Annotated in this window: 36 protein-coding genes; 26 read left to right on the top strand and 10 right to left on the bottom strand. The window is 64.5% G+C overall.

What is annotated here, in order from left to right:
• Positions 1-54: 54 nt before the first annotated feature.
• Positions 55-654, bottom strand: coding sequence for a PadR family transcriptional regulator (locus N416_RS0114005; protein WP_024442734.1), 600 nt, complete (start codon positions 652-654; stop codon positions 55-57).
• Between the two features lie 125 nt (positions 655-779).
• Positions 780-1,631, bottom strand: coding sequence for a DUF1707 domain-containing protein (locus N416_RS0114000; protein ID WP_024442733.1), 852 nt, complete (start codon positions 1,629-1,631; stop codon positions 780-782).
• A 102-nt stretch (positions 1,632-1,733) separates the two neighbouring features.
• Between N416_RS0114000 and N416_RS0113995 the strand changes: the two genes are divergently transcribed.
• From N416_RS0113995 to N416_RS0113960, 8 genes are all read left to right on the top strand, one after another.
• Complete coding sequence (locus tag N416_RS0113995) at positions 1,734-2,159, top strand: DUF5318 domain-containing protein (protein WP_024442732.1); 426 nt, start codon at positions 1,734-1,736, stop codon at positions 2,157-2,159.
• Positions 2,077-4,629 carry a transglycosylase domain-containing protein gene (locus N416_RS0113990; protein WP_081654574.1) on the top strand — a complete coding sequence of 851 codons (2,553 nt, stop codon included), beginning with the start codon at positions 2,077-2,079 and terminating at the stop codon, positions 4,627-4,629. The genes N416_RS0113995 and N416_RS0113990 overlap by 83 nt, the downstream gene beginning before the upstream one ends.
• Positions 4,630-4,805: 176 nt before the next feature.
• A complete protein-coding gene (locus N416_RS0113985; protein ID WP_024442730.1) occupies positions 4,806-7,214 on the top strand; it encodes a transglycosylase domain-containing protein in 2,409 nt (802 codons plus the stop codon).
• Between the two features lie 23 nt (positions 7,215-7,237).
• Entirely contained in the window at positions 7,238-8,833 is a 1,596-nt protein-coding gene (locus N416_RS0113980) for a glycosyltransferase family 87 protein (RefSeq protein WP_051190277.1), read from the top strand.
• 11 nt (positions 8,834-8,844) lie between these two features.
• On the top strand, positions 8,845-10,137 hold the full coding sequence (locus N416_RS0113975) for an MFS transporter (protein WP_231384264.1): 1,293 nt from the start codon (positions 8,845-8,847) through the stop codon (positions 10,135-10,137).
• Positions 10,138-10,229: 92 nt separating this feature from the next.
• Positions 10,230-16,574: a type I polyketide synthase gene (pks2, locus tag N416_RS0113970; RefSeq protein ID WP_051190274.1), complete on the top strand. Its 6,345-nt coding sequence runs from the start codon at positions 10,230-10,232 to the stop codon at positions 16,572-16,574.
• A 68-nt stretch (positions 16,575-16,642) separates the two neighbouring features.
• The gene (locus N416_RS0113965) at positions 16,643-18,049 is read left to right on the top strand and encodes a condensation domain-containing protein (RefSeq protein WP_024442726.1); all 1,407 of its coding nucleotides are present in this window, start codon (positions 16,643-16,645) and stop codon (positions 18,047-18,049) included.
• 45 nt (positions 18,050-18,094) lie between these two features.
• Complete coding sequence (locus tag N416_RS0113960) at positions 18,095-21,139, top strand: RND family transporter (RefSeq protein WP_255341888.1); 3,045 nt, start codon at positions 18,095-18,097, stop codon at positions 21,137-21,139.
• A 9-nt stretch (positions 21,140-21,148) separates the two neighbouring features.
• On the opposite strand, the gene N416_RS0113955 is transcribed toward N416_RS0113960, so the two are convergent.
• From N416_RS0113955 to N416_RS0113945, 3 genes are read right to left on the bottom strand one after another with little or no spacing between them, the layout of a single operon-like run.
• Complete coding sequence (locus N416_RS0113955; RefSeq protein ID WP_024442724.1) at positions 21,149-22,240, bottom strand: PE-PPE domain-containing protein; 1,092 nt, start codon at positions 22,238-22,240, stop codon at positions 21,149-21,151.
• A gap of 52 nt (positions 22,241-22,292) precedes the next feature.
• Positions 22,293-22,970 carry a GAP family protein gene (locus tag N416_RS0113950; RefSeq protein WP_024442723.1) on the bottom strand — a complete coding sequence of 226 codons (678 nt, stop codon included), beginning with the start codon at positions 22,968-22,970 and terminating at the stop codon, positions 22,293-22,295.
• A gap of 33 nt (positions 22,971-23,003) precedes the next feature.
• Positions 23,004-24,743 carry an AMP-binding protein gene (locus tag N416_RS0113945; RefSeq protein WP_024442722.1) on the bottom strand — a complete coding sequence of 580 codons (1,740 nt, stop codon included), beginning with the start codon at positions 24,741-24,743 and terminating at the stop codon, positions 23,004-23,006.
• A gap of 183 nt (positions 24,744-24,926) precedes the next feature.
• Between N416_RS0113945 and rpsF the strand changes: the two genes are divergently transcribed.
• The 10 genes from rpsF (at position 24,927) to N416_RS0113895 (ending at position 36,033) form a co-directional block, all read left to right on the top strand.
• The gene (gene rpsF, locus N416_RS0113940) at positions 24,927-25,217 is read left to right on the top strand and encodes a 30S ribosomal protein S6 (RefSeq protein ID WP_024442721.1); all 291 of its coding nucleotides are present in this window, start codon (positions 24,927-24,929) and stop codon (positions 25,215-25,217) included.
• A gap of 77 nt (positions 25,218-25,294) precedes the next feature.
• A complete protein-coding gene (locus N416_RS0113935; RefSeq protein WP_024442720.1) occupies positions 25,295-25,813 on the top strand; it encodes a single-stranded DNA-binding protein in 519 nt (172 codons plus the stop codon).
• Between the two features lie 33 nt (positions 25,814-25,846).
• Positions 25,847-26,101, top strand: a complete 255-nt coding sequence (rpsR, locus tag N416_RS0113930; RefSeq protein ID WP_024442719.1) for a 30S ribosomal protein S18 — start codon at positions 25,847-25,849, stop codon at positions 26,099-26,101.
• A gap of 33 nt (positions 26,102-26,134) precedes the next feature.
• Positions 26,135-26,593, top strand: a complete 459-nt coding sequence (rplI, locus tag N416_RS0113925; protein WP_024442718.1) for a 50S ribosomal protein L9 — start codon at positions 26,135-26,137, stop codon at positions 26,591-26,593.
• Between the two features lie 483 nt (positions 26,594-27,076).
• Entirely contained in the window at positions 27,077-28,453 is a 1,377-nt protein-coding gene (gene dnaB, locus N416_RS0113920; protein ID WP_024442717.1) for a replicative DNA helicase, read from the top strand.
• Positions 28,454-28,600: 147 nt separating this feature from the next.
• On the top strand, positions 28,601-28,948 hold the full coding sequence (locus tag N416_RS0113915) for a helix-turn-helix transcriptional regulator (protein ID WP_196805141.1): 348 nt from the start codon (positions 28,601-28,603) through the stop codon (positions 28,946-28,948).
• Positions 28,949-29,781: 833 nt separating this feature from the next.
• Positions 29,782-30,489, top strand: coding sequence for a TnsA-like heteromeric transposase endonuclease subunit (locus tag N416_RS0113910; protein ID WP_024442715.1), 708 nt, complete (start codon positions 29,782-29,784; stop codon positions 30,487-30,489).
• Positions 30,486-32,630, top strand: a complete 2,145-nt coding sequence (locus N416_RS0113905; RefSeq protein WP_024442714.1) for a Mu transposase C-terminal domain-containing protein — start codon at positions 30,486-30,488, stop codon at positions 32,628-32,630. Before N416_RS0113910 ends, N416_RS0113905 begins: the two co-directional genes overlap by 4 nt.
• A complete protein-coding gene (locus tag N416_RS0113900) occupies positions 32,627-33,751 on the top strand; it encodes a TniB family NTP-binding protein (RefSeq protein ID WP_024442713.1) in 1,125 nt (374 codons plus the stop codon). The genes N416_RS0113905 and N416_RS0113900 overlap by 4 nt, the downstream gene beginning before the upstream one ends.
• On the top strand, positions 33,748-36,033 hold the full coding sequence (locus N416_RS0113895; protein ID WP_081654573.1) for a TniQ family protein: 2,286 nt from the start codon (positions 33,748-33,750) through the stop codon (positions 36,031-36,033). Before N416_RS0113900 ends, N416_RS0113895 begins: the two co-directional genes overlap by 4 nt.
• Before the next feature lie 31 nt (positions 36,034-36,064).
• Here N416_RS0113895 and N416_RS0113890 read toward each other — a convergent pair whose 3' ends face one another.
• Both N416_RS0113890 and N416_RS0113885 read right to left on the bottom strand, forming a co-directional pair.
• Complete coding sequence (locus N416_RS0113890; RefSeq protein WP_024442711.1) at positions 36,065-36,394, bottom strand: antitoxin Xre/MbcA/ParS toxin-binding domain-containing protein; 330 nt, start codon at positions 36,392-36,394, stop codon at positions 36,065-36,067.
• A gap of 63 nt (positions 36,395-36,457) precedes the next feature.
• On the bottom strand, positions 36,458-37,525 hold the full coding sequence (locus tag N416_RS0113885; protein WP_024442710.1) for a hypothetical protein: 1,068 nt from the start codon (positions 37,523-37,525) through the stop codon (positions 36,458-36,460).
• A 108-nt stretch (positions 37,526-37,633) separates the two neighbouring features.
• Between N416_RS0113885 and N416_RS0113880 the strand changes: the two genes are divergently transcribed.
• From N416_RS0113880 to N416_RS0113865, 4 genes are all read left to right on the top strand, one after another.
• The gene (locus tag N416_RS0113880; protein WP_024442709.1) at positions 37,634-39,370 is read left to right on the top strand and encodes a class I SAM-dependent DNA methyltransferase; all 1,737 of its coding nucleotides are present in this window, start codon (positions 37,634-37,636) and stop codon (positions 39,368-39,370) included.
• Complete coding sequence (locus N416_RS21685) at positions 39,367-40,641, top strand: restriction endonuclease subunit S (RefSeq protein WP_081654572.1); 1,275 nt, start codon at positions 39,367-39,369, stop codon at positions 40,639-40,641. The genes N416_RS0113880 and N416_RS21685 overlap by 4 nt, the downstream gene beginning before the upstream one ends.
• Before the next feature lie 3 nt (positions 40,642-40,644).
• On the top strand, positions 40,645-43,755 hold the full coding sequence (locus N416_RS0113870; RefSeq protein ID WP_024442708.1) for a type I restriction endonuclease subunit R: 3,111 nt from the start codon (positions 40,645-40,647) through the stop codon (positions 43,753-43,755).
• Between the two features lie 95 nt (positions 43,756-43,850).
• Positions 43,851-45,623, top strand: coding sequence for a DUF262 domain-containing protein (locus tag N416_RS0113865; RefSeq protein ID WP_051190272.1), 1,773 nt, complete (start codon positions 43,851-43,853; stop codon positions 45,621-45,623).
• Between the two features lie 147 nt (positions 45,624-45,770).
• Here N416_RS0113865 and N416_RS23290 read toward each other — a convergent pair whose 3' ends face one another.
• Both N416_RS23290 and N416_RS22685 read right to left on the bottom strand, forming a co-directional pair.
• On the bottom strand, positions 45,771-47,966 hold the full coding sequence (locus N416_RS23290) for a hypothetical protein (RefSeq protein ID WP_155943376.1): 2,196 nt from the start codon (positions 47,964-47,966) through the stop codon (positions 45,771-45,773).
• A 192-nt stretch (positions 47,967-48,158) separates the two neighbouring features.
• A complete protein-coding gene (locus N416_RS22685; RefSeq protein ID WP_196805140.1) occupies positions 48,159-49,043 on the bottom strand; it encodes an ATP-binding protein in 885 nt (294 codons plus the stop codon).
• Between the two features lie 996 nt (positions 49,044-50,039).
• On the opposite strand from N416_RS22685, the gene N416_RS22180 reads away from it, so the two are divergent.
• Positions 50,040-50,462: a hypothetical protein gene (locus N416_RS22180; protein ID WP_051190271.1), complete on the top strand. Its 423-nt coding sequence runs from the start codon at positions 50,040-50,042 to the stop codon at positions 50,460-50,462.
• A gap of 32 nt (positions 50,463-50,494) precedes the next feature.
• Here the strand turns inward: N416_RS22180 and N416_RS0113855 are convergent, their stop codons facing one another.
• A complete protein-coding gene (locus N416_RS0113855) occupies positions 50,495-51,232 on the bottom strand; it encodes a TetR/AcrR family transcriptional regulator (RefSeq protein ID WP_024442706.1) in 738 nt (245 codons plus the stop codon).
• Between the two features lie 216 nt (positions 51,233-51,448).
• On the opposite strand from N416_RS0113855, the gene N416_RS0113850 reads away from it, so the two are divergent.
• The 3 genes from N416_RS0113850 to N416_RS0113840 all read left to right on the top strand — a co-directional run bounded on the left by N416_RS0113850 (position 51,449) and on the right by N416_RS0113840 (position 57,127).
• Positions 51,449-51,883, top strand: a complete 435-nt coding sequence (locus N416_RS0113850; RefSeq protein ID WP_024442705.1) for a DUF6188 family protein — start codon at positions 51,449-51,451, stop codon at positions 51,881-51,883.
• A 114-nt stretch (positions 51,884-51,997) separates the two neighbouring features.
• Entirely contained in the window at positions 51,998-55,075 is a 3,078-nt protein-coding gene (locus N416_RS0113845) for an MMPL family transporter (protein WP_024442704.1), read from the top strand.
• Positions 55,076-55,582: 507 nt separating this feature from the next.
• A complete protein-coding gene (locus N416_RS0113840) occupies positions 55,583-57,127 on the top strand; it encodes a HEPN domain-containing protein (protein WP_155943375.1) in 1,545 nt (514 codons plus the stop codon).
• The last annotated feature ends 544 nt before the right edge of the window (positions 57,128-57,671 follow it).

Genomic DNA, 57,671 nt, shown 5'->3' with positions numbered 1-57,671 from the left:
TCAATGCTGAAGTGCTGTGTTGTGTTGTCCCGATACCCGCGTCCGTACGCGGGATCAGGGTTGTTCGGCGCGGTTCGATGCCGCCGGGTCTCTCCTCGCGCGCTGCGCGCGCTCGTCGCCCCCGGACGAGCCCTGCGATACGCGTTCGGCCGCGATCAACTCGTTGAGCCACTTGACCTCCCGCTCACTGGACTCCAGCCCGAGCTGGTGCAGTTGGCGGGTGTAGCGGTCCAATGAGTTGCTGGCCCGTGCCACCGCGTTGCGCAGACCTTCCCGGCGTTCTTCCACCTGCCGGCGGCGGCCTTCGAGAATCCGCATCCGCGCCTCAGCGGGGGTGCGGTTGAAGAACGCCAGGTGGACTCCGAAGCCGTCGTCGGTGTAGTTCTGCGGACCGGTGTCGGACACCAGCTCGTTGAACCGCTGACGGCCGGCGTCGGTCAGCCGGTACACCCGTCGGGCCCGGCGCACCGGGGTCCCCGTCGGCGCGGCGTCCTCGGCGATCACCCCAGCCAGCTGCATGCGCCGCAGCGCGGGATACAGCGAGCCGTAGGAGAACGCCCGGAACGCACCCAGCAGACCGGTCAACCGCTTCCGCAGCTCGTAGCCGTGCATCGGAGACTCGAGCAGCAAGCCCAAAATCGCAAGCTCAAGCACTCCAGTCACCTCCTGAGATGGTGTAGCTACGTCCGGTCGACGGTTCGCGCCATAGTATCGCGCCGATATAACCAAGCCCAAGTGGCTACTGTTCGCCCGATGTTCAATAGCGTGAAACCCGCCGGTCAGGACGGGTAATTGATGCGCTTGACGGTTCCGTCGCCGGCGAAAGCGATGTAGCCGCCGCCGTAGTCGCTGGAAACGTACACCGACAGCGACAGCGCCCCCGGTGTGGTGGGATCCCGCGCCGGATCGACGATCAGGTAGGTGCTTTTCACGTCGGCGGGTTTGATCCCGAGCGTCTCGGGAGCCCCGCGCAGGATGCCGACCGCGGCTTTCACGTCGAATGCGCTCAGATCGACGAGCACGTCATCGCTGCTCTTGGACGAGGTCGACGGGTCATCCCAGCCGCCGCGGTAGGAGTAGTCCAGTTTGCGGCGCTCTTCGGTCGGGTCGGGACGATTCAGCGATGCGTAGTCGGGGTAGACCACCAGCCGGTAGCCCATGGTGTCGCCGAACTTCTGCCGAGCCTGCTCCAGCAGGCCGGTCAGCCCGCCCAGGGACTGCAGCTGTCGTGGCGGGGTGAGTACCACCGGCGCGACACCGTCCGGCTTGGCGCCAGGATCCGAGGTGAAGCTCAGCGGCGAGCTGGTGTTCCCGTACATCGCCCAACCGAGCAGCATTCCCGCCACCAACGCGGCGCCCAGTGCGCCCAGCGCCTTGACGGCGACACCGCGCACGCCGAACTCGGCGGGACCGCGCAGCGTCGGCAGCTTGACCGGCGCGGTCTCGGTCTGCAGGTCACCGACCAGGGAATGCAGGTCTCCCAGGGTCACGGCGCGGGTGGCCGCGCTGATGCGCTCCTGGTGTTCGGCGCTGGACACCTGCCCCTGGGCCAGAGCGCTGTCCAGGATTCGGCAGACGTCGTCCCGGTCGCTGTCTTTGGCCCGAGTGCCCGCGGTCTGCCGTGTCGCCACGGCGACGATAGTAAAAGAAGGCCGCGCCGCGTTGACGCCGAATCCGCCGGTTGGGGGCGTTGATCGCCACCGCCGGTGTGCACCCGACGTACTCTGGTGACCGTGCGATTGCAGCGACAGGTAGTGGACTACGCGCTCCGGCGGCGTTCCCTGCTGGCCGAGGTCTACTCCGGGCGCACCGGGGTCACTGAGGTGTGTGACGCCAACCCCTATCTGCTGCGCGCCGCGAAGTTCCACGGCAAGGCCAGTGCGGTGGTCTGCCCCATCTGCCGCAAGGAGCCCCTCACCCTGGTGTCCTGGGTGTACGGCGACCAGCTCGGAGCGGTCTCGGGCTCGGCGCGTACCGCCGAGGAACTGGTCCTGTTGGCCACCCGGTTCTCGGAGTTCTCGGTGTATGTCGTCGAGGTGTGCCGGACCTGCAGCTGGAATCACCTGGTGAAGTCGTATGTGTTGGGCCTCGCGAGCCCGCCCAAGGGATCCCGCGGTCGACGGCCGGCACGCAGCGGAGCCCGTACCGCCAGTGAGTAAACATCACGACGACGGGTCCGATGCTGGCTCGGCCCGGCCCTCCGACGCCGGCCGCCGCCCACCGTCGGGACCTGATGACCGGCAGACCACAATCATTCCGGCGGTCGACGACGCCGTGACGGCCGACCTGCGGGACCCGATCGACGCGGTCCGGGCGGCCCTGGACGGGGCTCCTCCGCCCCGCGAGCAGGCGTTGAGCGGACGGATCCCGCGGCGCGAGCCGCCGCCGGAGAAGCCGACCGCGCCGCCGCCGCGGCGGGCTGAGCGCTCCGCCCCCACCGATGCACCGGTCGCGCCGAATCCGCTGGAGTGGCTGCGTGCACATCCGCCGAACTGGCGATGGATCCGGCGCGGCCTCGGTATCGCTGTGGTGGTGATGCTGTTGTTGCCGGTCATCACCTTCGCTATGGCCTACTCCATCACCGACGTACCCTCGCCCGGCGACATCCGGACCAACCAGGTGTCGACGATCCTGGCCAGTGACGGTTCCGAGCTGGCCAAAATCGTTCCGCCGGAAGGCAACCGCGTCGACATCGATATCAACCAGGTGCCGGTCTACGTGCGTAACGCGGTGTTGGCGGCCGAGGACCGCGACTTCTACTCCAACCCGGGATTTTCGGTGTCGGGCTTCGCCCGCGCGATCAAGAACAATCTGTTCGGCGGCGACACCCAGGGCGGCTCGACGATCACCCAGCAGTACGTCAAGAACGCGCTGGTCGGGTCCGAGCGGGCCGGCATGGGTGGATTGGTCCGCAAGGCCAAAGAGCTTGTGATCGCCACCAAGATGTCCAGCGCGTGGCGCAAAGACGATGTGCTGCAGGCTTACCTGAACATCATTTACTTTGGCCGCGGCGCCTACGGGATCGCCGCGGCGTCCAGGGCCTACTTCGACAAGCCGGTGGAGGACCTCGACATCGCCGAGGGTGCGCTGCTGGCCGCACTGATCCAGCGGCCGTCCACCCTGGACCCTGCGGTCGACCCCGAAGGCGCACTGGACCGGTGGAACTGGGTGCTCGACGGCATGGTGGAGACCGGGGCCCTTTCCGCCAGTGAGCGTGCCGCCCAGGAGTTTCCGCCCACCGTGTCACCCGAGCTGGCCCGCTCCCAGAACATCACCACCGGACCCAACGGGTTGATCCAGCGGCAGGTGACCCAGGAGCTGCTCGAGCTGTTCAACATCGACGAGCAGACGCTCAACACCCAGGGCCTGCAGATCACCACCACCATCGACCCGGCGGCGCAGGCCGCCGCCGAAGACGCGGTGGCCACGTACCTCAAAGATCAGATTCCCAACATGCGGACCGCGGTGGTGTCCATCGACCCGCGTGACGGCGGAGTGCGCGCCTACTACGGGGGCTCCGATGCCAACGGTTTCGACTTCGCCCAGGCCGGGTTGCAGACCGGGTCGTCGTTCAAGGTGTTCGCGCTGGTGGCCGCGCTCGAACAGGGCATCGGTCTGGGCTACCAGGTCGACAGTTCGCCGCTGACCCTCGACAACGGCCGTACCAAGATCACCAACGCCGAGGGTGAGGGCTGCGGTGTCTGCAACATCGCCGAGGCGCTCAAGCGCTCACTGAACACCGCCTACTACCGGCTGATGCTCAAGCTCAAGAACGGGGCGCAGGACGTCGCCGACGCCGCGCATCAGGCCGGGGTCGCGAAGAGCTTCCCCGGCGTGCCGCACACGCTGTCGCAGGACGGCGGCCCTCCCGAAGGCGGCGTGGTGCTCGGCCAGTATCAGACCCGGGTCATCGACATGGCCTCGGCGTACGCCACGCTGGCGGCCTCCGGCATCTATCACCCGCCGCACTTCGTGGAGAAGGTGGTCAGCGCCGACGGCCGGGTGCTGTTCGATGTGCGGACCTCCGAAGACACCGGTGAGCAGCGCATCCCCAAAGCGGTCGCCGACAACGTCACCTCCGCTATGCAGCCCATCGCGGGATGGTCGCGTGGGCACAACCTGGCCGGCGGACGGGCGTCGGCGGCCAAGACCGGTACCACGCAGCTGGGCGACACCGGTGCCAACCGGGACGGCTGGATGGTCGGCTACACGCCGTCGCTGTCGACCGCGGTCTGGGTGGGCACCACCGGGGGAGACGAACCCCTGGTGAATCAGTGGGGTGGCCCGGTCTATGGCGCGGGCATTCCGGCGGACATCTGGAAGGCCACCATGGACGGCGCCCTGAAGGGCACCCCCAACGAAACCTTCCCCACGCCTACCGAGATCGGCGGTTACGCCGGCGTCCCGGCCGCACCGCCCCCGCCCCCGCCCACGGACGACGGCCCGCCGTTGCCGCCGGAGGAGACCGTCATCCAGCCGACGATCGAGATCGCGCCGGGCATCACCATCCCGATCGGTCCGCCCACCACCATCACGGCCGCCCCGCCTGCCCCGCCTGCCCCGGCTGTGCCGCAAGCGCCCGAACCGGGCGGCCCGCCGGCGGCCGAGCAGCCGCCCGCTGCGCCGTAGTGCGTTTGTGACCTCGTTTCAACCCGATGGTGAGTCCACGGAAGTAACCTGTTGACCATGCGACTGCAGCGATGCGTGGGGGACGGCTGGCTGCTGAGCACTTCGCCGATCGCCGAAATGGGTTGCGCCCGAGTCGGTATGACGAAGGGCCGGAAGCCCGACTCCTATCCGCGGGGATGCCCTGGCCACCGGTGAAAGCCCAGGGTCCGACAGCGCCGAGCGCCGACAGCGCTGAAGAAGAACACTTCTTGACGACTACCGACGCCACGCCCACTGATGAAGAGAGCGGGCCGGACGCCGGCGCAGCCGCAGCCAAGTCCGCCGACTGCACTGAAGACAAGGCGGACCTGCAGGAGCGCCTGGAAGCGGTCAAGGCTGCCATGGAGCGGCCACGCCCGGATCGCGAAAAGTCCCCTATCCCAGACGAATCGCCGACAGATCTGGCAGCAGAGCCCGATCAGTACGAATCGCGTCGACGCCGGAGGTGGCGCTGGGCCAGACGCGGCCTGTACGCCGCCGCTGCGACGCTCCTGGCGTTGCCGGTCGTTACCTTCGGGATGGCCTACCGCACCGTGGAGATCCCCCAACCCGGTGACATCCACACCACTCAGGTGTCGACCATCCTCGCCGCCGATGGCACCGAGCTGGCGAAAATCGTTCCCCCGGATGGGAATCGGATTGACATCAAACTGGACCGGGTGCCGGCCCACGTACGTGACGCGGTGGTCGCCGCCGAGGACCGCGACTTCTACACCAACGCCGGCTTCTCGGTCTCGGGGTTGTTTCGGGCGGTCAAGAACAACCTCACCGGTGGTGACACCCAGGGCGGTTCGACGATCACCCAGCAGTACGTCAAGAACGCGCTGGTCGGGTCTGAGCGGGCCGGCATGGGCGGGTTGGTCCGCAAGGGCAAAGAGCTCGTCATCGCCACCAAGATGTCCGGGGAGTGGTCCAAGGACGAAGTGCTGGAGGCCTACCTCAACATCATCTACTTCGGCCGCACCACCTATGGGATCGCCGCGGCCGCCCGCGCGTACTTCGACAAGCGGGTCGAGGACCTGACCGTCTCCGAGGGCGCCTTGCTGGCGGCGGTCATTCAGCGGCCATCGGCGCTGGATCCGGCGATCAATCGGGACCGCGCGGTCGCCCGTTGGAATTGGGTACTCGATGGCATGGTGCAGACTGGCGCCCTGACGCTCAGCGAGCGGGCCAAGCAGGTCTTCCCGGCGACCATCCCGCCTGACCAGGCGCGCAATGCCGACCAAGCCTCCGGACCCGCCGGACTGATTCAGCGCCAGGTCACCGAGGAGTTGCTCGACATGTTCGGCATCGACGAGCAGACCCTGAACATGGAGGGACTGCGCATCACCACCACGATCGACATGAAGGCGCAGCGGGCGGTGGAGAAAGCCGTCAAGGCGACCATGGCCGGGCAAAAACCGACAATGCGGACCGCAGTGGTCTCCATCGATCCACGCAGCGGCGCGGTGCGCGCCTACTACGGTGGTGACGAGGTCGGCGGGTTCGACTTCGCCCAGGCCGGCTTGCAGACCGGGTCTTCATTCAAGGTGTTCGCCTTGGTGGCGGCGCTGAAGCAGGGTATCGGTTTGGGGGAGCAGATCGACAGCGGCCCGCTGACGGTCGGCAACACCAAGATCAGCAACGTGGGGGGAGCCAGCTGTGGAGTCTGCAACATCGCTGAGGCACTCAAGCGGTCGCTCAACACGGTCTACTACCGGTTGATGCTCAAACTCAAGCACGGACCGCAGGACGTCGCCGATGCCGCACACCAGCTCGGCGTCGCTGAGAGCTTTCCGGGCGTCGCGCACACCCTGTCCCAGGACGGCTCGGGCGGGCCCCCGGAGAATGGCATCGTGCTCGGCCAGTACCAGACTCGGGTGATCGATATGGCGTCGGCGTACGCGACCCTGGCCGACTCCGGGAGGTACCACCGGCCGCACTTCATTGAGAAGGTCGTGGGTCCCGACGACCGGGTGCTCTTCGACGGCACCACCAAGGACTCCGGGGAGCAGCGAGTTCCGAAAGCAGTCGCCGACAATGTCACTGATGCCATGAAGGCGATTCCGAGCTGGTCGGGCGGGCACGACCTGGCTGGTGGCCGCCCGTCCGCGGCCAAGACCGGCACCACCCAGCTCGGCACCACCGGGGCCAACCGGGACGCTTGGATGGTCGGCTACACGCCGACCCTGTCGACGGCGGTCTGGGTGGGCACCACCGGGGGCGACGAACCGCTGACCAGCAAGTGGGGCGGGCCGGTATACGGCGCGGGACTGCCGGCCGACATTTGGAAAGCCAGCATGGATGGCGCGCTGTCGGGTGACCCGATCGTGGAGTTTCCCAAGCCCACCGAGATCGGCGGCTTCGCCGGCGTGCCGACCAGCGCGCCGATACCGGTGCAGAACGACTGGTATCCGCCGCCGCCTGCACCGGGCCTTGACGAGCCGCCGCCTCCGCCGCCGGGCTTCCCGCTGCCGGAGGCCTTCCCGCCCCCGCCGCCGCCTCCGCCTCTGCCGCCGCCCCCGGAGCAGCCCCTGCCGCCCCCGGCGCCGGAGGCTCTGCCGTGACGGAGGAGACCACCGAACGCACCATGCGATCGCCCCGGCGGCTGGCGGCCGACCTGCGCAGCGCCGACGACCGCGACCTGCCCAGCCGCACCGATGTCGTCGGCCATGCGCTGTCGAACACCATCGGCGGCCCGGTCGGCCGGCACGCGCTGATCGGGCGGACCAGGTTCATGACGCCGCTGCGGGTGATGTTTTTGATCGCCGTGCTGTTCTTGGCGCTGGGCTGGACCACCAAGTCGGCGTGCCTGCAGAGCACCGGCAGCGGCAGTCCCGACCAGCGGGTGGCCAACTGGGACAACGAGCGTGCGTACTTCCAGCTGTGCTACTCCGACGTGGTGCCGCTCTACACCGCGGAGCTGCTGGATCAGGGCAAGTTCCCGTACAAGTCCAGCTGGGTGGAGAAGGACTCGTCGGGCAAGGAACAGATCCGCTACGACGGGCTGCCGGCCGTGCGCTACATGGAATATCCGGTGCTGACCGGTCTGTACCAGTACTCGGCGATGGCTTTGGCGAAGACATACACGGCAATCACCAAGGTGGTGAAGATCCCGGCGTTGAGCGGGGTGGCCGAGGTAGTGGTGTTCTTCGACATCGTCGCGCTGGGGCTGGCCCTGGCTTGGCTGGCGACGGTGTGGTCCACCGCTGTGTTGGCCGGTCGACGCATCTGGGACGCGGCGCTGGTGGCGGCTTCGCCGCTGGTGATCTTCCAGATCTTCACCAACTTCGACGCGTTGGCGACCGCGTTCGCCGGGGCCGGTCTGTTGGCCTGGGCGCGACGCCGCCCGACCGCGGCCGGGGTGCTGCTCGGTCTGGGCACCGCCGCCAAGCTGTATCCGCTGTTGCTGCTGTTCCCGCTGCTGGTGCTGGGGCTGCGTACCGGCCGGCTGCGGGAGGTCAAACGCACCGTGGTGGCCACCGCGGTCAGCTGGCTGGTGGTGAATCTGCCGGTGCTGTTGTACGCGCCGCGGGGCTGGAGCGAGTTCTTCCGGCTCAACTCCCGCCGCGGCGATGACATGGATTCGCTCTACAACGTGCTCCGGTCATTGACCGGCTGGCAGGGCTTCGACGGCGACCTGGGGATGTGGCAGCCCCCGACGGTGCTCAACGGAGTCGTCGCCGCGTTGTTTGCGCTGTGCTGCATCGGAATCGGCTACATCGCGCTGACGGCGCCGCGGCGGCCGCGCGTCGCGCAGTTGGCGTTTCTGGTGGTCGCGGCGTTCCTGTTGACCAACAAAGTGTGGAGTCCGCAGTTCTCGCTGTGGCTGGTGCCGCTGGCGGTGCTCGCGCTGCCGCACCGCCGGCTGCTGTTGGTGTGGATGACCGTCGATGCGCTGGTCTGGGTGCCGCGGATGTACTACCTCTACAGCGTTGCCGATCGCGGTCTCCCTGAGCAGTGGTTCACCACCACCGTGCTGCTACGTGACGTGGCGGTGGTGGTGCTGTGCGCATTGGTGATTCGGCAGATCTACCTCCCGCAGCAAGATCTGGTGCGCGCCCACGGGTGGGCCGACGACCCCGCCGGCGGGGTGTTCGATGCGGCACCGGATGCGCCCCTGCCCTGGCTTCGATCCCAGGCCGAAATGGGAACCGGCGGGCAGGTGAGTGCGCGACAGCTATAGGGTTTGTGCCCGTGCGGAAACCCCCGTGGTTGGCGTGGGCGCTCTGGGACTGCGGAGCCACCGGCCTCAACGCGATCACCATCACGTTCGTTTTCTCGGTGTACTTGACCGCCTCGGTCGGGGCGGGCGCCGGCACCTCGCCGGCCAGCTGGCTGGGCCGGGCAATGGCCATTGCCGGGATCGTGGTGGCCTTGATGGCTCCACTGACCGGCAACTCGATCACCGACCCACGGCGGCGGCGTGTGGCGTTGATCGTGTTGACCGGCACGGTTGCCGTGTTGACCGCGTCGATGAGCCTGATCCGCGATGACCCGCGTTACCTGTTGCCGGGCTTGGCACTGTTGGCCGTGACGGCCGCCTGCAGTGATCTGGCCACCGTCCCCTACAACGCGATGTTGCGGTCGGTCACCGTACCGCAGAACTCCGGCAGGGTTTCCGGTTTCGGTCTGGCCGCCGGTTACCTGGGCAGTGTGGCACTGCTGTTGGTGGTCTACGTGGGCTTCGTCGCGGGGGAGGGGTCCAACGTTGGTCTGCTGCACCTGCCGACCGCTGACGGGGTGAACGTGCGCGCGGCGATGCTGCTGACCGCGATGTGGTTCTTGGTCTTCGCGTTGCCGTTGCTGAGGTCACGGCCAAAGGCGTGTGCCGATGCCGCCGTTGACGATCTGCCGAACGCCGCCACGAAAGGCTTCCGCCAGCTTCGAGCCGATCTGGTCGCCGAATGGCGCCGTGACCACAACATCGTCTACTACCTGCTGGCCAGCGCGGTGTTCCGGGACGGGCTTACCGGGGTGGTCGCGTTCGGGGCGGTGTTGGGGGTGAACGTGTACGGCATCTCCGCTGCTGATGTGCTGCTGTTCGGAGTCACAGCCAGCACGGTGGCCGCGGTCGGGGCGGCGCTCGGCGGGCTGCTCGACGAGCGCATCGGGTCCAAGGCGGTGATCCTCGGCGCGTTGGCGTCGATGATCGTGGTGGGGCTGGTTTTGCTGGCACTGTCGGGGCCCCTGACGTTCTGGGTCTGCGGCTTGCTGCTGTGCCTGTTCATCGGACCGGCCCAGTCCTCGGCGCGCACCTTGTTGCTACAGATGAGCGCCACCGGAAAGGAAGGCCTGACCTTCGGGCTCTACACCACCACCGGGCGTGCGGCCACGTTCCTGGCGCCGACGCTGTTCTTCACCTTCGTGGATCTGTTCGGTGCCGACCGGGCCGGGCTCGGCGGCCTGTTGGTCGTGCTGGCGGCCGGATTGGTCGCGATGCTGCCCATCCGAACCTCCTCGCAAAGTGAACTGCGGGTACGTCCTTGAGGACTTGAATAGTGGTTTAGCGGCCTCTTTTTGGTACCTGAGTTTACGTAGGCGCAAGTTTGTCGTGACCGTGCTGTAACCTCGCGAGGGCGATGACTACCGCTCCTCCCCCTCCTCACGACCCGTCCGCCCTGCCGATCGCCGTTATCGGGCTGGCCTGCCGGCTGCCCGGCGGCATCGATTCTCCGCAACGGTTCTGGGAAGCATTGCTGCGCGGTGCCGACCTCATCGGCGAAGTGCCCGCGGACCGGTGGGATGTCGACGCCTACTACGGCTCCGAGCCGGGGCAGCCGGGCAGGTCGGTATCCCGATGGGGCGGCTTCCTGGACTCCATCGGCGCGTTCGATGCCGACTTCTTCGGCATGACCGAGCCGGAAGCCATCGCGGTCGACCCGCAACACCGCCTGCTGCTGGAGACCTCGTGGGAGGCCGTCGAGCATGCCGGAATCGACCCGGCGGCCTTGACCCGATCACAGACCGGGGTCTTCGTGGGGCTGACGCACAGCGACTATGAGCAGCTGTCCGCCGACTGCGGCGCCGCCGAGGGACCGTACGGATTCACCGCGACCAGCATCGGCTTCGCGTCCGCAAGGGTGTCGCAGGCCCTGGGACTGCACGGGCCGGCAGTCACGGTGGACACGGAGTGTTCCTCGGGCCTGATGGCAGTCCACCAGGCATGCCGCAGCCTGCAGGTCGGCGAGAGCGAGCTCGCCCTGGCCGGCGGCGTATCGGTGATGCTCGACCCCCGCAGGTCGGTGGCCGGCTCGCAGCAGGGCATATTGTCTCCGACCGGCCGTTGCCGGGCCTTCGACGCCGACGCCGACGGATTCGTGGCGGGTGAAGGCTGCGTGGTGTTGCTTCTCAAGCGACTGCCCGAGGCCATCCGCGATCACGACCGCATCCTGGCGGTGCTGCGCGGCAGTGCCGCCAATCAGGACGGCGGCACCGGAACGGCCGGGGCGCCGTCGCAGCCGGCGCAGGTCGCGGTGTATCAGACCGCATTGGCCGCGGCCGGCGTCGACGCCGCCACGGTGGAGCTGGTTGAAGCACACGGTCTGGGAAACCCGGCCGCGGATCTGACCGAGTACGCGGGCCTGGCCGAGGTCTACGGCACCGACCAGCGCTGCTTCGTGGCGTCGGTCAAGGCCAACTTCGGGCACTGCCAGTCGGCGTCCGGACCGCTGGGCCTGATGAAGGCGATACTGGCCCTGCAGCACGGCACGATCCCACGACATCTGAATTTCACCCGGCTGCCGGACCAGCTCGCTGGGATAGAAACCAACCTGGTTGTGCCGCTTGAAAATACGTCATGGCCGACCAAGGCGGGCCATCCGCGTCGGGCCGCGGTCTCTTCGCATGGCCGGTCGGGCACCAACGTGCACGTCATCGTCGAGCAACCACCGGTGTCGGCGGTGCCGGATGCGACCACGGAGACGGGGACAGCAGACGGCCGGCAGGCGCCCTTGCTCTTCCCGATATCGGCGAACTCCGCAGACCAGCTGCGGGTGACGTCCGCCCGGATGGCGGACTGGGTCGACGAACACGGCAGCGCGATGACTACCGTCGGCCTCGCCGATCTCGGCTACACGCTGGCGCGGAGGCGATCCCACCGGTCGGTACGAACGGCGGTGTCGGCGGGCAACTTCGGCGAACTCAGCGACGCGCTGCGCAAAATCGCCGGCAACGACTTGGCGTACCAGCCCGCTATCGAAGCGGATGGCCGCGGTCCGGTGTGGGTGTTCTCCGAGCAAGCTCCCCCGTGGGCGCCAATGGCGGCATTGCTCGCCGAAGAACCGACTTTCGCGGACGCGATCGCCCAGATGGAGCCGGTCGTCGCGGCAGAGGCCGGCTTCTCACTCGCCGAAGCCATCGCCGCCGAGCGGCCGCCGACCGAAGTCGAACGAGGGCAGCCGACGAACTTCGCCATCCAGGTCGCACTGGCCGAGGCGATGAAGGCCCACGGGGTTCGGCCGGGTGCCGTCATCGGGCATTCGCTCGGCGAGGCCGCGGCGGCCGTCGTAGCCGGCGGACTGACCCTGGAGGACGGGCTGCGCGTGGTATGTCGACGGTCACGTTTGATGTCGCGGATCGTCGGCAACGGCGCCATGGCCACCGTGGAACTGCCTGCGCAGCAAGTGCTGTCGGAGTTGTCTATTCGTGACGTGTCGGACGCGGTGCTCGCTGTGGTCGAGTCGCCGGAGTCGACGACCATCGGCGGAGACGCAGCGACTGTTCGGGGCCTGGTGGCCGACTGGCAGCAACAGGGAGTTCCGGCGCGTGAGGTGCCGACCGCAGTCGCCGCGCACTCGCCGCAGGTTGAGCCGGTCCTCAACGAGATGGCGCTGGCCCTCGCCGACCTCAAACCGGCTGAGCCCGAGATCCCCTACTACTCCGCGACTTTGTGGTCGCCCCGTGACCGGCCGGCATTCGACGGCCAGTACTGGGCGGACAACCTGCGTTACATGGCGCGGTTCGCAGCGGCCGTGCAGGCGGCGATCAAGGACGGCTACCGGGTCTTCGGAGAGCTGGCGTCGCACCCACGGCTGGCTGAGGTCCTCGAGCAGAATGCCAAGAACCTCGATATCCCGATCGCTGCACTGGCGGTCACCCCGGGTGAACACCAGCCCTGGAATGGATTGCGCGGGTTCGTCGCTGACCTGCACAGTGTCGGGACCGCGGTGGACTTCGCTGCGATCTACCCGTCGGGGGCATTGGTGGAAGCGCCGCTGCCGAGCTGGAGCCACCGTGAGCTGATACTCAGCCGGGAAGACGCAGACACCACCCCGCGCGGCGCGGCGGTCCGGGCGGTACACCCGTTGTTGGGAGCCCACGTCCACCTGCTGGAGGAACCCGAACGCCACGTCTGGCAGGGCGACGTGGGAATCGTGGCGCACCCGTGGCTCGACGATCACCGCGTTCACAACACGGCCATCCTGCCCGCGGCCGCCTACTGCGAGATGGCCCTGGCCGCCGCCCGTGCCGGCCTGGGCGAATCAGCCGAGATTCGCGATGTTCGGTTCGAACAGCTGCTGACCCTCGACGACCGGACATCGGTGTCCTCGGGGGCGGTGGTGGTGGCGCCCGGGGTCCTGGACTTCACGGTGCATACCCGTCAGGGCCGCGACGGTGTCGATTGCGCAACCGCGGTGTTGCAGGCTCAGTCGGCCGTTCGGCAGCCATCGACCCGCGATATCGCCGCGTTGCTGGCCGCGCACCAGGCCAGGGTGGACGGCGCCGAGCTACGAAAAACCGCTGCCCGTAATGGAATTCAATACAGTGCGGCGTTCTCGGGTTTGGTCGAGCTCCGGTTCGGCGACGGCGGACACACTATCGGTGCCACGGCCCTGGCCGAAGTTGCGCTGCCGGGGCCGGCCCGCCCGGAGCAGGCGCTCTATGAAGTTCATCCGGCCCTACTCGAAGCGTGCATCATGTCGGTCGTCATGCGACCCGACGTCCCGCGCGCCGGTGATGGGGGACTACTGCGCCCGGTCGGTGTGCGCAGGCTGCGCCGCCATCATCTGATCCGCGACGTGCGGTACTGCCTGAGCACTGTGACGGCAGCGCGATCCGACGCCTGCGAGGCTGATCTGGAATTGATGGACGTCTCGGGCAATGTGTTGCTCACCGTCGAGGGTCTGCAATTCGAGGCCGGCCGCTCGGAGAGCGAGTCCGCCGAACGCACCCTTGATGAGCGCCTCCTGACCATCGAGTGGGAGCGTCGTGACCAACCGGTTGCGGTGGCCCCCGATGCGGGAAGCTGGCTGCTGTTGAGCATGGCTGATGCCACAGATGCGCTGGCCGGCCGCCTCGGTGAGGTGCTCAACGGAGAAGGGGCGCAGTCGCACCCGGTTTCCCTGCCGATCGACCGCGGGTCCGTGGCAGACGGACTCAGCGGGATGCTTGATGGCCGGACCGGAGTTGTTGTGGTCACCCCACCGGCGCGCAACGATTCCAACTCCCCGCGGATCGGCCGCGAATTCGTGACCTACCTGCTAGACATCGTGCGGCAGATGGTGGCGCTTCCGGGGGAGTCACCGCGGCTGTATGTGCTGACCCGAGACGCCGCCGCGGTGCGACCTGAGGATCGGCCCAACCTGGAGCAAGCGGGCCTGCGTGGGCTGATTCGGGTGGTCGACTCGGAGTATCCGCACTTGAAGGTCACCCAGATCGATGTGGACGGCAGTGCTGCCGAACACGACGAGGCATTGGCCGCGCAGCTTGCGGCGCAACTTCAGGGCGGGTCGCAGGAGGACGAGACCGCGTGGCGTGACGGCGACTGGTACACCGCGCGGCTGCGCCCCGGACCGCTCGGCCCAGCCGATCGGCGGACCACCGTAGTCCAGCACGGCCAAGACTGTCTGCGCCTGCAACGCCGCGATCCCGCTGACCCCGAGTCGTGGGAACCGGTCGCCGCCCCGCGGATGGCGCCGGGCAGCGGTCAGATCGAGGTTGCGGTGGCGGCCACCGGAATCAACTGTGTGGGAGCCGCTCCCGTCGAGTACTCCACGATCGAGGCAGGCCTGCAGCAGCTGGGCGCCGATTTCGCGGGCGTGGTGACGGCCGTCGGCCCTGATGTCACCGGCCACCGCGTGGGTGACCACGTCGGCGGGGTCTCTCCGGACGGCTGTTGGAGCACCTTCATCACCTGCGATGCCCGGCTGGCGGCCACCCTGCCGGCGGAACTGCCGGTGTCCGAAGCCGCCGCCTGGCCGACCGCATATGCCACCGCCTGGTATGGACTGCACGACCTGGCGCGCGTGACATCAGAGGACAAGGTGCTGATTCATTGCGCTACCGGTGGAGTCGGTCAGGCCGCGATCGCGATTGCGCGCGCGGTCGGGTGTCAGGTGTTCGCCACCGCAGATACCTCGCAGCGGCGACAACAGCTGCGCGACATGGGTATTGAGCACGTCTATGACTCTGGCAGTCTTGAGTTCGCCGATCGGATACGCCACGACACAGCTGGCTACGGTGTCGACGTGGTGCTCAACTCGCTGTCCGGGGTGGCGCAGCGCGTTGGAATCGAACTGTTGAACTTCGGCGGACGGTTCATCGAGCTGGGCAAACAGGACGTCTACGGTGACAGTCGGCTGGGCCTGTACCCATTCCGTCGCAACCTGTCGCTGCACGTGGTCGACTTGGCGTTGCTGGCGCACAGTCATCCAGAAACGGTCCAGCGATTGCTGGGCACCGTCTACCGAAAGGCGGCTGACGGCAGTCTCCCGCAGCCGAAGACCATCCACCGACCTTTGCTGGATGCGCCCTCCGCACTGCGACTGGCGGGCGCCGATGGCTGCGCGGCAACGGTTTTGCTGGATGTGCCCCAGACCGGTAGCACCGTTGCGGTGGTGCCACCGGCGCAGACGCGGCCGTTCCGGGCCGATGGCGCCTACATCGTCACCGGTGGCACCAGCGGAGCCGGGTTGCACCTGGCTGCGGAGATGGCCGCAGCGGGATGTGGCCGCATCGTGCTGAACGGCGATTCGGCACCGGATCGCCAAGCGCAACAGACTATCGAGCGGTTGCGCGCACGGGGCACCGACATTGCGGTGGAATGCGGCGATATCGCGGAGCCGCAGACCGCGGACCGGCTGGTGGCGGCGGCGACGGCCTCTGGCCTGGCGGTGCGCGGCGTCCTGCATGCGGTCGCCCCGGAGGGCGACGCACCGCTGACCGAAACCACCGGTGGCCTGGTTGACCGCTGCTGGGAGCCGAAGGTCTACGGCGCGTGGAACCTGCATCGGTCGTTGCGCGAACAGGCAACCGCACAACCGTTGGACTGGTTCTGCGCGTTCTCCTCGACTGCGGCACTGATCGGATCGCCCGGCCAGGGCGCCGCCGCAGCAGCCGACAGTTGGTTGGACGCATTCGGACGCTGGCGCCAGGCCCAGGGTTTGCCGGCCACCGTGATCGGCTGGGGGCCGTGGGCCGATACCGGAAGTGTCGCTGACTCCGCCGACGGCGTGCCGGCTGCGATCACCTCCGCCGAAGCCGCCCGCGCCTTCCATGCGGTGCTGAGCTATGGCCGCCCCTACGCTGGATACGCGCCGATCACCCGTGCACCGTGGTTGGCGGCGCTGGCACACCGCAGCCCGTTCGCCGAAGCGTTCCGGCCGGTGCGGCGAAGCAGTCCCGACGCGCAGCGGTTCCTCGCCGGCCTGAAGGAGCTCCCGCGCGACGAATGGTTGGACTCGATCCAGCGTGTGGTCTCCGATCAGATCAGTCTGCTGTTGCGCCGTACCGTTGATCCGGACCGGCCGCTGCCCGAATACGGCCTGGATTCGTTGGCCAGCTTGGAGTTTCGTACCCGGATCGAAACCGAGACCGGGGTCCGTGTCGGTCCTGCTCAGCTCACCACGGTGCGTGGCCTGTCGCAGCACGTATGCGAGCAGCTGGCCGCACGCTTAGAACATGCGGAGTCTCGCGGGGGTAGGTAGTTTGAATCGGCCGGTCGCTGTCCCGAGTTGCCAGCCGAAGCGTTGTTAGCACGAGTAGAGGAGCAGACGTGCGTGTAGGGCCATTGGCGTTGGGAACGTTGGCGGACTGGGAGCCCGAGGCCGGGCCCACCGTCGTGTGGCAGCCGTCGGCTGCTGCGCTGGCCGCGGCGCGACAGGCGCCGGTCAACACCGTGCCTGCCAGTTACATGCAGGAACAACACATTCGCGGCTACATCGACCAGACGGCCGTCGGACTCGACTACTCGCGCCTGATGGTGCTCAGTTGCGACATGGCCGGCCGTTGCGACCGGCGGGCCATCGACTACATCATCAATGCGCACGTGCGGCGGCACGAGACCTACCGCAGCTGGTTCGAGCACACCGACGACGGACGCCTCATCCGCCACGTCATAGACGACCCGGCCGATATCCAGTTCGTCCCGGTCGATCACGGGGAACTGGCGTTGCCGCAGGTACGCGCTCTGTTGAACGAGACGCCCGATCCGTTGCAGTGGGACTGCTTCCGGTTCGGGATCATTCAGGGCAAGAGCCACTTCACCTTCTTCGCCAGCATCGATCACGTGCACGTGGACGCGGCGGTCGCCGGCGTGACGTTGATGGAGCTCTACTTCATGTACAACGCGCTGGTCGCCGGTGGAGCACCGCTGGAGTTGCCACCGGCGGGAAATTACAGCGAGTTCTGCGTCCGTCAGCACCGGTTCACCTCTGCGCTCACCGAAGAGTCGCCGGAGATCCAAGCCTGGCGAACCTTCGCCGAACACAACGACAACAGCCTGCCCGGTTTCCCGCTGCCGCTCGGCGACCCCGCGCAACCGTGTGACGCGGCCATGGTCACCGTCACCATGCTCGATGAGACGCAGACCGTCGATTTCGAGTCCGCCTGCACCGACGCGAACACGCGTTTCATCGGTGGTGTCCTGGCGTGCTGCGGCCTGGCTCACCGGGAACTCACCGGTGCGGACACGTTTTACGGACTCACCCCGCGGGATACCCGCAGATCTCCGGACGATGACCTCACCCTGGGCTGGTTCACCGGCCTGATCCCGATCACCGTTCCCGTCGCGGAGTCCTCGTTTGCGGACGCCGCCAACGCCGCGCAGATCTCTTTCGATACGGGCAGGACGCTGGCCGATGTGCCCTACCAACGGGTGCGCGAGTTGGTACCCAGCCTGGGCAAACCGCCGCCCAATTTTCCCGTCATCAATTTCCTCGACGCCGGGGCCGCCCCGTTGTCCGCGTTGATCGCCGCGGGCCTGGACGACCTGAACATCGGGGTGTACAGCGACGGCCGGTACTCGTATCAGATGTCGCTCTATGTGATCCGGGTCGGGGAGGAGACCGCTGCCACCGCGGTGTTCCCCGACAACCCGGAGGCCCACGAATCGGTGGCCCGCTACCTGGCGTTGTTGAAGTCCGTGTTTGAGCGGATTGCCGACCGGGAGAGGGTCGCATGAGCCCAGTCCCATTCACAGTGACGTGCAACTGCCGGAGGTGAACCTATCTTCAGCCGGCTAGGCGACTTCGTCGTACGGCGCCCATGGCCGGTGATCGGCTTCTGGGCGCTGCTGGTCGTGCTGCTGCCGCTGTTCGCGCCGTCGCTGACCGAGATGGCGCAACGTCATCCGGTGGCCGTGCTGCCCGCCGATGCCCCGTCGGTCCAGGCCGCCGCCAAAGTGTCCGCCGCCTTTGACGAGGACGGCTCGGAGAACGTGCTGACCGTTCTGCTCACCGATGAGGCGGGCTTGGATCGAGCCGATGAGAGGGTTTACCGCACGTTGGTGGACCGGCTGCGTCTTGATACCGAAGACGTGGTGATGCTGCAGGACTTTCACACCACCCCGGCGCTGCGGGAGGTGCTCGTCAGCGGTGACGGAAAAGCATGGATACTTCCGGTCGGGCTGGCGGGGGACTTGGGAACTCCGGAGGCCTACGCGGCATACGTCCGCGTTGCCGAGATCGTCAAGGAGACCGTTGCCGGGTCGACACTGACCGCCGACGTCACCGGCCCAGCGGCCACGGTCGCCGACCTGACCGATGCCGGGGCGCGGGACCGGTTCGCGATCGAGCTGGCGATAGGTGTGCTGCTGCTGTTCATTTTGGGCGTCATCTACCGCAACCCGCTCACCATGCTGCTGCCGCTGATCACCATCGGCGTATCGATGGTGGTCGCCCAGGCGGCAGTCGCGACCGCGTCACTGGTGAGCGGAATGGCCGTCTCCAACCAGGCCATCGTGATGCTCAGCGCCTTGATTGCCGGGGTGGGAACCGATTACGTCGTCTTCCTGGTCAGCCGCTATCACGACTACATCCGGATGGGATCCGGTACTGCCGAGGACTGCCGGCGCGCCGTGCAGCGCGCCCTGGCGTCGATAGGCAAGGTGATTGCCGCGTCTGCGGCCACCGTTGCCATCACCCTGCTGGGGATGGGCTTTGCCAAACTGGGGGTCTTCGCCACCGTCGGCCCGGTGCTGGCGATCGGGATCGCGGTGGCGTTCTTGGCGGCGGTGACGTTGCTTCCGGCCATTCTGACGCTGGCCGGACCGCGCGGATGGGTGGCACCACGCCCCGAACGCGCTGCGCGGTTCTGGCGCCGCACCGGGGTGCGAATCGTTCGGCGCCCCAAGACGTATCTGGTCGGTAGCCTGGCGCTGTTGCTGGCGTTGGGCAGTGCCGCCGGGCTGATTCGGTTCAACTACGACGACCGCAAACAACTGCCGGATTCCGTTGACAGCTCAGTGGGGTATGCGGCGCTGGATCGGCACTTCGCGGTGAACCAGACGATCCCTGAGTACCTGCTGGTCCAATCTCCCAACGATCTGCGTACGCCGCGGGCTCTTGCCGATATGGAGCAGATGGCGCAACGGATCAGCCAGATCCCGGGCGTGGCCGCCGTCCGCGGTGTCACCCGGCCGGGTGGGGAGTCGCTCGAAGAGGCCAGGGCCACTTATCAAGCCGGTGAGGTCGGGGGCCAGCTGGGCGACGCCGCGGGCTTGATCGCTGAGCGCGACGGCGACCTCAACCGGCTGACCACGGGATCCCGGAAGTTGGCAAACAGCCTCGAAGATCTGAACACCCAGGTCAGCCAGTCGCTTGGCAGCGTGCGAAGTCTGGTCGATGCGCTGGCGTATCTGCAGATGCAGTTCGGCGGCACCAAGACATTCGGTGAAATCGACCAGGCCACTAGGCTGGTCAACAGTATCCGGGCGCTCGGCGACGCCCTCCAGGTGACCTTCGCCGGGCTCGCGTCCAGCTTCGACTGGGTCGATCCCGTCACCGAGTCCCTCGATGCCAGCCCGACATGCGACGCCAATCCGATCTGCGGGACGGCGCGGGCCGAGTTCCACAAGCTGCAGAACGCCCGCGCCGCAGGCACTCTCGATGAGATCTCCAGCCTGTTTCGCCAGCTGCAGTCGGCGCAGCCCTCGCAGACGCTGTCGTCGGCGGTCAACGGGCTCAGCCGCTCCTTGCAGTCAGCCTCGCAGTCTCTGCATGCGCTGGGATTCGACAGCCCTCGTCGGGTGCAGCGCAAGGTCATCGAGATGCAGAACGGCACCAGCGAGCTCGCCAGCGCCGGCCGTCAGGTGGCCGACGGGGTGCAACTCCTGGTCGACCAGACCAAGGAGTTGGGACTGGGCCTCGACACCGCGTCAGCGTTCCTCATGACCATGGGCCATGAGGCTTCCGAACCGTCCATGGCGGGTTTCAATGTGCCCCGACAGGTGCTGGCCACGGAGGAATTCAAGGAACTGGCCCACACCTTCGTCTCGCCCGACGGGCATTCGGTGCGGTATTTCATCCAAACCGGTGAGGACCCGTTCAGCACCGAAGCCATGGACCAGGTCAACACGATTCTCGCGACCGCCCAAGCGGCGCAACCCAATACCGTGCTGGCGGATGCCTCGATCTCGATCTCCGGGTACCCTGTCACACTGCGCGATATTCGCGACTACTACGACCGGGATATCCGGCTCATCGTTGTCCTGACAACCCTGGTGGTGCTGCTGATTCTGACCGCCCTGCTGCGCTCGGTCATCGCACCGATCTATCTGGTGGGCTCGGTGATCGTCTCCTACCTGTCGGCGATCGGGCTCGGTGCCTTGGTCTTTCAGGTCATATTGGGCCAGCAACTGCATTGGAGCGTGCCAGGTTTGGCGTTTGTGGTGCTGGTGGCGGTGGGCGCCGACTACAACATGCTGCTGGCGTCCCGCTTGCGCGACGAGTCGTCGCTGGGCGTGCGGACCAGCGTCATCCGCACGGTCGGCTCAACCGGCGCGGTGATCACCGCAGCGGGACTCATATTCGCCTCCGCGATGTTCGGGCTGCTGTTCGCCAGTGTGGGGGCCGTGGTGCAGGGCGGCTTCGTGATCGGCGCCGGCATCCTTGTGGACACCTTTGTGGTGCGCAGTATTACCGTGCCCGCCGCGGCCGCGCTGCTGGGACGGGCCAATTGGTGGCCCGCGCGACCGTGGCTACAACCCCGGCCCGACTCTCTGAAACGGGGCAGCGCCAACGGCGATGTGATCGAGACGGTGGCCGACGCCTGAGGCCGTGGGTCAGCCGGTGAATCCGAAGAAGCTGCGAAGCTTGCCGACGGTGTCGTCGACAGCGCTGTTGGTCTCCGGTCCCAGAACCTGCACCACGTCCATCCCGGCCGGGTGGACTGAAATGGGTCGGGTAGCGGGGTCGTCATTGCGGGAGTAGCCGGCGTCGACCTGCGGCTGCAGGAAGGCGTCGAGCTGGTCGACCACGTCGTCGGGTACGCCGGCGAAGCGTAGCGGCAGGGTCAGCGGCAGGTGATTGATCGGGATGAAGTACGACGTCGTCGTCGCGCCCCGGGAATTGACGGTGGACCGGATGTTCTGGGCGGGCACGTCGGCGGGCGTGGTGAAGGCAGCAGGCGTGTGCACGATGGCGGCGCCGATGAGCGCATTGGCTACCGACCACAGGTTCTCGGGCCGATCCGGGAAGTCGGCCATGCCGTCGTAGGCAGCGACCACCCGATTGGAGTCATACTGGCTCTCCACTTCCGGGGGCATGGTGTAGTCCTCGAGTGGTAGACGGCTGCCCGGTGGGAAGAGTCCGGAGAGAAAGCTCTTCCCGAAAGCGTGCTTTCCCATGGGGGAGCCGAACGTCGAGAACTGCAGCATGTGTGGCGGCGGCGCACTGGGGTCGTTGGCGAGCCGGACCTGCTCCTTGTCCAGCGCCATGGTGCCCTGCGACAACCCGACAACGGCGGCCGGCTCATTCCCGCTGCGAATGATCGCGTCCAGGCTGTCGGTGGCCGCGTCGACAGCGGCGGCCACGGTCACGTTGTCGCGCTTGGCGTCGGGCGCGAACATGGTGGGCACCCACCGGAACATGGCGCCAGCCGGGTAGTCGATGATCTCGCGCTTCTTGTTCGGGAAATAGCCGGAGCCGGCGCGCTTGGTGTAGTCCGCCCACGGGATGCCCGGTGGTCGAGCACCGCCGACTGCGTAGACGACGTCCACATTCGACGCATCGCCCACCGGCGGCGGCGTCGGCGACGGTGCAATCCCCGGGGTATCGAGGGGACGTGCCGGAGCCGCAGTCGCGGTACTTGCACTCAACCCACTAGCCGACCCGGCGAGCAGCACCGCGAGAGCTCCGGCGACCAGTCGTTTCATCGCTAACCCCTTCAACCGTGCAGGCCCGCTGGCGGACCCGACGTCCACCTTCTCACAATCCCAGGACACCGGCAGTGCATAAGACACCGCCGACGGCGGCCAGCAGCGCTGCGACCTGGCCAGGCCGGCGTTGCCGACCCCAGTTGTGCAGCGCGGCCATGAACCTCCGGGTGGCGTCGGGTGCCACCAGGTAGGCCAGCAGCGGAATCTCGACGAGCGCGAACGCCAACACATTGAAGGTCAGCAGTGCGGCGATCTTCGTGCTGGTGGCGGCGCCGGAGGCGACGATGATCGCCATCGCGGCGAGGTAGTCCACCGAAGGCAGCGCGATACCCAAACCGGCTGTTCCCGCAACCCACAGTGACCGGCCTTTGAGCAACCGCTGGGCTCGAGCAGAGAATCCGACCGGGACCGAATCGGAACGACCCGTACGGGTCTGGCGTGGACTGGCGACCAGCACCCTGAGCACGAGAACCGCGGCGGTCAGCAGTGCCAGCGCGCCGACGATGATCTGAACGCGCGGCAGCGTCAGCCCAGAGGACTCGGTGACCGAGGGCGGCAGGAGGAACAACACCACCAGACCGCCGGTAGTCCCCATGACGAAGCCGCCGCCCAGGAACGCCATCAGCTGCAGTACCGGCCGGGGCCGGTTCAGCATCAGCAGCGTCAGACCGATGCGCACCGGCTCGATGCTGGTGGCAGCCGCCATCACCACCAGGGCTATCCACATGCGGCGACGTCGTATCGCGGGGACGCGGCCGGCTCAGCGGTCCATCCGGGTGAACTGCTGGTTCTGGTACTGCTCGACGCAGGCGGCCCGGCGAACCTTGCCGCTGGTGGTGATGGGAATCGATCCCGGCCCGACCAGCACGACATCGGCGACGGTCACTCCGTGGGTCTGGGAGATGGCTACCTGCACATCGTTTTTCAGGGTGGTCAGTCGCAGGGCGGTGTCCTCCGGGGATTCGCCACGATCGCGGACCTCGATGATGGTGACCAGGGTCTCGTCCTCGTTGACGGGAACCGCGATCGCCGCGACGCGACCGCCGCTGATCTCTTGGAGGGTGGCTTCGATGTCCTCGGGGTAGTGGTTGCGCCCGCGGATGATCAGCAGATCCTTCATGCGGCCGACGATGAACAGCTCACCCTCGGAGATGAATCCGAGGTCACCGGTCCGCAGCCAGGGGCCGCTCGGGGTGCCCTCGGACGCCCTGACCAGACTGGCCTCGAACACTTCCCGCGTCTGTTCCGGCTTGTTCCAGTAGCCGGCGGCTACGTTGGCGCCGGCCGTCCAGATCTCGCCGACGGTTCCCACCGAGCACTCGGCGCAGGTTTCGGGGTCCACGATGCGCACCGCCGGCGACTTCGGCACACCGTAGGTGAGCAGGGGCGTACCGTCCGGCGCCTCACACCGCTGCGCGCTGCCGCGCGTCAACTTCTCCGATTCGAAGTAGACGGTCTGGGGCGCGCACTCCACGTCGAGCGTGGCGACGTACAGGGTGGCCTCGGCCAACCCATACGCGGGGTGCAGCGCCCGGGCACGGAAGTTGTGGGGAGCGAATCGGTTGAGAAAGCGCTCCAAAGTCGCGGGGTGGACGCGTTCGCTGCCGCTGACGATGCCCAGCACGTCGCCCAGATCGCGGCCGGCCAGGTCCTCGTCGGTGGTCTTGCGCACCGCCAGTTCGAAGGCGAAGTTCGGCGCCGCAGAAAATGCCCGGGTGTGGCTGGCCATGGCCTGGATCCAGCGCGCCGGACGTTGCAGGAACGCCACGGGGCTGCTCAGCTCGCACCGGTAGCCGCCGAGGACCGGCGCGATGATGCCCAGGATCAAGCCCAGATCGTGGTAGAAGGGCAGCCACGACACGATCGTGGTGTCGGGCGGCGCCACCCCGTTGAACTCCGGGAAGTAGCCCGCCATGAACTGCCGGAAGTTCACCTGAAGGTTGCGGTGCGACACCATCACCCCGGCCGGAAGCCGGGTCGACCCCGAGGTGTACTGCAGGTACGCCACCCCGCCGGAGTCGACAGGCGGCTCACCCATGGCGACACTGGCGTCCAGGTCCAGGGTGTCGACAGCGACGACTGTCGCGGTGGCGTCGGCCCCGGATTCGCGCACATACTCGGCGACCAGGCCGGCGGCCCCGGCGGTGGTCAGGACGACGGACGGCGCGGTGTCGGTGAGCACGGCGCTGACCCGCTCATCATGTGCGCCGGGATGCGGCACCGGCAGGGGCACCGCGATGAATCCCGCCTGGATGGCACCGAGGAAGGCCGCGACGTAGCCGAGGCCCTGGGGGGCGAGGATGACGGCCCGGTCCCCGGCCGAGCCGTGCTGCTTGAGCTCGCGGGCCACGTTGAGGGCTCGCCGATAGACCTGTGACCAGGACAGCGTCTCCGCGACGCCCTCCCAATCCTGGTCGTAATCGGTGTAGGTGAATGCCGGCTCATCCGGGGAGAGGAAAGCCCGCTCGCGCAGCAAAGTTAATAGGGAAACATCTGACATGGCGGTGAGGCTACCGTCACAGTCCGACATGTGCCGGGCGAGCGTGAACGGGAGGACCTTGTACCTCAATTTCGCCGCGGGACCGGTCCTCCGGTAACCTAGCCCGGTTGCCGACGCAGGCGACCCTCCTGCCGTGGATACCTCCACGGCCGCACTACGACCATAGGAGGTGATGAGGTTCCCATGCGTCCATACGAAATCATGGTCATCCTTGACCCCACTCTCGACGAGCGCACCGTTGCCCCGTCCCTGGAGACGTTCCTGAACGTCATCCGTAAAGACGGCGGTTCGGTGGACAAGGTCGACATCTGGGGCAAGCGCCGCCTGGCTTACGAGATCGCCAAGCATGCCGAGGGCATCTACGCGGTCATCGACGTCAAGGCCGAGCCGGCCACCGTGTCCGAGCTCGACCGTCAGCTCAGCCTGAACGAGTCGGTGCTTCGTACCAAGGTGATGCGCACCGACAAGTCGTAGGCGACTGTCGCAGCCGTTGCGTAGGCTCATGCTGCGAATGCAGCATCAAGCGCTGACACCGATCCTAGGAGGGCCCCGTGGCTGTAGGTGACACCACGATCACCGTCGTTGGAAACCTGACCGCGGACCCGGATCTGCGGTTCACCCCCTCGGGGGCGGCGGTCGCCAACTTCACGGTGGCGTCCACCCCGCGGGTCTTTGACCGGCAGAGCAATGAGTGGAAGGACGGCGACGCGCTGTTCCTTCGGTGCAACATCTGGCGTGAGGCCGCCGAGAACGTGGCCGAGAGCCTCACCCGCGGATCGCGGGTGATCGTCACCGGGCGGCTGCGGCAGCGGTCCTTCGAGACCCGCGAGGGCGAGAAGCGCACCGTCTACGAGGTCGAGGTCGACGAGGTCGGCCCCTCGTTGCGGTACGCCACCGCCAAGATCAACAAGGTCAGCCGCGGTGGCGGCGGAGGCGGCTTCGGCGGGGGCGGCGGCATGTCAGCCCCGTCCGGCCCGTCGGGCGCGTCCGGCCCGGCCGCGGAAGACCCGTGGGGCAGTGCTCCGGCGTCCGGCTCCTTCGGTGGCGCCGACGACGAGCCGCCCTTTTAGACAAACGAACCACAGCACGAAAGAGATAGGTAGATGGCCAAATCCAACAAGCGGCGTCCGGCTCCTGAAAAGCCGATCAAGGCTCGCAAGTGCGCATTCTGCTCGAACAAGAAGCAGGTGATCGACTACAAGGACACCTCGCTGCTGCGCACCTACATCAGTGAGCGGGGCAAGATCCGCGCCCGTCGTGTGACCGGCAACTGCGTTCAGCACCAGCGCGACGTCGCGCTCGCGGTGAAGAACGCCCGCGAGGTCGCGTTGCTGCCCTTCACCTCGTCGGCGCGCTAGCCGACCACTCAATCTTGGAGAAAGTACGAAACGATGAAGCTCATTTTGACCGCTGAGGTGGACCACCTCGGAGCGGCCGGAGACACCGTCGAGGTCAAGGACGGATACGGCCGCAACTTCCTGCTCCCGCGGGGGCTGGCCATCGTCGCCACGCGCGGCGCGCAGAAGCAGGCCGACGACATCCGTCGGGCCCGCGAGACCAAGCAGGTGCGCGACCTGGACCACGCCAAGGAGCTCAAGGAAGCTCTTCAGGCGCTGGGCACGGTCACCTTGCCGGTGAAGACCTCCGGCGACTCGGGCAAGCTGTTCGGCTCGGTCACCGCGGCTGACGTGGTCGCCGCCATCAAGAAGGCCGGCGGGCCGAACCTCGACCGGCGGATCGTCCGGCTGCCCAAGGCCCACATCAAGGCCGTCGGCAGCCACCCGGTGTCGGTGCACCTGCACCCCGACGTGAACGTCGACGTCACCCTCGACGTCGCCGCGGCAAACTAGCACATACCGCAGCAGCCCCGGCAGCGCCCTGATCGGCGCCGCCGGGGCTTTGCTGTGTTCGGACGAGGTTCCATCAGGTTAGCGCTGGCTAACTTTTAGGCCCGTGTGCATGGGTGGGGTCGTTTACTTTGATGTGGAATCGCGTCTACCTGCCTGCAAGGCAACACGCCCAAGACGGCAACCAATGACGACACGCCGAAGAGATTGTCTTCCACAATCAAAACACCCATCGCTACCGCCGCTACCTGCGGGGATAACCCGGGTTAGAAGGGCAATCCACAAGTCATCCCCACCGATCCAAACAATTGCGGGAAAGGTGTGCACACTTAATCCACACCTTTGTGAACAAGCCCGTTTTGTACGGCCGCCAGCAACGCCTACCGTCAACGCGGCACGACAGGGCGGGATGTCGGTGTCCGCTGTTAGGTTGCGGCATCAACGTCGAAAAGACGTTCGAGTGTGCCGGTGGAGAAGGTGGGGCGCATGGCGGTAGTCGACGACCGTGGTCATTCTGAGCTTGAGGAGCCGCCACGCGAGGACGTGGGCCGCCAGCCACCCCAGGATCTCGCCGCAGAGCAGTCGGTGCTCGGGGGCATGCTGCTGAGCAAGGACGCCATCGCCGACGTGCTGGAGCGGCTGCGGCCGGCTGACTTCTACCGCCCGGTGCACCAGAACATCTACGACGCGATCCTGGACCTCTACGGGCGCGGAGAGCCGGCCGACGCGGTGACTGTGGCGGCCGAGCTGGACCGCCGCGGCCTGCTGCGCCGGGTGGGCGGCGCCCCATACCTGCACACGCTGATCTCCACGGTGCCGACCGCGGCCAACGCCGGCTACTACGCCACGATCGTCGCGGAGAAGGCGATCCTGCGCCGGCTGGTGGAGGCCGGTACCCGAGTGGTGCAGTACGGATACGCCGGTGCTGAGGGCGCCGATGTCGCCGAGATCGTCGACCGGGCCCAGGCCGAGATCTATGAGGTGGCCGAACGGCGCAGCTCCGAGGACTTCGTACCGCTGGAAGACCTGCTGCAGCCGACCATGGACGAGATCGACGCGATCGCCTCGCACGGCGGTATCGCGCGCGGTGTGCCGACCGGCTTCACCGACCTCGACGAGGTGACCAACGGGCTGCACCCGGGACAGATGATCATCATTGCGGCGCGGCCCGGTATGGGGAAGTCCACACTGGCACTTGACTTCATGCGGTCGTGCTCGATCAAGAACCGGATGGCCAGCGTCATCTTTTCGCTGGAAATGAGCAAGTCCGAGATCGTCATGCGACTGCTCTCCGCTGAAGCCAAGATCAAACTCGGCGACATGCGCTCGGGACGGATGACAGACGACGACTGGACCCGGCTGGCGCGGCGGATGAGTGAGATCAGCGAGGCCCCGCTCTACATCGACGATTCGCCGAACCTGACCATGATGGAGATCCGCGCCAAAGCCCGCCGGCTCAAGCAGAAGGCCGACCTGCGACTGGTGGCGGTCGACTACATGCAGCTGATGACCTCCGGCAAGAAGGTCGAGTCGCGCCAGCAGGAGGTCTCGGAATTCTCCCGGAATCTCAAGCTGCTGGCCAAGGAGCTCGAAGTGCCGGTGATCGCGCTGAGCCAGCTCAACCGTGGGCCCGAGCAGCGCACAGACAAGAAGCCCATGCTGGCAGACCTCCGCGAAAGTGGAAGTTTGGAGCAAGACGCGGACATGGTTATACTTTTGCATCGCCCGGATGCTTTTGAACGGGACGACCCGCGGGGCGGCGAGGCGGACCTGATCTTGGCCAAGCACCGTAACGGTCCGACCAAAACGGTGACCGTAGCGCACCAGCTGCACTTGTCGCGGTTTACGAACATGGCGCACTGAGAAGCTACCAATTTGTAGGGTCTCACCGCTGGTGTCACTTTCTCAGCGGTGGTGTCACCTCCGTGTCACCTGTCTCAACCCGTGTCATGCGGGTGGGGGTATCGGGAAAACGTGATAGCCGATTAGCTATCGTGGGGTATGGCGAGAATGGGGCCCGCGCGAATTGGTCATGTCGAGCGGCTTGCGGGAAATCTGTTGAAGGTGGCCCGGAGTCAGTTCGGTGTATCGCAGCGCCAGCTCGCCGAACTGGCTGGCGTGCCGCAGTCGACGATCGCCCGTATCGAATCAGGGACTCGGCAGCCGTCACTGCCTGTGCTGGCGCGCATCCTGGCTGCGGTCGACCTCGAAATCAGGATCAACCTGGCTCCCTACGAGGGTCACGATGACGTACTTGATGCCACTGACGCACGTCTGACGCCGGACCAGTTGGCCCGGCGGCGCGCTGATCAAGAAGCCTTTGCGGTTGCTCTCCGGGACGAGGTCGACGACCTATGAAGCGGGGAGGAACATCTCGACGAGTTGTCCGTTGACGTCCCCGTACGGCAGCCGCCTCGCCTCGACCCATGTTGTGATGAACCTCACAATCTGTGGTGTCGCTGTTGCGGGTTCCGCAACTTTGCCGATCGCGGCGGGAGTGTCCAGGGCTTTTGCCGCTAATTAAACAGCGACGTGACCGCCTGCGTGTTCACGGATTGTGTAGGGCTGATCGACGGCGTCGGTTGTGATGCAGCAGAGCGGCGAGACTTTCTGTCCTGCAGGGTGTTTGATACCGGTATAGCGTCGGCGAAACGCCGTCATCCCGCCGAATTCGGAACGGGTGTACAGCGGAAGGGGGTGCCCATGGATCGCCCAGAGCTTGGAGTTCGGGACAGAGTTCGTGTGGAGTTTCGGCTTCCGCGTGCGTCCGCTGAGGCTGCTTATCGGTGCGCTCGTGAGTGGAACGTGTCGTTGTCAGAAGCCGGTGCCAGGCTCATCGACCTGGGTTACGAACGGATGGCCGGCAAGGCAGCTATTTCCGAAATCGCAGGGGCGCCAATACATGGCGAACCGTTTGCGGGCAGTCAAGGCGAAGCCAACGGAGGGCCGACAAGACGGGACTGACCTGATGTTGTCGCGCTGACAACACCCGAGAAATGCCGAAGGCCGGGCGGGCACCCGGCCTTCGGTAGCGGTACACGTACCGCCATTCACCTCAATCCCCATGCGAAGGGACTTTCATGAGTTCAACTTATCCGACCGCGCTTGTCAAGACGGGGTCGCCTGTGCCGACCTGTCGGGCGGGCGCACACACGCCTGAGCTGCCTACCCAGGTTGATCGACGTGCCGCCGTGATCTCGTTTCGTACGACCACAGACGATCAGATCCAGACCGCTGATTGGGTGGATGCCGCTGTGGTGCTCTCGGCACCGTTGGCCCCGTGGCGGACCTTCCGGTGGTGGTATGGCCAGCAGCACTACTCGGGAACCTACTGGGCGAAGACTCAGAACGACCACGTCATCTACGAGTCCCGCCTGGAACTGGCACGGTTGCTCTACGCCGATTTCGAACCGTCAGTCACCTCCATTGCGGCCCAACCATTTCTGATCGAAGCCGATGTCGACGGCAAACGGCGCCGACACATCCCTGACTTTCTACTCAGTACCCGAAACGGCCCGATTGTCGTCGACGTCAAGCCACGTCAAAGCGTGGCCGTTCCCAAAGTCGCTTACACCCTGGCCTGGACGCGCCACCTCATCGAGGACCTGGGATGGGACTACGAGGTGTGGAGCGAACCACCACCTGTTGAGCTGAACAACATTCGGTTCCTGGCCGGCTACCGTGATGAGCGACGGATCAATAGGGACGTCCTGGACGCCGTGAGCCGCCTCGACGTCGAGGGCCTCACTATTGAACAGGCGCTCACAGCTCATGCTGGCCTACCTGTTCCACTGGTGCGGCCCGCTCTGTGTCATCTGTTGTGGTCCGGGGCCATTGCCACCGACCTGGATGCACCTCTGCAATCGACTGCTGTCCTACGCAAAGGGCCGAACTCATGATGGGACGCCTCCGCATCGGCCCGGGCAGCCGACTGAGCTTTTATGGCGAGCTGATCGAGATCGTGGAAATCCGCACAGGATTCGGTGGTAACAGCGCAATCGTCAAAACGGTTGGTACGGTGCGGATTCGCCGCATTGCTTTGAGCGCACTTCTGGCCTACCGTCACGACCACCCCCACGACGAGCCCAACGAATCCGGGTCATCAGACTGCCTGGAGGATGTGGCCGCCACGATCCTGGCGGTGATCAGTGAGTCGGAACGCGTCAGGATCCGGGACTGCGCTGCTCACATCCGCGAGGTCCTCACCGGATACCGCGGTGGCAGCGCAGAAGCGGGTGAAAAGGGTGAGCCCCGGCCGGAGTACGACCCCGCCCTGCCGCAGACAGTCAGGTACAAGGCAAAGGCAGCTGAGCTCGGTGTCAAACTGCGCACCATTCAGCGGATGGTGGCCGCATTCCGGCAGCACGGGGAGGCAGGGCTCGTCCAAAGCAAGCAGGTGCGGGTTCGCAATCTACCCAGGGTTGACGACCGGTGGCGCGAGGCCGCCATCGAGGTCATGGTGGAACATGTCGATCAATCCCGGCCCTCGCAGACCGCGGTAATCAAGCATGCTAACGCCCGTGTCATGGCCCGCTACGGTCCCGATGCCGTACCAATCCCAAGTCGCGCGAGCGCATTTCGCGTCTTGACTGTCCTCGAAGCGAAGTACGCGACCTTTCGGCTTAGCACCAAACGTAACCGGGATATTGCTGAACGAAATCCGGGAACCTATGGGAAATTGCGACCGACTCGGCCAGGTGAATACCTGCTGATGGATACCACCCGACTCGATGTCTTCGCGATGGATCCCCTCACCCTGCGGTGGACCCAAGTGGAGCTCACCGTGGGCATGGATTGGTACACCCGTTGCATCACCGGTCTGCGCTTGACACCGGTGTCGACGAAGTCGGTGGACGCCGCGACGGTGCTATACCAGTGCTACCGGCCGCCGGCCGCACCCGCCAGCTGGCCCAAAGAAGCGACCTGGCCCGAACACGGCATCCCTCGATCGGTGCTGCTTGACGTCGATGCGATCGACCGTGACGGCACCCGCGCCGCTGGGCCGGTGATCGTTCCCGAAAGCCTGATTGTCGACCACGGCAAAATCTACGTCTCCGAGCACCTGACGAGTGTGTGCCAACGCATGCGGATCTCGATCCAACCCGCACGATTGCGTATGGGGCGTGACAAGGGTCCCGTCGAACGGTTCTTCCTCACTATTAGACAAGACCTGCTCCAGTACCTCCCCGGCTATAAAGGCCCGGATGTCCATTCCCGCGGCCTGGCCCCGGAAGATGAGGCGCACTTCTACATCGATGAACTCGAAGCGATCATCCGAGAGTGGATTGCGGTGGTGTACCACCGACGCCCTCACGATGGACTGGTCGAGCCAGGACTTCCAGGATTGGACCTGTCCCCGGCGACCATGTTCGAGCACGGTCTTGCCCGCGCCGGCTACATCGAGGCCCCGCAAGACCCCGATCTTGCCTACGAGTTCCTCGCCGTCGAGAAGCGCACCATCCAGCACTACGGCGTCGAGATCCGTCTCCGCCGATACAACGGGCCATCCCTCGACCTCTATCGCAACGAACGCAGCCCCTACCCCGGTGGGCTATGGCCCGTCCATCACCACCCCGATGACATCTCTCGCGTCTACTTTCGTGATCCGCACAACCGGACGTGGCACACCCTGATGTGGGAGCACGCCGGCATGCTCAAGGCACCCTTCGGCGAGGACACACTTGCCTTCGGCCGGCGACTGGCAAGGAAGCATTGCACCTATCCGAACGACCAACTCGCGATGGAACTGCTGCTGGAACGGTGGAACCTCGGGCTGGGCAAAACCCCAACCGAACGGCGCCTGGCGCTGCGCCAATCCCGACAAGACGAACTGCTCTGTGCTACAACCGATAGCCCGCAAGAGTCGGTTCGGAGCCTGTCCTCCCTGAAACAGGCATTGCCTGACGAGGTAACAGGCGGTCGGGGCGCGGAAGCCCCCGACTGCCACCGCGCTGAACCGCCAGCTGACGACGAGTGCGGAGACGATGACAGCAGCGATGACCCTGACGACTTCTACGCCACCGCATGGGAGGACGCATGACTGCCGCGGTGCAGCCGCCGCCACACCCGGCGAACCTGGACAATCTCACGTTGGCGCGCAACGAAGGATTCTTCGCTTTCGCCGAAGCCCCGGTGCTGACCCGTCCCGAACCGCTGACCCGTGCAGGGATCAAGGCACTCGGCGAGGCCGCGCTGATGGACTACAACGCCCAACGACGCACCTGGCATGCCAACCTCGGACCCTTGCGGACACCGCAACTCGCTGAGCTGCACGAACAACTCTGGGACATCGTCGACAGCAACCATCAAACCGGCGACAAACCCAAAAGTGCTGTCGCCATTGACGGATTCCCCGGCTTGGGTAAGACCACCGCAGCCCTGGCCTTCGCCCGCGACTTTCACCGCCGCGAAATCACCGAACGCGGATCGGCAACGCCAGGAGGGCACCGGCGAATCCCCGTGTGTCGGGTGGGACTGACCGGCAACACGGGCATGGTCGATTTCAACCGAGCGATGCTCGACTACTTCGGGCACCCCGGCACCCATCGCGGGACCGCCGCGCAGCTGGCCCACCGAGCCCTGGACTGCGTACTGGCCTGCCAGACCCGCCTGTTGATGATCGACGACCTGCACTTCCTGCGCTGGCGCAACACCCAGGGTGTGGAGATCAGCAACCACTTCAAATACATCGCCAACGAATTCCCGGTCACCATCATCTACATCGGCGTTGGGCTGACCAAGCACGGGCTGTTCTCGGAGGGATCGTCCTACCAGGATGCGATCATCGCCCAAACGGGAAGGCGTACAACAAAGCTCGGCATGGACGCATTCACCGTGAAAACCAAGGCAGAGCGCAAACGATGGCGTGATCTCCTGTTGACCCTGGAGCAGCGGATTGTCCTGGCCGACAGTCACCCGGGCATGATCGCCGATGAGCTCTCCGACTACCTCTATGCCCGATCCACCGGGCATATTGGATCACTGATCACGCTGATCAACCGAAGTTGCCAACGCGCCGTGCGCACCGGGGCCGAACGGCTCACCCAAGACCTACTCGACCGGGTGAAGAACGACGAAGCCTCAGAGAAAGCCCGCCAGGAACTGCAGTCCGCCCTGCAAGCGGGCAAGCTCACCACACGAGTCAGCGTGCGAGCGTCATGAGCGACATCCGACGCATCCCCATCAACGTCGACCCGATCGCAGGCGAAGCACTCGACTCCTGGTTGGAAGCACTCGCGCACCGAACCCAGACCAGCTGGGGGGATCTTGTAGCGGCTATCGGTCTCGATGGATGGACCCCCCACTGGGTCCCCCGGTGGATGGTGCATCTGACACCGGATCAATGTCATGCGCTGACCACAGCGACGACCGTCGACTCAGCAAGCATTCGAGCAATGACGTTGTCGCACTTTGAAGGCCGCGCCCTGGCAACTGACACCGCCACCGGTGGGCTCGACAGAACCTATCCTTGGGGCCCGCGGGCCGGCTCACGCTACTGTCCGCACTGCCTCGCTGAATCCGGTGGTCGTTGGCAGTTGGCCTGGCGGCTGGGATGGACGTTTGCCTGCCTCAAGCACAGCTGCCTGCTGGTCGATGCCTGCCCAGCCTGCATGACCCGGCCCCGAAGTCGACAGCTATGGAGCAGGTCCATTCCATCACCGGGCTACTGCGCAGCTCCAGCCGAAAACCGCACAGCCAGGGATGAGCGCTGCGGTGCCGACCTGACCACAGCCAAAGCCCTCACCTTCGACGACGAACATCATGGCATCCTGTCCGCCCAACGCCGGATCAACGAGATCATCACCGCCGACATCATCAACAGCGGTGTGTACGCGTGCGACCCACAATCAGCGGCCAGCGTCCTTGCCGATATCCGAGCAATCGCCATCCGGGCGCTCACCTATGCAAGCCCGTCGGAACTCGAACCGATCATCGGCACTGACCTGCTGACCGCGTATCAGCAAGACCATCCCCATCTACCGACCGCACGTAACCGCAGCCCGACCAAGAAACTTGCCTTTCAGGTGCCCGAGGCAGTGAGCCTGACCGCAGTGGGAGTCATTACTGCCCTGCACTGTCTGGAACAACCAGATGTACCAACCGCCGGACAGTCGCTGAGGTGGTTGATCACCGCGATGCGCTCACGCCGCGCCCACCCATGCACTACGCATCTACTGTGGACCGGCGGTGTTTCTGGCGCGGTGCAGCTTGCCGCACTTGGCCCGAGCCTCAAACCCAGCGATCAACTGCGATACCGAACCGTCAGCAGCTGGCCGGCAATCCCGAAACGGAATCTAGCCGACCTCGACGAGCAGATCGATCAACTGCCGACCTCACTGTGGCAGAACGTCGCCCTGCGACTATCCATACCTGGAAGTCATCTGCGGCAGCTGCGACCCGCGCTATCGGTCGCAGTCCTGCTCGTCGACACCAAGACCAAACTCGGTCCGCTCACCCGCCGACTCAACAGCCCACTCGACGACCATGCCGTCTCACGCGTTCTCCAACTGCTCAACAAACACCCCGACTGGACGGATATCAGCAAGGCAATCGACGCCCTCGCCGAAAATCTCGCCGGCGCAACAGTCCCGATCGACTACTCGCGGCGCCGCCGTCTCAACTACGACAACCTGCTGCCCGACGACACCTGGCAGCGCATCTGCCGCGAAACCGGGGCCACCAGCCGCGGGTCGGCCCGCGCCCAAGTGGCCCGGTTCTATTTACAAGAGCGCATCTCCGGTATGCCTATCAGCGGCCAGAGCATCTGCCCCGCCCTACGGACCAAAATCGCCGACTTCCCCTATTATCTCACCCCGGAACTCAGCGACGCACTCGACGACCATGCACTGGAATTCCTTGCCGAGCAAGGCGTCCGGGCCGAACCGGTGCACTACGAGCCGGACACAGACTTCCTGGGGGGCTTACGTCTGCCGGGCCAGAACCCCGACGCCGTCGACCTCGCCGCCCTACACCGCGGCATCCAGGCGGGACTGACCATCGGCCGCGCCGCCGAAGATGCCGGCGCAGACCTTGACACGGTCCGTTACCTCCTCACCTGCCACCCAACACCTTCCGCAGCCACCGACCTCAACGCCTACCGCCGCGCCAAGGAGGCATACCCCCGCGAGGCCTTCATCGAGCGGTACGAACTCTGCGGGATGAGCCTTGCCGAGATCGCGGATCAGGCCGGCGTCAGCCGACAGACCGTCGCTCGCCTTGCCGCCGACTACCAGATCGAGACACGTAAACCCGGCAAAGCAACCAAGTACACCGTCGATGCCAATTGGCTCTACACCCAATACGTCGACCACCAACGCCCGTTACCCGACCTTGCACGTGAACGCGGCGTCAGCACGACGACCATGGCCCGGTGGGCGAAAACCTACGGCGTCCCGTTGCGACCGCGCGGAGGCGCGAGGAATAGCGCAAAGGTCGCCACATGACGCCGATGACGCAGGCAACACGCCACGGGCCTCAGGCGAAGCTCCCGGCCCGCTCATTAGCAATCGCATCGAGCAATTCGCGGGTCCGCCGACGGCGGATGAGGTCCACAGGCCGACGGTCACCAAGGTTGGGGTTCAGCCCAACGAGCCAGCGCTGAGCGTTCTCGACCGGATACAGACGCAATAGGTGCGCCATGACGAGTTCAAGAAGGTCTATGCGTTCGGCGTTGATCTCGTCGATTGCCTCGCCACGTCGCCACCGTTCGACCTGCGCTGGGTCAACGTCGAGCATTTCGGCGAGATGCTCCGACCCGAAGTCACGGACAAGCGCAGTTACCTTCTGCTGCGTGGGGACAGCCATGATTCGAATCTAGCCCTCGTCGTGGCGGCAGACGACCGGATCAGCGCCCGGCTCCCGGCCCTGCTACGCGGGCAGCGGCGTTGCCTGGTCGAGAATCTCGCGCGCGACGGCAATGGCATCGCGCGCGTCCGCTTCTGAGAGAACCGCACCTGCGTGGGTGGCAGCGTTGCGCCGTTTGATCAGCCGATCCCGGTAGTCGACAGGCAGGGTTCCGCCGCACCGCTCGATCCAATAGCAGCACAGCCGACCGAGCATCGAATTGGCGTCCAGCTCTTTGTCGACGTTCGAATGGCCGACAGCGGTGAGGTGGGCGCGGATGAGCTTGGTGACGGCGAGTTCGGCGGCCAGGCCTGCGTCGAGTGCGGCTCGTCGGTAATCGTGTCCCGCGCACAATGAGTTGGCATCGCGAAGCAGCAACCATTCCGCGGGAGGCGGCCCGTCATCTTGGGCGCGATCGATGCAGCGCTGCAGTTGCTGAGCGTCAATCGGCACATAGTTCGGCCAAACCAGACCGAACGCGTTCGAGCCGACCGGCAGGATCGCGCCAGCGCGAATGGGATGGCCATGCAGACCGTAGAGCCGCGACCAAAGCGTGGTTCCGCTGAACTTGATCCCAGGACCGGCGGCACCTAGCCGGGATAGATCCTGGCCATGCACCACTTCGATCCAAGCGCCGACCGCGGCCCACCACACCGGCACGGCTTCGGCCACTCGACGGCCGGTGTCGCGAACTGCGTCGTCGTCTCCGGCCACAACCAGTGAGATCCCGATCCGGCGGACATTGGCGGCTTTCGGAGCAGCGAACCGTCTCGCCCACGTCACTACCTGACCCCAGAAGGGCGCCAACTCAGGCCGCTGGCTCAACAGGTCCGCACGTTCTGTGTAGTGCTGCGGCGGCGCCGATAGCTCAGCTCGTGACCGATCAACACCGGCAGCGCACGGCAGCCGCACGAAGAGCGATTCTCCCGCTACGACCGCTGAGTACGCCACATCCAGTGCAGCGACGTCGACAGTGAATGGCACTGGGCACTCGTAGTACCCCTCGACCACACGCGTCTCAACTTCCGGCACGAACCGAGCGTAGGCGGCGGCGCTCGTCAGCAGGGCTCCATCAGTTCGAACGAACGGCATGACGGCAGCCCAGATCGAGCGGCCTCGCCGACCAGCCGCGAGCCCTTCCCGCTGTCGATAAAGTTCCTCTGACAGGCGTGGATGCAGGACCGTCAAGGGAGATCGGGTTTGAGCAAGCTGGGCAACTTCGTGTGGGGAATCGCCGATCAGCTCCGCGGTGTGTACAAGCCGCATCAGTATGGGGGCGTGATCCTGCCGTTCACGATCCTGCGTCGCCTGGACTGCGTGGTCGAACCCACCCGCGACGAGGTGCGGACCCTCGCCGAGAAGTACGCCGGCGGAGCCCTGGACGTGCAGGTCAAGCGCAAGACCGGCCTGACCTTCTACAACACCAGCGCCTTCGACTTCAAGACCCTGCTGGAGGACCCGGAGGGCCTGCGCGCGAACCTGATGGACTACATCACCGGGTTCTCCGCGAACATCGACGTCTTCGAGCGGTTCAAGTTCGAGAACGAGCTGGCCACCCTGGACGAGAAAAACCGCCTGTACCTGGTGACCTCGCAGTTCGCCGAGGTGGACCTACACCCCGATGTGATGTCGAACGCCGAGATGGGCGACCTGTTCGAGTTCTTGATCTACAAGTTCGCGGAGGCCTCCAACGAAGAGGCCGGCGAGCACTACACCCCGCGCGATGCGATCCGGCTGATGGTGGATCTGCTGTTCGCGGAGGAGAGCGCGGCTCTGCTCGAAGCGGGCACGGTGCGCACCATCTACGACCCGACCGCTGGAACCGGCGGGATGCTGTCCGTCGCGGAAGAGCGGCTACTGGAACGCAACCCGGAGGCGCGGCTGCGGCTGTACGGGCAGGAGATCAACGACCAGTCCTACGCGATCTGCAAGTCCGACATGATCGCCAAGGGCCAGGACGCCGGGAACATCAAGCTCGGCGACACCCTGGCCGACGACCTGTTCTTCGACCGCACCTTCGACTTCTGTATGTCCAACCCGCCCTACGGCGTGGACTGGAAGGCCTCGCAGGAATCGGTGAAAAAGGAGGCACTGGCACAGAATTCACGTTTCTCGCACGGGCTGCCGGCGATCGGCGACGGTCAGATGCTGTTCTTGTCACATCTGGCGTCGAAGATGCGGCAGGCACACGACGGTGGCGGGCGGGCAGGGATCGTTCTCAACGGCTCGCCGCTGTTCAACGGCGCCGCCGAGTCTGGCCCGTCGCGGATCCGGCAGTGGCTCCTAGAGTCCGATCTGGTGGAGGCGATCGTCGCGCTGCCGACGAACATGTTCTTCAACACCGGCATCGCCACCTACATCTGGATCTTGGATAACACGAAGCGTCCGGAGCGGGTCGGCAAGGTGCAGTTGATCGACGCCACCTCGTTCTGGACCAAGATGCGCAAGAGCCTCGGTGCGAAAAGCCGCGAGCTCGACGCCGACGCGCGCGACCGCATCATGAGCCTGTACGACGCGTTCGACGAGGCCGATCCCGAATACTCGAAAGTGTTCACCGCCAGCGACTTCGCGTACTGGACGGTCACGGTCGAGCGGCCGCTGCTGACCGAGACCGGGAAGGTGTCGACGGACCGCAAGGGTAACCCGAAGCCGGACTCTAAGCTGCGCGACACCGAAAACATCCCGTTCACCTACGGCGGCAACACCGCCGGGGATGCGGGTCGAGCGGCGACGATCAAAGCGTACTTCGACGCCGAGGTGCTGCCGCATGTGCCGGACGCCTGGGTCGACACCGCCAAGACGAAGGTGGGCTACGAGATCCCGTTCACCCGGCACTTCTACAAGTACATTCCGCCCCGCCCCCTCGCCGAGATCGACGCGGACCTAGAGAAGCAGGTCGCGAGGATCATGGACCTGCTGCGCGAGGTGGAGGGATGAGCAGGACCTCAGACAGGTCTATGCGCGCGAGCAGCCTGGAATGGCTGGAAGACCTCCCCGCCGAATGGGACGAATGTGAGATCGGCCGTGTGGTCTACGTCCGTGCCCGGTTGGGCTGGAAGGGTCTGACCGCCAGCGAATACGTAGACGACGGCATCCCGATGCTCGCCACCCCAGACATCAAGACATCCTCGATCGACTACATGGCGGCGAACAAGATCTCCGTCGACCGCTACGAGGAGTCGCCGGAGATCATGCTTGCGACTGGTGACGTGCTGCTAACCAAAGACGGCTCAACGATCGGCACGGTGAATGTCGTCCGTGATATGCCGGGGCCGGCCACGGTGAACGGCTCGATCGCCGTTCTTACACCACGGCGTGAACTTGACGGCCGCTATCTCTACTGGTTCATCGCGAGTTCTTACGCGCAAGCGACGTTCGACCGCCTACGTGGTGGGATGGGGGTGCCTCATCTCTTCCAGAGAGATATCAATCGCATCAAGTTCCCGTTGCCCCCACGGGTGCAGCAGCGGGCCATCGCCGACTTCCTGGACCGGGAGACGGCCCGGACCGACACGCTCATCGAGGAGCAGACGCGACTCATAGACCTGCTGCGGGAGTGGCGCGCGTCGGTGGCTGACCAGCTCATCGGCGCCGCGGGGGCAGTGCACCCGTTGAAGCACTTCGTTGACGACGTCACCGTGGGCATCGTTGTCAACCCATCTGCGTGGTACTCAGAGGACGGGGTACCCGCCCTGCGCGGACTCAACGTCCGCCCGGGATGGATAACGACGGCTGAACTCGTACACCTGACCCAGGAGGGCGACGCGCAGCACACGAAGTCACGTCTCCGTAGCGGAGACGTGGTGGTGGTCCGCACCGGTCAAGCAGGTGCGGCGGCAGTTGTACCGCCCGAACTCGACGGGGTGAACGCTATCGACCTCCTGATCGTCCGACCCGGCTGCCGTGTCGATCCCGATTTCCTCGCCGCATACCTCAATGCCCCGTCGACGCGATCGATGGTCGCGGAAGGATCGGTAGGAGCCATCCAAGGGCACTTCAACGTCGGTTCGCTACGAGAGCTGCCATTTCCTGAGCTGCCCATGGCAGAGCAGCACCGACGAGGTGTGAAGTGGCTGGCGCAGGCGGAAGCGATCGACACCCTCATCGCGGAGACGGAGCGGTTCATCGAGCTCGCCCGCGAGCGCCGCTCCGCGCTGATCACCGCGGCGGTGACCGGGCAGATCGACGTGCGCGGAGGGTTGGCCTGAAACATGGCGCAGCACAACGAGATCGAGTTCGAGAAGGAGATCGCCGAGTACCTCGCCGCCCACGGTTGGTTGTGCTCGCGGAACGACTCCGGATACGACAAGGAGCGGGCGCTGTTCCCCGAGGACGTCCTCGGTTGGCTGGAGGCCACCCAGCCTGACCAGTTGGCGAAGGTCGTCAAGCCGGGATCGAAGGATCTGGAGAAGCAGCAGGGGCAGCTGCTGGACCGGATCGTGAAAGTCCTTGATACGCCGTTGGAGAATGGCGGTGGCACCCTGAACCTACTGCGCAAGGGGTTCTCGCACCTGGCGGCGAAACTCCAGATGTGCGTGTTCCAGCCCGAATCCACGCTGAACGCCAAGCGCAACGCCGACTACACCGCGGTGCGGCTGCGGGTGATGCGGCAGGTGCACTTCTCCACCGCAGACAACCGGTCGGTGGACCTGGTGTTCTTCGTCAACGGCCTGCCAGTCGCGACCGCCGAACTCAAGACCGACTTCACCCAGACCGTCGCCGACGCGATCACCCAGTACCGCACCTCCCGGCTCCCGAAGGACCCCGCGACCGGAAAGTGGCAGCCACTGTTCGAGTCCGGCGCCCGGGCGCTGGTGCACTTCGCGGTGTCCAACGACGAGGTGTGGATGACGACCTGCCTCATGGGCGAGAAGACGCACTTCCTGCCATTCAACCGCGGCACCGAGACCGGCGGGGCCGGAAATCCGCTGAACCCCAACGGATCGCGGACCGCCTATCTCCGGGAGCGGGTGCTGCAGCGCGATGCCTGGTTGAACATCCTCGGCCGGCTGATGTACATCAAGCACGAGAGTTCGACCGACCCGATCAGCGGCAAGACCAGCAAGTCGTCGACGCTGCGGTTCCCGCGGTTCCACCAGTGGGAAGCCGTCACCGAGCTCACCACCGCGGTCACCATCGAGGGCGTCGGGCACCGATACCTGATCCAGCACTCCGCCGGATCGGGGAAGACGGACTCGATCGCCTGGACGGCGCACCGGATGGCGCGCCTGCAGGTCGATAACGATAAGGTCTTCGACTCGGTCATCGTGGTGACCGACCGCAACGTCCTCGATGCGCAGCTGCAGGATGCGATCAAGCAGATCGACAACGATCAGGGCATCGTCGTAGCAATCGACCGGGACGAGGCGGCCAAGGCCGGCGCCTCGAAGTCGGGTCTGCTGGCGAAAGCGCTGACCGACGGCAAGCTGATTGTCGTTGTCACGATCCAGACGTTCCCGTTCGCTATGGATGAGATCCGGAAGAACAAGGGGCTCAAAGGTAAGACGTTTGCCGTTATCGCCGACGAGGCGCACTCGTCGCAGTCCGGGCAGGTCGCCGGCAAGTTGAAAGCGGTGTTGACTGCCGAGGAAATCGCGGACATCGAAGACGGCGGCGATGTTGACGTCGAAGCCGTCCTGGCCGCCGAAGCCACCGAGCGCGCCGAGTCGGCGAACATCTCCTACTTCGCGTTCACCGCCACCCCGAAAGCCAAGACACTGGAGCTGTTCGGCCGCAGGCCTTCTCCCGACGAGGCGCCGGCACCGTTTCACGTCTACACCATGAAACAGGCCATCGAGGAGGGCTACATCCTCGACGTGCTGACCGGATACCACTCGTTCAAACTGGCGTTCCAGATCGGGCAGAATGCCACGCACGCGGGCGAAGTCGATCAGGCGCAGGCCACCAAGGAGGTGATGCGCTGGGTCAAGCTCAACCCACAGACAATCACCCAGAAGGCCGCGATCATCGTCGAGCACTTCCGCGCCAATGTCGCCGACCTGCTCGACGGGCACGCCAAGGCAATGGTCGTCACCGACTCCCGCAAGGCCGCGGTGCGCTACAAGCTCGCGATCGATACCTACGTCGCGCAAAAGGGCTATCGCTACGGAACCCTGGTCGCATTCTCCGGCGTCGTGCAGGACGCCGAATCCGGTCCCGACGACTTCTCCGAGGCCACCATGAATCCCGGTGTACGCGATCTGCGGACTGCATTCCAGGGTGACCAGTACAAGGTCATGATCGTCGCCAACAAGTTCCAGACCGGATTCGACCAGCCCCTGCTGTGCGCCATGTACGTCGACAAGATCCTCTCCGGTGTCACCGCGGTACAGACCCTCTCGCGGCTCAACCGCACCTACCGCACCCCCTCGGGCGTGCCCAAGACCGCCGCGATGACCCAGGTCGTCGACTTCGTCAACGAGCCCGCGGCGATCCGGGAGGCATTCGAGCCGTACTTCACCGACGCATTCCTGGAAACCGAGACCGACCCGAACCTGGTGCACGATCTAGCGGCCAAACTCGACACCGCCGGCATCTACACCCAAGCCGAGATCGACCAGTGCGCAGGAGTATTCGTGAAAGGCAAGGGCAACAACGCCCTGGCCGCGGCGGTCGATCCCGGCAAGAAACGCTTCGCTGAGCGCTACCAAGCGGCACTGATCCACAACGGCGGTGAGGGCGACAAGGCGGCGTTGGCGGAGCTGGACATGTTCCGCAAGGACGTCGGATCGTTCGTACGCCTGTATGACTTCATGTCGCAGATCATCGACTACGGCGACCCTGGGCTGGAGAAAAGGCAGATCTACCTGCGCCACCTCGAAAGGGTCATCCAGCCCGACAACTACACCGCACCCATCGACCTAACCGACGTCGTACTCAAACAGGTCAAGCAAGTTGACCAGGGCAGAATCGATATCAGCCTGGGCGCGCGAGTCGGACTGTCCGGCGTGACCGCGGCTGGCTCTGGGGAGAAGCGAGACCCGAAAATGGTTGCCTTCCAGCAGGTCCTCGACCGGCTCAACGACCTATTCGGCTCCGAAGACTTCACCGAATCACAGCGGGTCTCGTTCCTCGAAACTCTGCTGCGGACCCTGCTCGACGACCACGCGCTGGTGCAGCAGGCAAAGGTCAACTCCGCCAAGCAGTTCATCGAATCACCCGACTTCGACGACGCCGTCACCGGTGCGGTCGCCGACAACCAAGGCGCACACGAGAAGATGAGCGACTACTTCTTCACCAACGCGCCCGGACGGACACACCTGATCTCTGACATCGCAAAATGGTTTTACACGGTGGTAGCGGAGGAGGCCGAGACCGTATAGGACAACGCCGAGCTGCCACGCGGGGCGCCAAACGCACCACACAGGACACGAGCAGGTAGGGGTATCTTTTGATTAGGTCAGCGCAAAGCAGGACAGTGCAGGAACTGCTGAATATCGACCAGAACGTCGTCTACCAGGTGCCCCGATACCAGCGTGAATACTCATGGCAGAGGTCGCAGTGGGACGAACTCTTCGATGACTTGATCGAGTCGAACAGATCCCAAGGTCACTTCCTCGGCACGATCATCTGCGTCAATCAATCAGTCGACACGACCGACGCCTCGGTGCTCGAACTCATCGACGGTCAACAGCGAATGACCACCCTGTCACTGTTACTTGCGGCACTACTTAAGGCCCTCAGAGCACACGATTCCGACCTGGACGACGAGGGCCGCGCCGATGTCGTCAACCTCCGTCGCCACTTGGCCTACGCAAAGAACCCGCCGCGACCTCGGTTGATACCTCAGCACCAAAACCGGAATCACGACGACTATCTCAACGTGCTCGCGGACGCCGGCACGGGCGTGAAAGCCCCCGAAGTCGCCAACGTCGGAAATCGTCGAATCATGAAGGCGTACAGGCATTTCCAAAACCGAATCGCGTCCATTGCTGGTGAAACGATCGGCGAGGAGGCCGCCGCGGCAATCCTCGACATTCTGGAGAAGGTGCGCAGGGCAATCATTGTCAAGATCGAGGTCGGCAGCGCCTCGGATGCCTACGTGCTCTTCGAATCGCTCAACAACCGCGGACTGCCGCTCACACCAATCGACCTCATCAAGAACACACTGCTGGCCTCCACGGATACCACCGGCAATCAAGGAATCGACGAGGTCTTCGAGACCTGGACAAACCTCCTCGAGAACCTCGGCGATACCTACAACGTTCAGGAACGATTCTTCCGTCAGTTCTACTCGGCCTTCTCGTCCGAACTTCCCACCGTGCAGGGCGTCAGCGCAATCACCCGATCGAACCTTATCCGGGTCTATGAGGTGCTGATCAACGACGACCGCGACGCATTGGTGAAGCGACTCGCAGCTGCCGGTGTGTTGTATCGGCGCATCATTGGCAACACGCAAGGGGACAGCGACCTAGATCGCGAACTAATGCGGCTGGTTCGGGCACAAGGCACCACCGCGCACATCGTCCTGCTCTACTTGTTCACCTACCGCGAGCGTCTTGATCTTGGCGATGCGGCTTTGACTGAGATCACCGCTTTGCTAACCAACTTCATGGTTCGTCGCCACCTGACCGGCACTCCCCCCACGCACCGCTTGGCCCGCCTGTTCACCTCGCTCATCGATGACGTCGCGAACCTCCGCGGCAAAGAGATCGCCAATACAATCCGCAGCCGGCTTGTCGCTGAGAGTGCCAGCGACGATCAGTTCCGGGATCGCCTACTCGGCGCCATCTACGAAGACAACCCCGACGTGGCACGCTTCATTCTCGCGGCTCTTGCTGAACACGCCATGACCGACGAGGTCTGGGCGGACTTGTGGGACGTGAAATCCAACAAGTACGTGTGGACGATGGAACACATCTTCCCTCAGGGCGGGAACGTCCCGAAAGCCTGGGAAGACATGGTCGGCGGACCGGAGAATGTTGCTGTAGTTCGCAACGAACTACTCCACAGCCTCGGCAACTTGACCCTCACGGGTTACAACAGCTCGCTTAGCAACCGCAAGTTCGAAGACAAACGTGACCACACTAACGAGAAGGGTAGATACACCGGCTTTCGAAACGGACTGTCCCTCAACGCCGATCTCGCCGATGCGCACGCGTGGACCGCTGACCAGATGCGCGAGCGACGTCAGCGGCTTGCGGAGCAAGCGTTCGACCTCTTCCGCCTCGATGCCCAGCCTTCGCGATGACAGCAGGGATGCTCGCCGGACACCCCGACGCAGCGGCGCGCCTCCTCTAGGTTTCCGGCACTGAAAAGAACCGGTCTGGGGCTAAGCGGACATAGTTGGTCATTATCGGCGGGCGGCTCCGCTGACTTCGGCACCCAATGTCGTCGATTAGTGGGTGCCACCACCCATCGTGCAAAGAGACTGTATTCGCACCAACTCCTTTCCAAGATTGATAGGACCGGGATCGGTTCCCGCAGGCCAGTCGGTTGTCATCGTGTCGATCAGGTCCGTCATCTCTTGGGTTGCTGCGGACGGGATCTTTCCTTGGGCCGCAGCCAAGAGCAGTTCGGGGAAGAGCACCACTTGGTCATGAAAGTTCTGAGTTCGTTTGACGAGGCTGGTCACCGAGGTACGTTGATCGCGGGCATTTGCGCCCCACCATGCTTCCCCAGGCTTTGCCCATCGGAGGGTGCTTGCGACAATTATTCCGTCGAAGTAGGAACGCGATATCGAATCGAAATCGAACATGGGCCAGCGCGGATCAGACCGCTCAGATAGTTGTCTGGCGGACTGCATAGCCGACCCGATCGCTGCGTACGCAGTGATCGCATCAACCCGAGTACCGTAAAGGGATTCATTCCGTACACGTTCGTCATGTCTGCCCGTCAGGCCCCAAAGCAACGCACGAGGGTCTGGCTCGCCAGATACCGCAAGTTCCATACGAGTCGGCCAGTCGACAGTTGGTTTGCACAGCACCAGTCGCTTCATGAGAAATTCTTGGGCGTCGACGGCCTCAACCGACGTTGTCGAACGAGAGAGCAAGGTCGCTTCTTCGCTCAGGGGAGATCTCTCCGGTACATACGATGTCCAAACCGAGAATATTCGTCGTTCGAATGAGGACGCCAGATTTTGCCATTGGCGAAACGTGGTCGGTCGTGCATGCACGACAAGACAGTGGGGTGAGCCCGCCCTAGATTCGTTCTGCCAAGATTCCTGAACCGAGCACAGTAATTGTCGAATGTTCCACCCAGTGACGGACCCAGCACTGAAAATCAGTGGTTGTCGGAGGTCAGCGAGTTGAGGATGTGGAGAGCCTAGGGCGCGAAGCGCAATGACAGGTATAGTCTGAAGGTCGAGATATTTCCGGAGAATCTCGAGTACTCGGTCAAAATTAGGTGTTTCGAAATCGTACGCGCTAACAACGATGCCGTCGCACAAGCGCATGGCTTTCGCTGCGCTGTCGCGGTCCAAAATCTTTAAGCGAGAAACAAGGGCCCTGATAAAACCATCTGAAGCCCATAGCCCGCGGGTATTGATCTTCAGGTCCATCACGCCCTCTTTTTCGCGTGCAGCGAGTGACGGAGAATCTGCTGGATAGGATAGAAATTCAATGCTTCCTGCATCACTACAAGCTGTCCAGAATAAACGGCTGGCCTTCGCCGAAGCGGTGTCCGGCATAATAAGATTGGCGCCCGGCAGTGCTACGGCTTCAAAGGTCCGAGGATCAATCATCACAACTTGCGACCGGTCCGGGTCTACACAAAGCTTGCATTCCGTGGGATTGTGTGGACTGGGCTTCGGGGGGATGGCTAACCCAAGCCAGGTTGTGATCTCTTCGCTGTCTTTTGCGTAGTACCCGGTTGCCTCGGGCGTGCTGGTCTTATCAACAAGTACCACCATCGACCACTCGGTGGCAGATCGGAACGTGCTCGTTGCGATATCATGCATGGTGTCCCGATAGGTTCCAGATGCATTGACAGAGAACAGTATTAGCGCATTGGCGGATTTTCGGCCGGCGCGAATCGCGTTGAAGAGATCTGCCCGAGTGCGAGGATACTCGTCGAGAACCTCGGTCTTTATGGATTGCCACCCCCGACTCCTGGCGATGGCCTGCAAATGAACCACAAGCGGGATCAAGTCTGCAGTGTCAGCGATAATGGTGAGATCATCGCGCAGTCTATCGACCATCCACGACGCCAGTGCATGTACGTCTTGGGTTGTTCGAAATGCGTCGAAGATCTTTACAAAAACGTCAGAGTGTGTGCCTGAAGGCAGCACATAGTGATATTTCTGAGGACGCCAAATTCCATGTCCCCAATCAAGGAGGGCGCGGAACTCGACCCGTAAGGCTCGGTCGAGTAGATGTCGTTCTAGTGTTTCCTCTGGAGCGGTGCCTCCATGCCATATTGCCTGAGGTTTCGCGCCGATGTTAAATCGGATAACTCCGAGATGTTGTGGATTAAAAAGCTTCAAAACTTCGTGGTTTGCCATCGCCGCCAACCAGGCCGAAATCACGTCCAATTCCGTGTTGTTGTCCGCGTTGCCAGACGGTGTTGGCCCCAAAGCAGGCCACCGGAAGAGCATGTATCGGACCTTCGCAAGGGGAGAATTCTGTAATGCTCGACAGAGGCGCTCAGGCTCGGTGCCCTCTCCCTGAACGTCGATAAACAGAAGTCCCAATTCATTACCTGGCGCGAGGGTATCACGAATTGGACGGTCGCGATCCGCCGATATGCGCAAGTATCCATCGCTTGAACTATTCATGGGAGCGCGTGACTAGCTCTCTGTATCAGCGGCTATCTGGGCGGTGGGTAGGCACAACACAATTACGGTACCATGGACAGTTAAACCCTCGACATACTCGCAACCGGATTTCTCAGTCGATTCGTGCTCGTAGACAATCGCACCCTCTACTGAGGGGCCAGTCGCGGCAAAGAGGCTCCCATTGTATCGGTCGGCAATCGCCCGCACGATCGACAGGCCCTCGCCTCGGCCGCGGTGACGTCGCGGTAGGTTTCCTGAGAATGCAGCTTCGACAAGTTCTCTGTCCGGAAGCGACTGAGTCGCCCGCTCTTGCAGGGTAGTTGCCATGCCGACGCCGTCGTCTACAACGCTCAAGTAGATCCGGCTGTCCGACACTGAGGATCCTGTGGCAAACAACGTCAGCGCGCAATTTCCGTGGTATCCGATACGCGCGTGATCCCGAACGTTGTTCAGTAACTCGCTGGTCGCGAAGCTCATATCGCGCAAGACCTGACTGCGAAGGGTCACGTCGGTTATACGCGCTTTTGAGAGTAGTTTCCGTAGCCAAGGGTAGATGACGGAATCGACGTCATCCGAGGAAGAATCTGCAGGGCTCCAGTTCGGGTTAAGGAATGCAACAAGATCGGTGTCCAAGTCCTGTGGATCGTCGGCATCATTCTCCCCTGGAATGGAGAAGAGCGTCTGGTCGAAATCCGTTGGCGCCCAGTCCCTCGACCATTTCGATAGGTGGGTCTGCGTGTGGAGATCGCCACCATGGACTGCCAGACCTGGATGCCTCGATAGAGCGAACAGCAGGCCTGATCGAGCAATCTGGCGTTGGGCGGACTCGCTAGTAGGAAGAGCCAACGTGATGGGGCCAAACTTCGTCAAGCGATCGAGGAGGATGTTCGTTAGCACGGGTCCCCATTTTGGTGACACTCGGTTCCGGCCGTGGCCCGTGATCTTGGCCAGTTGGAATGAAACTGAGGCCGCGGGGTCTGCACTGACGATTGAGTTGAGCGCGCGCTCAACCGCCAGCACGTCAGCGGCCGTCGCTGCCTGGCTAACCTCCACGGAGTGTGCGGGATTTGCCCTCGAACCTGCGATCTGACCCATACGGCCCCAAGTCAACTTGTTGGTTTCGACCGGATATTACCGCATGGCCATGACGACCGTTGGGACTGGCGGAGCGCGTCTGACGGTGCTGATTGTCGGCTGCCGGGCACTCGGCGCAGGAGGAGCGGGACGCTATCGTCACTGTGACGAATAAGATCGGCCGGCGGAGTGCCGGTTCGTGAACCGCCATCAACAAGTAAATCCAGTGGTCGTCGTTCACTGGCGACGCACCTGTCCGTTGACATCCGATGTTGGGTATTGCCTTCGCATCTGAGGTATCGGCGTGTCTTTGCCAAGTTATCCGAGGCACGGCCGACACCGTCATTTAGGTGCGTACGTCTCCGGCAGCGTTATGGCCGCAGGTCAACGGTAGTGTTGAGCTTGAATTCAACTCCACCTGAGGTCACTCGCGCTTGCCGCTAGCGGAGTGCGCCGCGGTGACCTTCGAGTTGGACTACTCACCTATCCGCGGATTCCCGTCGTTTCGTAGACAGAGCAATTATCCAGGGCTGTGGTGGTTTTCGACGACGCGTGAACACGTCGGGTACGAGTCGTGGGTGGAGCGAACTACCCATTGGTCACTCTGCAGTCCCGGCTAATAAGGTTGTCCGCCGGCTACGACCGCGACCCCACCCGACAACGTCGCCACGCCCGACCCGCGTGCCGGCTGTGCATGGCGCGGCGCGGTGTCTACGAGCCCGTCTACTGCTGGTTCCCTGACTACGCCACAGTCTGCCGCCGGCACCGCCGCTGGATAGGTCGGGGCACTTACACCCTCGACGATGTTGTGCACCCGCCGTGCTGGCCGCCGCGGTGCGCCATGCACGGCTGCATCACCGTCACAACGACGCCGCGCGCTTCGCGGTTAGGGACTCCGCTCGAATTCACCGTTGGTGGTCGCGCACCGTGAGCCCGTTCACGCCGCCGCCCACCGACGCCGACGTCGATGCGCATATCGCCGCGTACCCCGACCTGATCGCCTTGGCCGCTATCCTGGCTGACGCTCGCGTCCGAATTTGGAACACCGTGGCAGCAACACCCGCGCGAGCCCGCGCCGTCGATGCGGTCTACATCCGTATCGGCGACCGGTTTCCCCGGCGCCGCGACCACACCCGCCCCATCGAACAGTGGATCTATGATCAGCAACTCAGCGCCACACGGGTCAACCGGCCCGCCTCCAAGGCAGGGAACGAGCCCGCAACGTGGTGCAGCGCCAGCTAATCGCCCTCATTCGGCCGAGAAGTGGGCGCTCGTCAGCCACGGCCAGCGCGGGTGTCCGTTCTCGTTTGACCTGAGGCACTATTTGCTGCCTGAATTGCGGTGGAATTATTGCCGGCCTGTGTGGTTGCGGGTTCGCTGTCGTTGTGACGGTGGGCGGCGAGGAAGTCGTCGACGATGCGTGTGCAGTCGTGGGCAGTCATGGTTCGCAGGCCGGTCATTCGCGCGAAGGCGAATGGCCCGATGAGTTGGCACAGTACGAGTTCGACGTCGAAGTCGCCGAGTTCGGCGCGAGCTTCGGCGCTTTGCAGGATGGCGTCGAAGGGTTGTCGGTATTGGTCAATGACTCGTGCGCGCAGCGCCCTGGGGGCGTGGTCACCGCTGGTGTGATCGGTGGTTGCGGTGGGGCCCAGGGCGAGCCAGGCCAGCGCGGTGACGTGCAGCGGGGCGTCGCCGAATAAGGCGGCCTGGCGGGTGAGCAGTTCGATGAGCCGTTCGCGCAGCGTTCCATTGGCCGGTGTGGGCGGGGTGACTTGAGGTAGCAGCCGCTCGAAGGTCGCTGCGAGCAACTGCGACGAGTTGTTGAAATGGCGGTAGAGGGTGGTGCGAGCCACCTTGGAGGCTTTGGTGACCGCGTCGATGGTGACGGCCTCAATGCCGCCGCTGGTGAGCAATGCGGCCGCTGCGTCCAGTAGGCGATTGCGGGACCGGATCCGGCGGGGGTCGATGTCGTCATTGCCATCGTCGTGGCCCAACTCCAGCCGGCTGCTCACGCTCGCTCACCTCGCTGCTTCCGCGTTTTTGGCCGGCGTTGCGCGCTAGGCCGACGGTTATGGCACCAACGGTAGCGCAGCGAAACAGCTCGTAGTGGGAGCGCCTTAAGTGTTCGATCGGTCTCCGTGGCTCACAGTTAACGCTACTACTAGTAGCGCACCGCTACTAGTAGTAGTATTTGTGGCCTCGCCCGAGGATGTGCCCAAGGAGGCGCCATGTACACCCAATGGATCCAAGCGTGCGTTGTGCAGCGCGTGTCGCTGCGTGATGGGCTGGTGTTGGACTTCGATGACCGCAACGAACTGGTCATTTCCCGCCCACTACGGCTCATGTTGCCGCCCGCCGGTGACTTTCCGGCCGAGGAAGTGCTCATCGATCCCAACTGGGTCGCAGAACACGAACGCCCGCTGTTGGACCTGGCCGGAGCGGTGTGCACGCACGCCTGTTACGGCGATGACGGTGGGTTGCACCTTGGCTTTTCGAACGGACACGGCATCGATGTTGACGCCGACGCGCACGCCACCGCCTGGGAGTTGTACGGCAGGCACCACGGCTACATGGCATGCCTGCCGCCTGGGCGGGTCCGGGTGGTCCGCTATGACATCCCCGAGGCCGACGACGCCGAAATAGATCTCGCCGCGCGTCGTTAATGGTCTATTCCGCGCACCGCGTCGCGCGTGCGCCGCTGAGTAGCCGCACGCATCGACCACTGTGGTACTTCAAGTAGCGTAGCGATATCGATAGTTTCGTTTGATGGAGGTGTGGTGGCCGACGGCGATCGGGACTTCTCGGGTACCACGGCGACACTGCTGACGCGCAATAGCCGTTCGACCCTTCCAGCGGATTCCAGCGAGTACAGCGCGCGACTGGCGGCGCTGGCTGGGTTCACTGTGCGGCGCAAGGCGCTGGTGATGGGGGCATGGGTCGGCGTTGCGGTGGTGCTGGCGCTGCTGTTTCCGCAGCTGGAGACGGTGGTGCGGCAGCAGTCGGTGAACCTGCTCCCGCACGATGTGCCGTCATTTCAAACGGTGGACCACATGAGCGCGGCGTTCGGCGAACAGGGTTCCAAAACGATGGTGTTCGTCGCGATGGAAGACCCCGCCGGGTTGACTCTCGTGGCGCGGCAGCACTACGAGCAGCTGGTGGCGCGGCTGAACGCCGACACCGATCACGTCTTGCTGGTTGAAGACCTGCTATCCGAGCCGGTCACCGCGGCCCACGCGGTCAGCCAGGACCACCAGGCGTGGTATCTGCCGGTGGGTGTGGCCGGCACGCTGGGTGATCCCGCCGCGGCCGCCTCCGTGCAGGCGGTGCGTGACATCGCCGCTGGGGTGTTCGCCGGCACGTCGACCACGGCGTATGTGACGGGGCCACCGGCGACGTTCAGTGACATGATCGCTTCTGCCGAGCATGACCTGCTGCTGATTTCGATCGCGACTGCGGGTTTGATCGCGCTGATCCTGCTGATCGTGTACCGGTCGGTGTTCACCGCACTGCTGCCGCTGCTCGTGATCGGGGTAAGCCTGGCCGTCGGGCGCGGTGTACTGTCCGCACTGGGCGAGCTGGGCATGCCTGTCTCGCAGTTCACCGTGGCGTTTATGACAGCGATCCTGCTGGGCGCGGGCACCGATTACACGGTGTTTTTGATCAGCCGCTATCACGAGCAGCGTCGCGCGCAGGTGCCCGCCGACCAGGCCGTTATCCACGCTACAGCCAGCATCGGCCGGGTGATCCTGGCCTCGGCGGCCACCGTCGCGCTCGCGTTTTTGGCGATGGTCTTCGCCCGCCTGAGCGTGTTCGCCGCGCTCGGCCCGGCGTGCGCGGTCGCGGTGCTGGTGGGATTCGCAGCCACGGTCACGCTGCTGCCGCCGGTGCTGGCGCTGGCCGCCAAACGTGGTATCGGCGAACCCAAATCCGATCGCACCCGCCGGTACTGGAACAGCGTCGCGGTCGCGGTGGTCCGGCGCCCCGGCCGGTTTCTGATCATCAGCCTGGTCATCCTGCTGGCCCTGGCAGGAGCCGCGACGACGATGAAAATCAGCTACGACGACCGCAAAGGCCAGCCCACCAACACCGCAAGCAACCAGGGCTACCAGTTGCTGGACCGCCACTTCGGCAAAGATATCGTCATCCCCGAATTCCTGGTCGTGGAAAACCCCACCGACATGCGCACCGGTAAGGGGCTGGCTGACCTCGACGAAATGGCCTCCCGCATCTCCCAGCTCCCGGGTATCACCAAAGTGTCCGGGGTCACCCGGCCCACCGGAGCGCGCCTCGAGCAGGCCCAACTCTCGTGGCAGAACGGCCAGATCGGTGACAAGTTGGCTGGCGCCGTCGCCGATGGCAACGAACGCAAGGACGATCTCACCAAGCTCACCGACGGCGCCGACCAACTCGCCGGCGGGCTCGCTCAGCTTGACACCACCCTGCGCAGCGCATTGACACCACTGACCTCGATGTTGGAACACAGCGACTCTGTCGGCAGTCAGGTCCAGCTGTTCCGACCCCTGCTGCAACAGCTTTCAGCGACCGCCCCGGCCGTCGACCAAGCCATCCAATCGGGCCCCGGGCTGCGACCTTTGGCTGAACAAGCCCAAAACGCCATCGCAATCCTCGACCCCCTCGTCGCCGCCCTCAACACCTCCCCGTGGTGCGTCACCACACCGCAGTGCACCCAGATCCGCGATCAAGTTCAGATTCTGGTGAGCCTGCGCGACAGCGGATTCTTCACCGAGGTCGCCGACCTCGGTGACCACTACAACCCCGACACCAATGCCACCGTGGCCGGCGCCCTCGCCAATGTCCAAAACGCGGTCACCGCCTTGGACAAGGCCTTCGGAACCCTCGGTGAACCCGCTGATCTGGCCGGCAACATCAGTCGACTCCAAGACGGCATCAGCCAACTCGCCTCGGGCGCCCAAGCACTGGCGACCGGCGTGCACACACTGGCCGACAGCAACATCGAACTGCTGTCCGGGATGAGCCAAATTGCTACCCAGCTACAGAACTCCGCTCGCGCCAGCGCCTCCTCGGACTCCGCCAGCGGCTTCTACCTGCCCGCCAACGTCTTCGAGAACCGCCGATTCGCCGATGTAGCGAAACAATTCCTGTCAGCCGACGGCAAAACCGCACGCTTTGCCATCGAATCGACCCCCGACCCCTACAGTGGCGCAGCAATCCGCCTGGCACACGAGATCGTCGACGTTGCCAACGCCGCGCGCCCCAACACCTCACTGGCCGACGCCACCGCCTCGGTTGCCGGGTTCCCCGCCGTCAACTCCGACATCCAGCGATTGCTGCGGGCGGACTTCACCCAACTGGCCATCGCCACCCTGCTCATTGTCGGGCTCATCCTCATGGTTTTGCTGCGAGCCGTACTGGCCCCGCTGTACCTGCTGGGCACCGTCGTGTTGAACTACCTGGCCTCACTAGGCATCGGCGTTCTGATATTCCAATGGGGCCTCGGATACGACATCGCCTGGCCGGTACCGCTATTGGCGTTCATCATCCTGGTAGCAGTCGGCGCCGACTACAACATGCTGCTCGTCTCACGGCTGCGCGAAGAATCCGGACCCAATATCCGCGTAGGCGTACTACGCACCGTCGCCAAGACCGGCTCCGTCATCACCTCAGCCGGCCTAATCTTCGCCGCCAGCATGTTCGGCCTCACCACCGGCTCGATAGCCATCATGATCCAGGCCGGCCTCATCATCGGCTGCGGGCTACTCCTCGACACTTTCCTGGTGCGCACCCTCACCGTCCCCGCCATCGCCACACTGCTGCGCGAAGCCAGCTGGTGGCCCAACGTGCGGCACCGCCATCGCAGCCGGCGGGCCGCATGAGTTGCTGATCGTAGATCCCAGCCGGAACCAAGCAGTGTCCGCTGACGGTGATGGCGAACAAATCCCGGCCGCGCGCTGGACCGGGCGTTCCGAATCCTCCCGCGCCTGCCCCCACAGGCGACGCCTCTCCAGGGACAACTGACACCCGACCAAGCTCGTTCGCCGCCACGAGAGTCGACTTACCCCAGTCTAAATGGCAAAACATCGGTTACCGGTTGTCACTTGATCTGAAGCACCGCAGGTCAATTGGTCCCGGGTGCCTCAGATAGAACGACAACGGACAGCACCAAGGCCATCGCCGGCAAGGATATCCGCCGTGGTAGGCGGCGTTACCTTTAACGCAGATCGCGAACGCCCCCCGTATAGGGCGTAACCGCTCCGGTGGTCGAAAACCGGTGGTAACCATTAGTTCGCTCTAATCACATCACACCATGGATGTGCAGCGCGACCTCCTGTGGTTGCGTGGTTGAGGTGACGTCGCGGCGAGGATCTCGGCACTGAGAACGGATGGCTCGCCTTCGTGCGATTGTTGGCGCGTCGACGGCGAGCCTGCTCGAAACCGCACGGGCGTCCGTGAAGTTGCCCGCCGGGCGTTTCGGGGCCTGGGTTCAAGTCGCCGCTATTCTGAAATCGCAGCACGGCTGTGTCGGTGGTGCAGTGCATGCTTGTCGGGTGGAACAGTCGGATGGCACGTTCTGGCAGATCGACACACCTGAGCGTCGGACGTCGGGCCAACTGCTCGCTGGCGGCGACGAGCGTCCGATCTTGGTGACAGACAAGGCGATCTTCGCCGAGCGTAAGTTCTCGGTCTCTCGGCTAGCTAGCGGCCACCCGCTGGTTACCCGCTCGAGTGACCCAGAGGATCTCGTAGCCGATTTTCAGCCGAGGACGATCCATGGGGAACTTGCCGATGGGACACCGGTAACGCTGGTTCATGCGCAGGGCGACACTCGCCGCCTCGAATTCTTGCGCGACCCTAGTGAGGCAAGCCAACAATTCCGAGCGAGGTACGCCCTCAGTGGCGATCTGGTCACTGCCGATCAGACGTACCGTGCCGTCAGGTTTCAGGTAGTCGGGCCTTCCTGGTGGGATGCGGCCGAGGATGTGGCACAAACGGCTGACGGCGGCCTCCTACGCACGTACTGCGGCGGCCAGGGGGAACGGTGGATCGAGTTCACGAATTCGGACCCGATGACGTTCGACCACTTCGACTCTGGCGTGATCAACGCCGTCACGACGATCACGCAGTTGGCTACGAAGGACGACGCGGCCGCCGTCGGCCTTCAGGTCCAGCTCGTAGCGGACGGGCCATGGCGTGATGTACATAGGGGCCGGGAATCCGTAGCGGAACCTAGCCACATCCTCCTTGACACCCGCTACCTCACTGCCAAGAGATTCGCAACGTGGATTGATTTCCGCAGTGAAACACAGGGATTGGATGCTGCAGTCGTAGACAGCCTACAAGGCGCTACGCTTGAGGCGCAGGTGCTCACGCTCGTCGCGGTGGCCGAAGGACTACACCGCCGCCTTTTCAGAGACAAGAATAGGCGTGTCACAAGCCTGTCCGACAGCAAGATCAAGAAGATGTGCCGTCGTGCACGTAACGCCGCGCTTCCAGAAATGGACGGACCCGACTTCACCGACGAGGACCGCGCCGAGTTCAGCAAGGCGGTCACCGAGGCATTCGGACACATCAACGACCAGACGTTCAGAAGCCGGATGGCTGACCTGATTGCCGATGCCCGTCTGTCTATTCCGAATATTGTTGCAGGATTCGCAGATTGGCCAGATGCTGTGTCAACGGCGCGTAATCTCATGGCGCATCAGCCGTCGCTCCCTGATCACGTCGACGACAGGCAATTTCTGGATCTACTCATCGCGCTGAGCTACTCGATCACATGGGTGTTGCGGACGAACCTACTCAACAGGGCGGGATTCGACGCTGCCACACTGCAAGAGGGCTACGGCTATTCGTCATCGTACGGGCATCACCTCGCAAACACGCGGGAGCTGCTCGCGGGTGGCCCATGGGTCGTCGATGAGAGTCGCTAGTCACGATGGATGGCAAGCCTTCTCTCATCCTGCGGCCGACTGCAGAATCCGCGTGGGCGGGTTGCAGCGAAGAGGGGCCGAAGAAATGACACGACCTTGAGACAAAGCCAGATGACATCACGTGAGACGTTCTGCATCGCCGCAGTTCAGCACGTCGCCATATGACACGGATCGTGAGAACCTACACAATTGTAGGGTCTCACGCTGCGTGTCATATTCTCAGCGGCGGTGTCATGTCCTTGTCATGTGTCTCACGAACGTGTCATGCGCGAGGACGCATGCTTCGGAGTGATTGCTGGGATGCCGTTGACGGCGCGGCGTCGAGGGTTGCTACCGGCTCGTCGCCGTGTTCTGGGAGCTGACCGCCGTTAATGTCGGCCGCTCTAGTTTTGTGGTGATGAGCTGTGCGATGAATCGACCGGTGCGCGGACCGTTAGCGGTCAAGCGGCGGTGCATCCAGCATCTGCACTGAGGTTCCATCGCAGTGGTAGCGAACGGTAGTCACCACCCCATCGCTACAGGCGCTACTGAATCCCCCCGGCGT

Source organism: Mycobacterium sp. UM_WGJ (assembly GCF_000455125.1).
Taxonomy (GTDB): Bacteria; Actinomycetota; Actinomycetes; order Mycobacteriales; family Mycobacteriaceae; genus Mycobacterium.
The sequence above is the reverse complement of the archived record's forward strand: the minus strand, read 5'-3'. Positions and strand labels throughout refer to the sequence as shown.

Coding starts and splice junctions, on each gene's coding strand:
- N416_RS0113840 (WP_155943375.1), top strand. CDS start 55,583: ATGGCTCGCCTTCGTGCGATTGTTGGCGCGTCGACGGCGAGCCTGCTC.
- N416_RS0113885 (WP_024442710.1), bottom strand. CDS start 37,525: ATGCCGTTCGTTCGAACTGATGGAGCCCTGCTGACGAGCGCCGCCGCC.
- N416_RS0113945 (WP_024442722.1), bottom strand. CDS start 24,743: ATGTCAGATGTTTCCCTATTAACTTTGCTGCGCGAGCGGGCTTTCCTC.
- N416_RS0113900 (WP_024442713.1), top strand. CDS start 32,627: ATGACTGCCGCGGTGCAGCCGCCGCCACACCCGGCGAACCTGGACAAT.
- N416_RS0113905 (WP_024442714.1), top strand. CDS start 30,486: ATGATGGGACGCCTCCGCATCGGCCCGGGCAGCCGACTGAGCTTTTAT.
- N416_RS23290 (WP_155943376.1), bottom strand. CDS start 47,966: ATGCTCTTCCGGTGGCCTGCTTTGGGGCCAACACCGTCTGGCAACGCG.
- N416_RS0113890 (WP_024442711.1), bottom strand. CDS start 36,394: ATGGCTGTCCCCACGCAGCAGAAGGTAACTGCGCTTGTCCGTGACTTC.
- pks2 (WP_051190274.1), top strand. CDS start 10,230: ATGACTACCGCTCCTCCCCCTCCTCACGACCCGTCCGCCCTGCCGATC.
- N416_RS0113955 (WP_024442724.1), bottom strand. CDS start 22,240: ATGAAACGACTGGTCGCCGGAGCTCTCGCGGTGCTGCTCGCCGGGTCG.
- rplI (WP_024442718.1), top strand. CDS start 26,135: ATGAAGCTCATTTTGACCGCTGAGGTGGACCACCTCGGAGCGGCCGGA.
- N416_RS0113985 (WP_024442730.1), top strand. CDS start 4,806: ATGCCCTGGCCACCGGTGAAAGCCCAGGGTCCGACAGCGCCGAGCGCC.
- rpsR (WP_024442719.1), top strand. CDS start 25,847: ATGGCCAAATCCAACAAGCGGCGTCCGGCTCCTGAAAAGCCGATCAAG.
- N416_RS0113895 (WP_081654573.1), top strand. CDS start 33,748: ATGAGCGACATCCGACGCATCCCCATCAACGTCGACCCGATCGCAGGC.
- N416_RS0113915 (WP_196805141.1), top strand. CDS start 28,601: ATGGGGCCCGCGCGAATTGGTCATGTCGAGCGGCTTGCGGGAAATCTG.
- N416_RS0113850 (WP_024442705.1), top strand. CDS start 51,449: ATGTACACCCAATGGATCCAAGCGTGCGTTGTGCAGCGCGTGTCGCTG.
- N416_RS0113990 (WP_081654574.1), top strand. CDS start 2,077: ATGTGTTGGGCCTCGCGAGCCCGCCCAAGGGATCCCGCGGTCGACGGC.
- N416_RS0113950 (WP_024442723.1), bottom strand. CDS start 22,970: ATGTGGATAGCCCTGGTGGTGATGGCGGCTGCCACCAGCATCGAGCCG.
- N416_RS0113870 (WP_024442708.1), top strand. CDS start 40,645: ATGGCGCAGCACAACGAGATCGAGTTCGAGAAGGAGATCGCCGAGTAC.
- N416_RS21685 (WP_081654572.1), top strand. CDS start 39,367: ATGAGCAGGACCTCAGACAGGTCTATGCGCGCGAGCAGCCTGGAATGG.
- rpsF (WP_024442721.1), top strand. CDS start 24,927: ATGCGTCCATACGAAATCATGGTCATCCTTGACCCCACTCTCGACGAG.
- N416_RS0113980 (WP_051190277.1), top strand. CDS start 7,238: ATGCGATCGCCCCGGCGGCTGGCGGCCGACCTGCGCAGCGCCGACGAC.
- dnaB (WP_024442717.1), top strand. CDS start 27,077: ATGGCGGTAGTCGACGACCGTGGTCATTCTGAGCTTGAGGAGCCGCCA.